Raw genomic sequence first — 46,713 nt, 5'->3', positions numbered from 1 at the left:
TAGCTTGCCAGGCAAGCGTCGACTAAGCCATGCAGCGTGCGCGGGCCCTCCCGACGGGAAACGAAAAAGCCCGGTTTCAAACCGGGCTCGAACGAACATGCCTATTGACAATGGCTTTCTCATATTAGGAAAGGCCACCGTCGCTGGGAGCCTTTTCAATCAAGTGGTGGGCGATGAGGGATTCGAACCCCCAGCCTTGTGCGTGTAAAGCACCTGCGCTAACCGTTGCGCCAATCGCCCGCAGGGATTGAGTATAGCGGAAACCCCGTGCTGTTCACCGCTAATTCATAACGAAACTTACGCGGCGACTTCGGCGCCCTTGTCCTCGTCGATAAAGAAGCGCTTGTACCAGATGAGGAACGTCAACGTGGTATAGATCTTGCGCTGGTTGAGCGCGCGACCCTCAAAGTGATCGTCAAGCAGTTTCATGAGCGCATCGGTGTCAAAGAAATCGGCAGCCCACGGTGCGGTGAAGTATTCCTTTACGTAGTCGTAGTACTTTTGCTCGCGCAGCCAGAACTTGACCGGTACGGGGAAGCCCACCTTCTTGCGCGTTGCCCACTCGTCGGGCAGCGTGCGGTTGGCAGCGTGACGCAGAACGAGCTTGCAGCCTTCTTCGTTAACACGGTAGTTGGCGGGAATGTGCTCGGCAAACTCCATGACCTTCTTGTCCAGGAACGGGACGCGAAGCTCCAGAGAATGCGCCATGCACATCTTGTCTGCCTTGAGCAGGATATCGCCCGGTAGCCACATGTTCATATCCAGATACTGTTTCTTGGAAAGCTCGCAGCAGTTGGGAACCTGCTTGTAGTACTCGGCGCACATTTCGGCGGCGTTCTTGCCGGTGTCATAAGCGGGCTTGAGCACCTCGTCGACCTCGGAGGGATCGAACACCTTTGCCTGACCCACATACCAGCGCTCGGGAACCTCGGCGCATTTCGTCAGGAAGTTGTGGCCCTTAAAGTAGGGGAGATGCTGAACGAGCGAGCCCAGGGCGCGACGTACGCCGAGCGGCACGCGCTTCTTAAAGGAGCGCATCTCGGGGGTGTCCTCGTACCACTCGTAGCCGGCAAACAGCTCGTCGGCACCCTCGCCCGAAAGGACGACGGTGACCTCCTCGGAAGCCATCTGCGCCAGATAGTACAGCGGCACGCTGGACAGGTTCGATTGCGGCTCGTCCATGTGATACTGGATATCGGGCAGTGCATCGAAGAACTCGTCGGCGGTAATCATCTTGCGCACGTTCTTGATGCCCAGCTTGTCGGAAAGCTCGGCAGCGTAGTTGGTCTCGTTGAAGTTCTTGTAATCGAAGCCGACAGAATACGTGGTGTCGGGCATGAGACAGGCGGCAATGTAGCTGGAGTCCACGCCGCCAGAAAGAAACGAGCCCACCTTAACATCGGCGATTCGGTGTGCAGCGACGCTTTCGTGCACGACCTTGTCGCACTCGTCCACGTACTCCTCGAAGGTCTTGGAGTTGTCGTCGGTGAAGTCACAGCTCCAGTAACGCTTGATGTCCATGGTGTTGGTCGTCAGGTCATACGTAAAGCAATGCGCCGGGGCAAGCTTGAACACGCCCTTAAAGAAGGTCTCCTCCGTGGCGGGGAATTGCAGCGTCAGGTAGGGGCGCAGCGCGTCGTGGTTGACGGCCTTCTCAAACTTGGGATGGTCCAGGAAGCTCTTGATCTCGGAGCCAAACAGCAGCGAGCCATCGGATGCCTGGTAGTAATAGAACGGCTTGATACCAAAGATGTCACGAGCGCCAAAGAGTTTGTTCTTGTTCTGGTCGTGAATCACGAACGCGTACATGCCGCGCAGGCGGTTGACCAGGTCCTCGCCCCACTCCTCGTAACCGTGTACCAGGACCTCGGTATCGGCGTTGCAGTGGAAGGCGTAGCCGGCTGCCTCCAGCTCGGCGCGAAGCTCCTGGAAGTTGTAGATCTCTCCGTTGAAGACAATCGTGACCTTGCCGTCGTCGCTCGACATGGGCTGAGCTCCAGCTTCGGAAAGATCGAGAATCGAAAGACGACGGAAGCCAAGGGCAACGTTGTCAACGATATGCTGGCCGCCCATATCGGGACCACGGTGGATGATGCGATTCATCATGGCCGTGAGAACCAGCTCACTCTGTTCATCTGTACCGGTAAAACCGACAAAACCGCACATGCAAGATCCTTTCTGCTGACGGCTCAGGTGTACTGCCGCAAGGATTGCGGCAGCTGATGTCAAATAATCTTTACTATCATGCCAATCTTTTGTTTCGTGATAGGGCATAAGCGCCGAGCGAACCGAAAAAACCACGCCTGATCTTCAGACGAAGCGTCGGGCCGTGGTTGCGAATGCTATGTATGAGCGGTTAACGCTTGCTGCGCTCGGCGAGACGGTGCTCCACCTTGGTGACGATGTGGATGAGCGGAATCGTCACGACCAGATAGTAAAGTGCGGCGCAAATGTAGGGCGTAATGTTGCCCGTGGTGGCCGTGAGGTTTTTGGAGAACAGCATGAGCTCCATGACGCCAACGCTCGAAAGCAGCGACGTGTCCTTGTACAGCATAACGAACTCGCTGGTCATAGTCGGTATAACGTAACGTACAGCCTGCGGGACCACGATGCGCGACATAACTTGGGACCAAGTCATGCCAAGCGAGTAGGCAGCTTCCGCTTGACCATGCGGTACGCTCTCGATGCCGGCACGGAAAATCTCGGCAAGATAGGCCGAACAGTTGATGGCGAGCACGCCAACGCCGAGCGGCAGATTGGGCACGTTGAGACCGATCATAGGGAACCCAAAGAACGCAATGTAGATCTGCAGGAAGAGCGGGGTCCCGCGCAGGACGTTGATGTATGTCACGGCGATGCCGCGCAGCATACGACTATGACTGATTTTCATAAAGGCAAACAGCAAGCCGATGGGGATGGCGAGCGGAAAACCGATGGCGGTCACGGCAAGTGCTATGCCCCAGCCCTTAAAGAGCGAGGCGATTGAGGTGACGATAATCTGCGGCTTGCAGAACATGCCCAAAAACGGGTTGGAGTTCCACGTGGCAACCCAAGGCTGGGCATCGAGCCAGGCGACGATTTCTTGCACCATGGTGCTCTCCGAGACGCTGATGGTGGGGCTCTCGGGAAGATCTCGCTTGTCGCCGTCGGCGACATAGCTGCCGGTGACGGCATAGGCACCCGCGTTGCTCGGGAATACGACGTCGGGGACGACAGCGCGAATCTGCGAGCCGGCAGCGACGGGATCGGCGAACTTGATGACGAGCTTTGAGCCGTCCAGCGAGCACGATGCCTTGACACCCGTCTGGTTCAGTCCGTCGAGCAGCGTGACCTTAGCATCGGTGCTCTCAAACGATCCGCCCTCGGGCAGCTCAAGCTCAATTTGCGAAACGTCGCCCTCGTCGCTACCCGTTGTCGCTTCCCAGGTCAGGCGGGTTGCGATGCCGCCGAGCACGCCGTTGCCGCCGTCTTCGTTTGACTTGGCGGTCGCCGAGGTGACGGCGAGTGAAGCGCCCGTCGCGTCCTCTGAGCTCGAGGCATCCTCGTTATCGGACCCGCTCGTGGGTGCCATGCCAAACCACTTCTCGTACAGTTTGTCATAGGCGCCGGAGCTCTTGATCTTGGCAAGGGCATCGTTGATGGCCTGTGTCAGCTCGGGGTTGTCTTTAGAGACGGCAATGCCAAACTGCTCGCCCGTCGGAACCTCTTTGATGATCTCCATACCGGTAAAGGAGTTCGAAACCATCCACTGCTCAACGGGCAGGTCGCATACGACCGCCTGGCACTGACCACTCATGACGGCGGTGAAGGCTGCCGTCCAGTCGTCAAAGTTGACGGTGGTTGCCTGCGGCAGGTTCTCGATTGCCCACTCCTCGGACGTGGTGCCCGACTGCACGGCAATTTTGACGCCCGGTGCGTTGAGGCTATCGACCGTGTCGTATCCAGTGTTCTTTGCAACTGCGACGCCCTGATTGGAGTCGATATAGGGGTCGGTGAAGTCGACCTCTTCCTTGCGCTCGTCGGTAATCGTGATGTTACATGCGCCGACATCGGTCTTTACACCCTGTTTGACCATGGGGATAATGCCGTCGAACTTTTGCGCCGGCAAGTAGTTGAGCTCCAGACCGAGCTCGTCTGCGATCATGCCCATGAGTTCATAGGTAAAGCCCTGGTCTTCGCCGGAATCGTTGACGTATTCAAACGGGGGTGTGGCCAAGTCACTTGCGACGGTGAGCTTGCCATGCTCGACGAGTGTGTAGGTGCTCGAGGCGTTCTGGGAGGACGAACAGCCGCTCGCACCGATGATGGTGGCAAGGGCCACAACGACCGTCGCGAAGGCGCAGACGATGCGCCGGGTCAACTGGACGCGTGACGAGCGGTGGCGACGTTCGAAGTGTCGTTTCATCTGGAATCCTTTGCTTGGGCATGATGGGTCGGCATTGTGAGTCAATGAGGCACATCAAGACATTTGGATAAAGAATAGCACCCAGATTTCCTTGTTTTTACGCGGGGTGAACACTGTTGTCATTTATTAACTCACGACGCAGTCCATGCAATTTTTTAGAAGGCTGCAGTGCGCGCAAGGCCAGGTGGCATATTAGGATGGTTGATAATACAGAATGTTTCATCGTTTCTGCCGCGGGACGTCTTTTGCCCTTTAAGGCTGAATTTAGCGAGAGAGGTCTTTGTATGTCGAGTCCGACACAAGAGAAGCTAACTCTGATGCGCTATATAGAGTTGCTCGAGGAAGATGACCTTGTTCTTTCCAAACCGAGCGCTTCGTGCGACCAGCGCATTGAGTTTGCGACTGACGACTCGCGCCAGGTGCGTCCGGGCACGTTGTTTGTCTGCAAGGGCCGCGCGTTTAAACGAGAGTACCTGCTTTCGGCAATCTCCGATGGCGCCGTGGCCTACGTTTCCGAGGTCGATTACGATGTTGATCTTCCCGCGGTGATTGTGAGCGATATTCGTCGCACGCTCGCCGTGGTGGCAGATGCCTTTTATGGGCACCCGTCGGGTAAGGTGAAGGTCTGCGCCTTTACAGGCACCAAGGGCAAGTCGACCTGCAGCTTTTATCTGCGCGGCATTCTCGCCAACGAGGCCAAGCTTACGGGCTGTCATCGACCCGCTCTTAATACGGGCATTGAGTTCGACGACGGCATCGAGGCGGGTCCTTCCAAGCTGACGACCCCCGAATCCTTTCTGCTGCAGTCTCGCATCGCACATGCTGCGGAGGCGGGTGCCCCGTGGCTGGTTATGGAGGCATCGAGCCAGGGCCTCAAATACGAGCGCACAGGCAAGATCGCCTTTGAAGTCGGCGCCTTTACCAATATCGGCGAGGATCACATTTCGCCGATTGAGCATCCGACGCTCGAGGATTACTTTGCCAGCAAGCTCAAAATCTTCTCGCAGAGCCGTTTTGCCGTGGTCAATCTCGATATGGATAAGGTCGATCGTGTGCTCGAGGCGGCATCTCGTTGCGAACGTACGGTGACGTTCTCCCTGACCGACGAGCGTGCCGACGTGCTTGCGCTGGCGATTCGCAATGGTGACTGCGGCGTGGTGGCAACGGTGCGCACGCCCCGCTTTACGCGCGACATTGTGATTCCCACGCCGGTTAAGTTCAATGTGTCCAACGCGCTTGCCGCTATTGCCTGCGCCGAGGCCCTGGGCATTTCCGAAGAGGGTATCGTCCACGGCTTTGAGGGCGTCTTCGTTCCCGGCCGTATGGAGCTCTATCCGTCCGTATCGGGCAAAATCTTGGGTATCGTCGATTTTGCACATAACGGCATGAGCCTCGAGACACTCCTGCGTGACCTGCGCGAGAACTATCCCGAGCGCGAGCTGGCGGTTGTATTTGGCGCCACGGGCGGTAAGGGTGTCGATCGACGCACCACGATGGGCATCGCCGCTGGCAAGTATGCCGACCGAATCGTGATTACCGAGGATGACCCCGGCCCCGAGGATGTCGAGGATATTTGCGCCGAGATCGCGCGCAACGTTCAAGCGCAGGGAAATGATAACTGGCAAATCGTGACTGATCGCGTTGCCGCTATCGAGACTGCCGTGCGCGAAACTGTCCGTCCTGCCGTGGTCATCGTGACCGGTAAGGGCGAGGAAGAGCGTATGCTGCGCAAGAACGGACCCGAGCCTTGTGAGCGCGACGGTTCGATTCTCAAGCGCACCCTTGCGGCGTACGACGCCTAAGACCAGAAGCCCCTTCTACGTAATGGAGTGACCATGTCCCACAATACCCTGCCGACCGTCGCTGAGCTTTCGGGCGAGATGCGCGAGCGTCTTGCCAAGGTTAAGTACGTCTTTACCGATCTGGACGCCACCATGCTCGCGCCCGGCTCGTGCGTGCTGCGCGACAACGACGGCAACCCCTCGACCAAGCTCGTCGAGGCCGTCGTGGCACTTGCCCGCGCCGGCATCCAGGTGGTCCCCACCTCGGGCCGCAACCGCACCATGATCCACGAGGATGCGCGCGTGCTCGGCCTCAACTCCTACATCGGCGAGATGGGCGGCCTGGTCATGTATGATCTCAAGGCCAACGATTGGGAGTATCTGACCGGCGATATGCCCTACGACCCCGCCTGCGGCCTCACGCCGCATCAGGTGATCGAGCAGACCGGCGTGTGCGAGAAGATTCTCGCCCGCTGGCCGCATAAGATCGAGTACCACAACGACATGTCGACTGGCTACAAGTACCGCGAGGTCACCGTCGGCATGCGCGGTGATGTGCCCGACGACGAGGTCCAGGCCATTCTTGACGAGGCCGGCTGCGGCCTGGTCTGGGCCTGCAACGGTCACCTGACGCATCTGTCCAAGCCGACGACGCTCGAGCTCGAACGCGTCGAGGATGGCCGCGCGTTTAACATCAATCCCGCCGGCCTCAACAAGGGCGTTGCCATCGCACGTTTCTGCGAGCACCTGGGTATCGAGCGCGAGGAGACGCTGGCGCTCGGCGATTCTGAGTCCGACTTCTACATGGCTGACCACGTGGGCACGTTCTGCCTGGTCGAGAACGGTTTGACCAGCGCCGGCGCGCCCGAGTTCCTGGATGCTTGCGATAACGCCTACGTCACGCGTGGCAAGATTGTCGACGGCTGGGCGGCAACGGCAGAGCTGCTCGTCGCGGCTCGTTCGTAGCGCGGCCCTATCGTTCTGAGCCATATCTTTTCGAGAGAGAATCTGGTGAGGTCATGTCCGATATTGAGAATCTGGCTGGTGACACGCGCCCGATCGGTGTGTTCGACTCGGGCCTGGGCGGTCTGACGGTTGCGCGCGCGATTGCGACGGCGTTGCCGCATGAGTCCGTCTACTACTTTGGCGACACCAAGCGCTGCCCCTACGGCACCCGCACCGAGGACGAGGTGCGCTCGTTTGCACTGCAGGCGGGCCGTTGGCTGTCGAAGCACGACGTCAAGATCATGGTCATCGCCTGCAATACGGCGACCGCTGCGGCCTTGCGTTTGGCCCAGCAGGTGCTCGACGTCCCCGTCATCGGTGTGATCGCACCGGGCGCACGCGCGGCAATCAACAGCACCCGCACGCGCCGGGTGGGCGTGCTCGCCACCAACCTCACCATTCGCTCAGGCGCTTATACGCGTGCCATTCAGGACCTGGATGCCGGCGTCGACGTATACGGCTGCCCTGCCTCGAGCTTTGTCGAGGTCGTTGAGCACGAGCTCGCCTCGGGCGCACATCTGCAAGAGCAGTGGCTCGAGAACGAGGATATCTTCGATACGCCTGCCGTGCGTGCGCTGGTGGGCGCCACGGTTGAGCCGCTGCGCGATCGCGGTATCGATACCGTGGTGCTCGGCTGCACGCATTTTCCGCTGCTCGTGGGGCCTATTCGCCATGCGCTGGGTCCCGGAGTGCGCGTGGTGAGCTCCGCCGAGGAGACCACGCGCGAGCTGACCGATATTCTCACGCGCCGCGAGCAGCTGGCGGGCGACGCTGCCGAGCCGCAGCATCGTTTTGCAACGACGGCCGATAACATTGCCGAGTTTGCGGTGGCGGGCAGCTTTATCTTTGGCCAGCCGCTCAAGAGCATTGAGCATATCGATATCGACGAACTGAAATAGATATAAGGTCACCGACCAAAGGCTCACTTTCACCTTTTGCCGAAAGGATTTTTCTATGGAGTATATGCAGGTCAATCGCGCCAACGGCCGCGCCGCCGATGAGCTGCGTCCCATCAAGCTTACCCGCGGCGTCATGAAGCACGCCCACGGTTCGTGCCTGGCCGAGTTTGGCGATACGCGCGTGCTGTGCGCTGCCACCATCGAGGAGGGCGTGCCGGGCTGGCGCAAGGGCGCCAAGGCCGGTTGGGTAACGGCGGAGTACGCCATGCTGCCGGCATCGACCGGCAAGCGCTGCAAGCGCGAGCATGCCAACCGCAAGGGCCGCTCCATGGAGATCGAGCGCCTCATCGGTCGCAGCCTGCGTACCGTCGTCAACATGAAGGCACTCGGCGAGTACACCGTTACCGTCGACTGCGACGTGATTCAGGCAGACGGCGGCACGCGAACGGCGAGCATTACCGGCGCCTGGGTGGCGCTGCACGACGCCCTTGCCATGTGGGTCGAGGCGGGTAAGCTCGAGCGCATTCCGCTCACGGGTCAGGTCGCCGCGATTTCCATGGGCGTTGTCGACGGCAACACCCTGCTCGACCTGGATTATTCCGAGGACAGTCACGCCGAGGTCGACATGAACCTTGTCGCCACCGATACCAGTGAGATGATCGAGCTCCAGGGCACTGGCGAGCAGGCGCCCTTCGACCGCAAGCGCCTCAATGCCTTGCTCGATTTGGGCGACAAGGGCATCGCCGAGCTCATTGAACTCCAGCGCCAAGCCCTCGCCTAACCTGCCAAAAAGGGACAGGTTTATTTTGGCAGGTTTTATCTGCGGAAACGCCAAAGCATAAGGCTGCCGTTGATTGAGAGGGGAGAGAGGCCGAGGTCCTCGTCGTCCTCAACTCGGCATTGCTATAGAGACAAAGGAGGCCACTCATGGCACTTGAGAAGATCGACATCGACACCCTCGACCCGGCGGCGACCATCGTCGTGGCAACGGGCAACGCTCATAAGCTCACCGAGATCGAGGCCATTTTGGGCAAGGTTATGCCCGAGGTTCGCTTTGTGGCGCTCGGTCAGCTGGGCGATTTTGAGGACCCCGAGGAAAACGGTACGACGTTTTTGGAGAACGCCATCATCAAGGCGCAGGCTGCCGTCGAAGAGACGGGGCTCATGGCCATTGCCGACGATTCGGGCCTGGTCGTTGACGCGCTGGATGGTGAGCCCGGTGTGTATAGCGCGCGCTACGCGGGCGTTCACGGCGACGATGCCGCCAACAATGCCAAACTGCTCGTGAATCTGGAGGGCGTGGCCGACGAGGACCGCACTGCGCGCTTTATGAGCGTCGTCGCGCTCATCGACACGGACGGTTTGGTCACCTATGGTGAGGGCGCCTGCGAGGGCGTTATCGCACACGAGGGTCGCGGCGATCACGGCTTTGGCTACGACCCGCTGTTCCTGCCGGTCGACACGCCGGGCAAGACCATGGCCGAGTTGACGGCGGACGAGAAGAACGCCATCAGCCATCGATTCCATGCGCTCGAGCACCTATCCGCCAAACTGACGGGCGAGGAGTAGGCCGTGCGTGCGGTGGTGCAGCGCGTGCTCAACGCCGGCGTGACGGTCGACGGCGAGTGCGTGGGCAAAATTGGGCGCGGCTATCTGGTACTGCTGGGCGTGGGTCACGGCGACACGCGCGCTGAGGCCGATAAGCTGTGGGGCAAGCTCCGGGGCTTGCGCATTAACGAGGACGAGAACGGCAAGACCAACCTGGCACTTGCCGATGTCGACGGCGAGGTTCTCGTGGTGTCGCAGTTCACGCTGTTCGCCGATTGCCGTCACGGCCGCCGTCCATCGTTTACGGATGCCGGCGCCCCCGATGTCGCCAACGAGCTCTACGAGTACTTCCTGACGCTTGTGCGCGAGGACGTCGAGCACGTAGCACATGGCATCTTCGGCGCCGACATGAAGGTGGACCTCGTCAATGACGGTCCATTCACCATCGTCTTGGACACCGATAGCCTGTAAGTAGTCAATTTGGGACGGGGCTTTTTAGCCACTTGCGTATGGCCACAATAGGGTGCTATAGTATTAGAGTTTTGTCTATCTTAGGGGTATTATCCCCTTTTTGAATTGCACCTTCTGGAGGCCCTGTTCATGGAAGAGATGGAAGTCAATCACGTCGACGACATCCACGAGAAGCTGACCGATATGGTGGGCGATCGCGTTAAGGTGAAGGCCAACATGGGCCGCACCCGCGTCGTCGAGCGCATGGGCACCATCAAGAGCGTCCATCCGGCGGTCTTTATCGTCGAGGTCGACGAGCGCCGTGGCCGCAAGTCGCGTCAGTCCTACCAGTATATTGATGTTCTCACCGGCCAGGTCGAGCTGTTCGACCCCGAGAGCGGCGAGCACATTTTTACCCCGCTCGGCAATCAGCTCGAGGAGCACTAGCGGTGACCGATTGGTCCCTGACCCTTTCCGCGCCGGCAAAGATCAACCTCTATCTGGGGGTTCATACCGAGCGCGACGACCGCGGCTACCATAAGGTCGATTCCCTGATGGCAGCCGTCGGTCTTGTCGATACCGTTACGGTTACGCCGGCACAGGCACTGACCGTCCAGACGATTCCGGCATCCGATTTTCCCATGCAAAAGAATACGGCGTATCGTGCGGCCGCTGCTATGGCCAAGCATTATGGTCGCGAAGCCAATGTCTGCATCACGATCGAGAAGCGCATCCCGTTGTGTGCCGGCCTGGGCGGTCCTTCGACGGATGCCGCGGCGGTCATTGTCGCCTTGGCAGAGAGTTGGGGCATCGACCGTGCCGATTCTGCGTTGGACAACATCGCGCGCGGCATTGGCGCCGACGTTCCCTTCTTTTTGCATGCCAGCCCTGCATTTTACGTGGGTGGGGGAGACGTGCTGGCAACCGAGTACCCCGCACTACCCGCGACACCCGTCGTGCTGGTCAAGCCGCGCGAGGCAAGCGTTTCAACAATTGAAGCCTATCGACGTTTTGACGAGACCCCAGCGCCTGCGGACAAGCCCGGAGCGATTGCATCTGCCCTTCGCTCGGGAGACGCAGAGGCGGCCTACGCGCTCGTCCACAACAACCTGGGTGTCATTTCCGCGCAGATGGAGCCGCGGATTCAAACGGTGCTCGACTGGCTTCGTTCACAGGACGGTACCATTGCCGCAAACGTGTGCGGTTCGGGTGCCTGCTCGTTTGCCATTTGCGATACTGCCACCACGGCAGTCAATCTTGCGGCAGCCGCTCAACAAAACGGCTGGTGGGCTTATGCAACGGAGCTCGTTTCCGACACGGTTCGCATCGAAGCGCCAAAGAAGTAAAAATTTCTCTGGCACACGACGGAAATCTTTGTTACTATAATCGAGCTAACGGGTTGTGGCTCAGTTTGGTAGAGCACTGCGTTCGGGACGCAGGGGTCGCTGGTTCAAATCCAGTCAACCCGACCAGAGCATGAGGAGGGACCGCTTCTTGCGGTCCCTTTTTTTAGCTATTGTTGTGATACCGCGATACCCGCGGTATACTCATTCGAGCTTGTCTCGCTGTATTGTGGAGGTCTACATGTTTGGACTGAGGGCTCCTGAGCTCATCATTATTCTCGTCGTTGTCCTGATTATCTTTGGGCCCAAGAACCTGCCGAAGCTCGGTAAGTCCCTCGGCTCTACCGTCAAGAATATCCGCGAGGGTATGGAGGGCGACGATAAGGGCGAAACCAAGCAGGCCGAGGAGGTTGTGGTCGAGGAGTCCAAGGAGGACAAGGAGATCGCAGAGCTCGAGGCCAAGCTCGCTGCTGCCAAGCAAAAGAAGGCAGAGGACAGCGACGCGGACGCAGAGTAGTCCCATCCCTTTGGGGTGAGCACCTGACCGGCTTGCCCGCAGGCTAGCCGGTCTTTTTCGTTTTTGTTGACAGTTGATCGTTACATCATAGTTGGGGAGATATCCGTATGGACGCAAGCCAGATCGTACTGACCGCTGAGGGCCGCCAGAAGCTCGTCGAGGAGCTCGCTTGGCGTGAGGGCGATTACGCCAAGGAGATCGTCGAGGACATCAAGGAAGCCCGCGCGTTCGGCGACCTTTCGGAGAACTCCGAGTACGATGCCGCCAAGGACAAGCAGGCCCAGAACGCCGCTCGTATCGCCGAGATCCAGGCCATCCTCGCCAACGCTCAGATCGCTGCCAGCACGGGCGACCTGACCGTCTCCATTGGCTCGACTGTTACCCTGGTCGACCCCAACGGTGAGCTCATCGAGGTCACGCTTGTCGGTACCACCGAGACCAACTCGCTCGAGCACAAGATCTCCAACGAGTCTCCGGTCGGCCACGCCATCATCGGTCATGGCGAGGGCGATTCCGTCGAGGTCGTTACGCCTTCCGGCAAGACTCGCGTCTACACCATCGCCAAGATCGCACGCTAGACCACGGTCCCGCGTAAAGGTGTGTTTTCGCTCCCTGGGACCGAATCCTGGGGAGCGTTTTAGTTTGAGGAGCTAACTATGGCAGAGAACCAGAACGCCGCCGATCAGGCATCGACGCTCAACGACGAGCGCGCCACCCGCCTGGCCAAGCGCGCCGCCCTGTTCGAGGCGGGCCAGAACCCCTATCCCGAGCACTCTGAGCTTGAGGACTACGTCGCCGATATCGAGGCTAAGTACGCCGAGCTTGCCGATGGCGAGGACACCGAGGACGTCGTGAAGATCGCCGGCCGCGTGGTCGCCAAGCGCGGTCAGGGCAAGATCATGTTCATCGTCGTGCGCGATGCGACTGCCGAGATTCAGCTGTTCTGCCGCATCAACGATATGGACGAGGCCGCCTGGAATACGCTCAAGGCCCTCGACCTGGGCGATATCCTGGGCGTGACCGGCGTGGTCGTGCGCACCAAGCGCGGCCAGCTTTCCGTTGCCCCCAAGAGCGCGACGCTGCTGTCCAAGGCCGTTCGCCCGCTGCCCGAGAAGTTCCACGGCCTCTCCGACAAGGAGACCCGCTATCGTCAGCGCTATGTCGACCTCATCGCCAACGACGACGTTCGTGAGACCTTCCGCAAGCGCTCGCAGATCCTCTCCACGTTCCGCCGCTTTATGGAGTCCGATGGCTACATGGAGGTTGAGACCCCCATCCTGCAGACCATTCAGGGTGGCGCTACGGCTAAGCCGTTCATCACGCACTTCAATGCGCTCGATCAGGAGTGCTACCTGCGTATCGCCACCGAGCTGCACCTCAAGCGCTGCATCGTCGGCGGCTTTGAGCGCGTGTTCGAGATCGGCCGCATCTTCCGTAACGAGGGCATGGACCTTACCCACAACCCCGAGTTCACTACGATGGAGGCCTACCGTGCCTTCTCCGACCTCGAGGGCATGAAGGCACTCGCCCAGGGTGTCATTAAGGCCGCTAACAAGGCTATCGGCAACCCCGAGGTTATTGAGTACCAGGGTCAGACCATCGATCTGTCCGGTGAGTGGGCAAGCCGTCCCATGACCGACATTGTCTCCGACGTGCTCGGCAAGCAGGTCACCATCGACACGCCGGTCGAGGAGCTTGCTGCCGCCGCGCGCGAGAAGGGCCTGGAGATCAAGCCCGAGTGGACCGCCGGCAAGATCATCGCCGAGATCTATGACGAGCTGGGCGAGGACACCATCGTCAACCCCACCTTCGTGTGCGATTACCCCATCGAGGTTAGCCCGCTTGCCAAGCGCTTTGAGGATGACCCGCGCCTGACCCATCGCTTTGAGTTGGTCATCGCCGGCCACGAGTACGCCAACGCATTCTCCGAGCTCAACGACCCGGTCGACCAGGCTGAGCGCTTCGCTGCCCAGATGGCCGAGAAGGCCGGCGGCGACGATGAGGCCATGGAGTATGACGAGGACTACGTGCGCGCCCTCGAATACGGTATGCCTCCCGCGGGCGGCATTGGCATTGGTATCGACCGCGTGGTCATGCTGCTCACCAACCAGGCTTCTATCCGCGACGTCCTGCTGTTCCCGCACATGAAGCCCGAGAAGGGTTTCCAGTCCGGTGCCGCCGCTGCCAAGGCTGCCGAGGCCGGCAACACCGCGAGCCCCTTCGTCAAGCCGCTCAAGCCCACGCTCGACTACTCCAAGATTGCCGTCGAGCCGCTGTTTGAGGAGTTCGTCGACTTTGATACCTTCTCCAAGAGCGACTTCCGCGCCGTGAAGGTCAAGGCATGCGAGGCCGTCAAGAAGTCCAAGAAGCTGCTGAACTTTACGCTCGATGACGGCACCGGCACCGACCGCACCATCCTCTCCGGTATTCACGATTACTACGAGCCCGAGGACCTGGTCGGCAAGACCCTGCTCGCCATCACCAACCTGCCTCCGCGCAAGATGATGGGTATCCCCAGCTGCGGCATGCTCATCAGCGCCATCCACGAGGAAGAGGGCGAGGAGCGCCTCAACCTGATTCAGCTCGACGCTTCCATCCCTGCCGGCGCAAAGATGTACTAACTAGTTACGCGGTTCTACGAACCGCGTAACGGCTCGACGCTGCGCGGGCCGCATTTGGACAATCTGACGTTCAACTTCAAGGGCGCGACCAGAAGGTCAGCGCCCTTTCGTTTCACGTCACCTTGTCACAAATGCGACCCGCTCGCTGGCGTTGCCAATACATCGACGTTGTCGGAGTAGTCGTTGGGGACGTTCTTAAACGACTAGTCGTTGGGGACGTTCTTAAACGACTACCCAATGGCTATTGCGAACATGGCTCGCATGACAGCCGTCTCTTTTATGTTTCCTTTAGCCGTCGCTGTCTAGGATGGGGGTTAGTCGATAGGAAGGGAGCACCGGGATGGACGATGCGAGCGAGCGCGCAATCGAAGAGGACATGCTCGATCAGTTCAATTACTTTGATGATGAGGACGAGGAGCTGATCGACCGCCGCGAGCCAGCGCCGCTTGATTCCTTTGATCTGGTCGATGAAGAGACTGATGAGGTTGAGGACGAATCAACGGAGTCCCCACAGTCTTCGCGCCTTAACTCGCTGCTTTCGAGAGCCCCCATGCACCACGGCGTTCGTGCCGGCGCGCTCCATATGAAAACTGACTGGCACCAGATCGTGACGGCAGGCGATGAACTTGCCGTCGATGCGCCGCTCACCGATAAATCATCCATCATCTGCCGCACCGGTATGCTTATGCTCGCGAGCGGAACGGGTGCCTGGCGTGTACGCGATACCATGAATCGAGTCGCCGCCGTACTCGGTGTCACCATCCACGTCGACTTGAGTCTCCTATCGTTTGAGTGTACCTGCATCGAAGATGGCCACTGCTTTAACGAGGTTGTCAGCCTGCCCACAACGGGAGTCAATACCCATCGCATTTGGATGATGGAGAGTTTCCTCAAGGAAATCGAGACCTATGGTCGTCGCTTCACGGTACACGAGTATCACGAGATGCTCAGGACCGTTGAGAGCTCAAAGCCCGATTACTCTCCCTGGCAACAGGGCCTTGCGGCAGCCTGTGCTTGCGGCGCCTTCGTCTTTTTGCTCGGCGGCGGTCCTATTGAGATGGCATGCGCGTTCGTGGGCGCGGGTGTCGGCAACTTTGCCCGCTCCCATATTCTCAGGCAAGGCCTTGGTCAGTTCAGCGCGCTGACGACCGGCGTTGCGCTCGCTTGCGTTTCGTATCTGCTGGCATTGCTCGGCCTTGGCCAGGTCATACCGGGGGCAATGTCGCACCAAGAAGGCTATATCGGCGCCATGCTCTTTGTGATTCCCGGCTTTCCACTCATTACGGCAGGCCTCGACATCGCTAAGCTCGACATGCGAAGCGGTATCGAGCGCCTTTCATATGCCGTATCGATTATTGTGATGGCGACGCTCGTAGGTTGGATGGTTGCCGAGTGTGTTGGCCTGGCGCCGGACGACTTTGCGCCGCTCGGCCTTTCTCCGCTTGCTCTTACGCTCCTGCGCGTGGTGATGAGCTTCGTTGGCGTATTCGGCTTCTCGGTGATGTTCAACAGCCCGGTAAAGATGGCCGCGGCAGCTGGGTTGATCGGCGCCGTGTCCAATACCCTGCGTCTGACCCTTGTCGATGCGCCGACGATGATTCCCTTCCTGGGCCTCAGCGCGGGAATGCCTCCCGAGGCAGCAGCGTTTATCGGCGCGCTGGTATCGGGCCTGCTGGCAAGCTTGGCCGAAGTCAAGCTCACCTACCCGCGCATCGCTCTCACGGTGCCTTCGATTGTCATTATGGTGCCCGGTCTGTATCTCTATCGCTCTATGTATTACATGTGCACCTTCGACACAGTCAATATGCTCGGCTGGTTTGTGCGCGCAGTGCTCATCGTAGCGTTTCTGCCCGTTGGGCTGGGTGTGGCGCGTACGCTCACCGACCCTCGCTGGCGCCACACCAGCTAATTGGTACAAGGGGGACAGGTTGCTTTGCACCAAATGAGTTGCGGTGAAATAGGGACTGAATTGCTGCTTAAAGGGTCAAAACAGCCCGTATTCCACCGCAACTTATGGGGTCGGGGGATTATTGGTGCCCTGCATCTTCATAAACTCAACGCTTACGAAGCGCGCGCCGTTCGTGTTAGGGTAGTTCCACCACATAAGTAGTCGCAGACGCACGTATCGCGGGCGGGCGAGATGAAGTCCCAACAGCTCCATCTTGCCCGCCCGTTTTTGTTGCGTGGTGCCGCGGCGTAACACAGAAAGGATTTTGCCCTTTATGCCTATCAACAAACGAGAGAGCCTGCTGTTCACCTTTATCATGTGCTTTTGCATGGTGCTCTGGATGAGCATCTACAACGTTGCCCTGCAGCATGGGGCCATCAACGGCGAGGTTGTTGCCGCCGCGTGGCTCGGCTTCCCCGTTGCCTACGTTTTTGCCATGTGCTGCGACTGGTTCGTCGCCAGCCCGCTCGCCAAGGGTTTCGCCTTTAAGTACTTGGTCACGCCGGGCAAGAGCTCGCCACTTGCCATGACGCTCGCCGTCAGCTCCTGCATGGTCGTTCCCATGGTCATCATCATGTCGCTGTACGGTGCCTGCGAGGGTCTGACGCACATGCCCGGCGGCATCCTTGCGAACCTGTATTCCGTGCCCGCGATCTGGATGATCAACATCCCGCATAATTTTGTGATGGCGCTGCCGTGGAACCTTTTGGTAGCCGGTCCGATTTCCCACTTCGTCTTCCGTCGCGCCTTCCCTGTGGGGACGGTTTTCGAGGAGGAGCATGCCGAGCTCTTGGAGCAGGCTATGGCTCCTGAGTGCGAGTAGCTCGCTTAGGGATCTGCTGAGCGCGGGCGACTTGCTTGGTTGGAGCCCTAAGCGTGGATAGCTCTCTCGGCGACATCGCGGGCGTGAGCGGTGCGCATGACCGGAGGGCCCGTGCTGCTCCGTTGCCCGACGTGCTAGCGCGCAGAACAATCTGTTGGTGCATTCGGCGGCTGCTGAAGCGTTTCGGCAGCCGCTTTTTATACGGAGTTTAAATACAACAGACTGTTGTATTACGTAGAGTGGTATATCTCTAGCAGGAAAAATGCGAGAGACGGAGCATTATGGCGTTGCTAGTAGGACTGGACGTAGGGTCGACGACGACCAAAGTTTACGCGATGCACGAGGATATGACCGAGGCGTGGTGGGGATATCGCCGCCACGGGGCGTGTCAGACAGCGAGCGTGCGCGCCATGCTCGGCGAGCTCGCCGAGCGCTTTCCCCATGAGTCGCTGCGCGTTGCGGTGACCGGCTCGGGTGCGCGCGATATCGCGACCGCGCTGGGCGCCTCGTACGTTCAGGAGGTGGTCGCCAACGCGCTCGCGATCAGCAGGTTCTATCCGCAGACGCGCTGCGCCATCGAGCTGGGCGGCCAAGACGCCAAGATGATCTTCTTCCGCACCAACGATAAGGGAGACATCGAGGTTGCCGACATGCGCATGAACGGCTCGTGCGCAGGCGGTACCGGTGCATTTATCGACGAGATGGCAAAGCTCATGGGGGTCGGCACCGAATCGGGCGAGTTCGAGCAGCTCGCAAGCCGGGGAACGACCGTCCACGAGGTCTCGGGCCGCTGCGGCGTGTACGCAAAGACCGATATCCAGCCGCTGCTCAACGAGGGCATTCCTACCACCGACCTGGCGCTTTCGGCGCTTCACGCGGTCGCCCGCCAAACGATCGGCGGTCTGGCCCAGGGTATCGACATCGAGCCGCCGGTAATCTTCGAGGGCGGTACGCTCGCCTACAACCCCACGCTGGTCCGCGTGTTCCGGGAGCAACTGAATCTATCGGACGATCAGGTTATCGTCCCGCGCGATCCGCAGATCATGGTCGCGCGCGGTGCCGCCCTGTCGCTGACCGACATGTTCGCATCGTCCCAACCGATCGACCTTCCCGACGCTTTTGTCCGGCTGGATAAGCTCGAGACGGTCGCGCCCGCAAGCGGGGAGGGACGTCTTGCCCAGCCCTTTTTTGCCACACCTGCCGAGCAGGCGGATTTTACGGCACGCCATGGCAAAGAGACGCCGGCAAAGGGTCCGGATGCGTATGCGCCCGGAGAGACGGTGCGTGTGGCGCTCGGTATCGATTCGGGGAGCACGACGACCAAGTTCGCCCTGGTCGATGAGGCGGGTGAGCTTGTCGATTCGTTCTACGCGTCTAATAACGGCAGACCGCTCGACGTCGCCCAACAGGGTCTTGTCAGCTTGAAGAACCGCTGGGAGACAGCGGGAGTCACGCTTGCGATCGATGCCGTGGGCACCACGGGATACGGCGAGGAGCTTTTCGCGCGCGCGTTCCACGCCGACTACCATACGGTCGAGACGGTCGCGCACGCCCGCGCCGCGTGCGCATGCGTTCCCGATGCGACCTTCGTGCTCGACATCGGCGGACAGGATATGAAGGCCATCTGGCTCAACCACGGCGTGCTGACCGATATCGTCGTCAACGAGGCGTGCTCTGCGGGCTGCGGCTCGTTCCTCGAGGGTTTTGCCAAAAACCTCGGAATAGCCGTTGAGGATATCGCGACCGAGGCATTTTCGTCCAAAGCCCCCGCCGTTCTCGGCAGCCGCTGCACGGTGTTCATGAACAGCAGCGTCGTTTCCGAGCAGCGGCGCGGTAAGGGTCCGGGCGACATCATGGCCGGTCTCTGCCGTTCGATTATCGAGAACGTGTTCACCAAGGTCATTCGCGTTTCAAATCTCAACCGTCTGGGCGACAAAGTCGTTGTCCAGGGCGGCACGTTCCGAAACGACGCGGTGCTGCGCGCATTCGAGCAGTATCTGGGCAAACCCGTCACGCGTGCGCCCCACCCGGGGCTGATGGGCGCTATCGGTATCGCCCTGCTCGCGCGCGAGGAATGCCGCAAGGGCGACGCCGGCACGTCGTTTATCGGGCTCGATGCCGTGGAGCGCTTCGAGCATCGCGAGTTCGGCGGCGTTACCTGCCGTCGGTGCAACAACCGCTGCCAGCGCGCGGTCGTGGCATTTGGCGACGGCTCGCTTTACGTCACGGGCAATCGCTGCCCGCGCGGCGGCGCCATCTCATGGGATGAGCTCGTGCGCGAGGTTCCCGCGGCGGAGGAGCTGCGTCCGCAGGGTGCTTGCGAGGCACAGGCACCCGGCACGGGGCGCGACCGGACCGCGGCTGCCCCCAATCTCTTTGTCGACCGCGAGAAGCTGCTGTTCGAGTCGTACCCCACGGTTCCCGTCAGCGGGGGGCGCGATGTCACGATCGGCATTCCCCGTGTGCTCGAGTTCTGGGACACCATGCCGTTCTGGTCGACGTTCTTCAGCACGCTCGGCTTTAAGGTGCGCGTCTCGGGACGCAGCACCAAGGCGATGTACGAGCGCGGTCTGGCGCACGTCACATCCGACACCGTGTGCTTCCCGGCCAAGCTCGTCCACGGGCACATCCGCAATCTCGTCGACGCCGGCGTCGACCGCATCTTCATGCCCATCATCACGACGGTGCCCACCGAAAACACCGCCTCTACCAGCGAGTGGATGTGCGCCGTCGTAAAGGGATACCCCTACGTGATGCGCAATTCCGATAACCCGGAGGAGCGTTTCGGCGTTCCGTTCGATACGCCGCTGTTCCACTGGTACGACGAGGGCGACCGAAACCGCCAGCTCAAGGCGTGGTGCAAGGAGACCTTCGATATCGATGCCGACCTGGTTGCCAAGGCGACCGAGCAGGCGGACCGCGCGCAGGAGACGTTTGAGAACCAGCTGCAGCTGCGCGGCAGGCAGGTGCTCGAGAACGTGCGCGAGGACGGCGGCTACGCGGTGGTGATCGCTTCGCGCCCGTACCACAACGACCCGCTGGTCAACCACGGGCTGCCCAAGCTCTTCTCTGAGCGCGGCATCCCCGTGCTGACGCCCGATGCGGTGCCGGGGGTCTGCAACGTCGATCTTTCCAACAGCCGCATCGACATCGTGAACAACTACCATGCGCGCATGCTGTCGTGCGCGGTCATCGTCGCATCGACGCCCGAGCTCGAGCTCGTGCAGATGGGCAGCTTCGGCTGCGGCCACGATGCGTATCTCACCGACGAGATCGCGCGCATGATGGGCGAGATGGGCTCCAAGGTTCCGATGATGATCAAGCTCGATGAGAGCGACGTCGCCGGTCCCATGGGCATTCGCGTGCGTTCGTTTATCGAGTCGGTCAACCGTCGTCGCGCGGAGGAGCGTGCCGAGGGCGCCCGGGTGCACGCGGTCCATCCGCTCGACGACCCGTATAAGGTCAAGTACACCAAGCGCGACCGGCACGACAAGATCGCGCTGGTCCCCAACACCTCCCATGCGTTCTGCAGGCTCATGACCGCGGCGATGCGCAATCAGGGCGTGCGCGCCGAGGCCCTTGATATCGGGCGCGAGGATGCCATCTGCCTGGGCAAACGCTATGTGCACAACGACATCTGCTTCCCCGCGCAAATCGTGATCGGCGAGGCGCTCGCGGCACTCGAGAGCGGTAAGTACGACCCGCACGACGTCGCCGTGGTGACTGGCAAGTATATCGGCGACTGCCGCCTGACGCACTACATGCCCCTGCTGCGCCGCGCGCTCGACGACGCGGGATACGACTATGTCCCGGTGCTCACCAACGACGACGTCGATGCCCACAATGCGCATCCGGGCTTCAAGCTCGGCCTTGGCCCGAGCATCCAGATCGCCTACGGTCTTCCCATGATCGATGCCCTCGAGGCCATGCTTAGGCGCATCCGTCCCTACGAGCTCGAGAAGGGCGCGGCGGACGCTGCGTTCGACCGCGCGCTCGATGAGGTTATCGAGGGCATGGAGCGCTCCGGGCTGAGAGGCCAGGCGACGGGCTTCAAACGCGCGCTTGCGATCATGGACGCCGTTCCGTACGACCGCTCGAACCCGCATCCGACCGTTCTCATCGTGGGCGAGTACCTGCTCAATTTCCATCTCGGCGCCAACCACGAGATCGAGCGCTACCTCGAGGACAACGGGCTCGAGGTCATCGAGGCGCGCATGACCGACGTGATCCGCAAGACCTATTTCTACAAGCATGCGCAGTCGCGCGAGTTCCACGTCGACCTGTCGCTGCCCGAAAAGGCCTGGTACGCCACGGCGGACAACCTGTTCGAGCTCGCGCACGACCGTTGCGACCGCCTGGGCGCGGCGAGCCCGCTCTACGAGCCGCCGACGCGCATGCCCGAGCTCGTGCGCGCGAGCGATAAGATCCTGCACCATACGTTCGATGCGGGCGAGGGCGTGCTGATTCCGGCGGAGATTCTCGAGCACGCCAAGCGCGGCTGCCGCAACTTCGTGATCCTGCAGCCGTTCGGGTGTCTGCCCAACCATGTCGTGGGGCGCGGGCTCATCCATGCGCTCAAGGAGCAGTATCCCACGGCGCAGTTCCTGCCGCTCGACTACGATCCCGACGTGAGCTTCGCCAACGTGGAGAACCGTCTTCAGATGCTCATCATGAACGCCAAGGCGCAGGGGTGCGGTGAGGCGCATGGCGAGACCGCGTAAGGACGCCGATGCGCCCGATGCACGCACCCGTATCATCGAGGCGTTTTGGGAGCTCATCGAGAATAACAGCATCTTCGAGCTGTCGGTTGGCGAGGTGACCCGCGCCGCCCAGTGCAATCGCGGAACGTTTTACTACTATTTTCACGATTTCGATGAACTCGTCGCCATCGCCATAGCCCAGCTGCTGCAGGATAACGAGCTCATTACCGATGCCCTCTGGCATTTTTCGAGCGAGGGCGACCTTTCGGCGTTCGACCGGCGCGACGTCCGCTGCCTGCTGCGGCGCATCGTCATCACCATGAGGGCGGGTGCCGCCGAGCAGGTCGTGCAGGGCATCCATACGATCATCATCGACCGCGTGAGAGAGATCGTCCACCCCGACGGAGAAGAGCTCAAGGCAGATTCGAGCTTTGCGGTGGGCTTTCTGGTCTCGGGCATCATGGGCTTTGTGATGGCGGTCGGCTTTGCCCGGGAGGGCGGCGAGGAGATAGACCTCGAGCAGCCGGGGGACAGCGCGTGCGCGTACCTGAGGGCGGTCGCCATGCAGACGGTGGAAACGGTCGCGCAAGTCGAGGGCGTCGATACATCCGAGCTGCTCGAACGCGTCTCCAAGGAGGCCGATGCCTATCGCGCATCGCGTGCGACGAGTCCCGACGTGGTGAAAGACGCCTAGGGTTTCTCTTGCGGGGCGCCTGTCGCGCATCGCGCGGTGAGTCCCGCGATGCGGTCATAACCTGCATTCATGTGAGCCGGGTTTATAGATATTCCTCCAGCTGTTAACATAGACAACCTGTGGGTAAAGAGACAAAAGCGCCGCCGACGGGCGGGCGTTTTGATTTCGATGAACTCATGTAAGGAAACGAGCATGTTAGATAGATTTACCGATCGAGCGCGCAAGGTCATGTCGATGGCCAAACAGGAGGCGCTCGATCTGCACTCAAATAAGGTGGGCACCGAGCACCTGCTGCTCGCACTCGCCAAGGAGGACGAGGGCATCGCTGCCGAGGCGCTGCGCTCGCTTGATATCTCCTACGACGACATCATGGACACCCTCAAGGAGGTCCAGACCACGGTTCCCGAGCCCAGCGAGGAGACCGAGGCTGCCAAGCTTGCCTTTACGCCGCTCGTCATTAGCGTGATGGAGCGCTCCTTCCGCGTGGCACGTGAGAACAACCAGACCTACGTGTCGACCGAGCACTTGCTGATTGGCATCGTCGAAGAGGGTAACGGCATGGCCATGGACATCCTCATGCGCCTGGGTGTGTCGTCCGCCTCCATCAAAAAGGCTATCGAGAAACTTACCGCCAAGGACCAGGACAAGAAGCGTCCGCTCGCCGGCGCCGGTGCCGGGCGTCCCGGTGCGGGCCTGCCGTTCTTTAGCGGCTCGGACGCGTCGCAGCAAAAGGGGAGCGGCACCGACACGCTCAAGCAGTTCGCCACCAACCTCACGCAAAAGGCGCGCGACGGCGAGCTCGATCCCGTGATTGGCCGCGAAAAGGAAGTCCAGCGCATGATGGAGATCCTTTCGCGCCGCACCAAGAACAACCCGCTTATCCTGGGCGATCCCGGCGTGGGCAAAACGGCCATCGTCGAGGGCCTGGCGCAGCAGATCGCTGCCGGCAACGTGCCCGAGAACCTCATGAACCAGAACATCTGGACGCTCGACCTGCCGGGCCTCGTTGCGGGCGCCAAGTATCGCGGTGAGTTTGAGGAGCGCCTCAAGAACGTGATCCAGGAGGCCACCGAGGCTGACGACGTCATCCTGTTTATTGACGAGATGCACACCATCATCGGTGCCGGTTCTGCCGAGGGCTCCATCGACGCGAGCTCCATGCTCAAGCCCGTGCTTGCACGCGGTGCCTTCCAGATTATTGGCGCCACCACGGCCGAGGAATTCCGCAAGTACCTCACCAAAGACCCAGCCTTCGAGCGTCGCTTCCAGACTATCGATGTCGAGGAGCCGAGCGTCGAGGACACCGTCAAGATCCTGACCGCGCTTAAGCCGCGCTACGAGGAGCACCACCATGTGCGCTACACGCAGGGCGCTATCGAGGCTGCCGCGAACCTTTCCAACCGCTACATCCAGGATCGCTTCCTGCCCGATAAGGCCATCGACCTCATCGACGAGGCCGGTGCCCGCGCTCGCATCGCCGCGAATCGTGCGCCCGAGCCGGTGCGCGAGGCCGAGCATCGCATAGAGGAGCTCAAGGCCGCCGCGCAGGAGGCCACCGAGAGCGACGACATGAACAAGGCCGCCGAGATCACCGAGCAGCAGAAGGCCGCCGAGATTGAGCTCGCCGAGGCCAAGGCCGCCTGGACCGCCGAGCTCGACGCCAGCCCGCTCACCATCGACGTGAGTCAGATTGCCGACATCGTGTCCGTGACCTCTGGCGTGCCGGTTTCCTCGCTCACCGAGAGCGAGAGCCGTCGCCTGCTGCAGACCGAAAGCGTGCTCAAGACCCGCATTATCGGCCAGGACGAGGCCGTCGAGGCCGTCGCCAAGGCCGTGCGCCGCAGCCGCTCGCCGCTCAAGGACCCGCGTCGTCCCGGTGGTAGCTTTATCTTCCTTGGTCCCACCGGCACAGGCAAGACCGAGCTCGCCAAGACGCTCGCCGAGTACCTCTTTGGCAGTAAGGACGCGCTCATCAGCTTCGATATGTCCGAGTTCGGCAGCGAGTTCGAGGTCTCCAAGCTTATCGGTAGCCCTCCGGGTTACGTGGGCCACGACGAGGGCGGTCAGCTTACCAAGGCCGTTCGTCGTCACCCGTACTCGGTCGTGCTGTTCGACGAGATCGAGAAGGCGCACCCCGACATCTTCAACATTTTGTTGCAGGTGCTGGAGGAGGGTCGCCTGACTGATAGCCAGGGCAAGACGGTCGACTTCCGCAATACCGTGATCATCATGACGTCCAACGTGGGCGCCCGCGAGATCGCGCAGGATGCGAGCGTTGGCTTTGGCACCACCGGCGAGCAGGGCCTCACCTCGAGTGAGATCAAGGGCCGTGCGATGGGCGAGCTCAAGCGCCTGTTCCGCCCCGAGCTGCTCAACCGTATCGACGATATTGTGGTGTTCCAGAAGCTCTCGGGCGAGAACCTGACCAAGATTGCTCACCTGCTGGTGGACGATCTGCGCCAGCGCCTGATCGCAAACGGCATGAACATCAAGCTTACCGATGCGGCCTACGACAAGATTGTGGCGGAGGGTACCGACCTCACCAACGGCGCGCGTCCGCTGCGTCGTGCCATCCAAAAGCTCATCGAGGATCCGCTGTCCGAGGAGCTTCTGGCCGGCGAGTGGGGCGAGGGCGATACCGTCCTGTGCGACGTGGCCGATGGCAAGTTTGTCTTTAGCCACGGCACGGGTGAGATCCCGGCGCCGCGTCCGGCGGGTGCGCTCGGGGGCGATACCGCTCCGGCGGCGCCGCACACCGGAAACGCCGCGCCTGTGAGCAGCGGCGTGAGCTCGGGCCCCGGTGGCATGATACAAGCCGGCTCCGGCGCGCTGTAGGGCGTGGCGACAATTTGATACGCGCAATCGAGGCGCTCCGGAAAGGGCGCCTCGATTTGTAGAGCTGCGGAAGTTGTGACCGTTGCGCTATACGGTCCACCGTTAGCCGATGATGCGAGGGCGCTCGGCGTTTTCGACTGGTTTATGCACGCAAAGTCTGGGAATATACAAGTCGCATGTCTTACTGTCTAACCAGTTGCGCCAAGGAGGCACCATGGACTACAAGATTACCGGCTACGAGCCCGCCCAGCTGTTCCATTTCTTTGAGGAGGTCAGCGCGATCCCCCGTGGGTCTGGCAACGAGAAGGGCATCAGCGATTTCCTGGTTGCGTTTGCCAAGGAGCGCGGCCTCGATGTGTACCAGGACGAGGTCTACAACGTCATCATTCGCAAGCCCGCATCTGCCGGCGCCGAGAATGCCCCGACCGTAATGCTGCAGGGCCACATCGATATGGTGTGCGACAAGTTGGGCTCCGTTGAGCACGACTTTACGACCGATGGTATCGACCTGGTCGTCAAGGACGGCGTCCTCACCGCTAACGGCACCACTCTGGGCGCCGACAATGGTATCGCCGTCGCGCTTATGCTTACCGTGCTCAACGACGATTCGATCGTTCACCCCGCTCTCGAGTGCGTATTCACCACCGACGAGGAGACTGGCCTGGTCGGCGCCGAGACGCTCGACAAGTCCCAGATTAGCGCCCGCACCATGATTAACCTTGACTCCGAGGAAGAGGGCGTTGCCACCGTCAGCTGCGCCGGCGGCGTCGTCGTTACCTACACCTGCCCGATCGTGCGCGAGCACAAGACCGGTAGCACCCTCACGCTCGACATCTCCGGCCTGCTGGGCGGTCACTCCGGCAGCGATATTCACCTGGAGCGCGGCAACGGCAACCTCATCATGGCCCGCATCATCGACCGCCTGATGGTTGCCGGCGAGCCCGCCATCGTTAGCTTTAACGGCGGCACCAAGGACAACGCCATCAACCGTGAGTGCAAGGCTGTTCTGGTCTACGCCGACCACGCCGCCGCCGAGGCCGCGGCCCAGATTGCAAAGGGCATCATCGCCGACGTCACTGCTGAGCTCGAGGTCTTCGACCCCGGCTTTACTTGCACCGTCGAGATTGCCGATGACGCCGAGGTCGAGGCCATGGACCAGAAGTCCGCGCTTGCCCTCATCCGCGCCCTGCGTCTTGCCCCTAACGGCGTGATTCGCCGCAACGTCGCCACCGACGGCTCCGTCGAGGTTTCCTCCAACATCGGTGTGGTTGCCACTTCTGACGACGAGGTCAAGATCATGCTGTCACCGCGCTCCTCGATCACCTCGCTGCAGAACGAGTTCAAGGACCGCCTGCAGACGCTGGCCGATGTCCTGGGCTTCGACGCCAAGTTTGAGTTCGAGTATCCCGGCTGGAGCTATGCCGAGCATTCGCCGGTCCGCGACGTCTTTGTCGAGAGCTATCGCGAGCTCTTTGGCTCCGAGCTGCGCATCGAGTCCATTCACGCCGGCCTTGAGTGCGGACTGTTTGTCGAGGCCCTGCACGGTCTGGACGCCATCGCCGTGGGCCCGACGCTCTCCGATGTCCACACCCCGGACGAGAGCATGGAGCTCGCTTCTGCCGAGCGCTTCTACGAGCTGCTCATCGACGTCCTCAAGCGCCTCGCTGCGTAAAGGTTGCGCTAGCAGCAGTCCGAGCCACGTGCTAGCGGATTGCAAATGACATTATGAGAGGGGGCACCCGAGCTTTTGCGATGGGTGCCCCCTCTCTTCTTTTGGGAAATGGGAAATTGCGGCCACCTAGCCCATATCCGCCTTGATGAGGTCGAGGGTGCGCTGGCAGTTTTCACGGACGGGGCCGAGCATATGCTCGCGCAGGTCCGCCATGCCGGGCAGGTCGGCGTATTCGTCCATGACCTCTTCCATGCAAACGGGTACCTCGTAGGCCAGGTCCATCATGGTCGCAAAGCAAAACTTCTCAGATAGTCCGGCATCGATGAGCGCCGCCTCCAGCGCGGGGTCGCCCATACCGTGGTATCGGCGGATAGCGCCTGGACCGATGCGTCCCACACGGTTTTCGCCGCCAACGCTCATGGCGAGGCGCGCTTTTCGCCGCATACGTTCGTATGCCAGCCCAGATGCAACGTCATACATACGGGCCATCATAGCTGTGCCGCCGTTTCCAAGAAGCAGGGAATAGTTCTTCGCATGCGCGTCCGGTGCGCCGATGATGGCGTTAAAGAAAAGTATCTGCGTAAACAGATACAGGTTAAGTTGATGATGGCTCGTATTGACGAGGAGTTCCTGAATATCGCGTGCGGTCGGGCCGCCGTCTGCCGTGTACTTTTGGGCGGGCATCACCCCAAGTGCCTGACAGAGGTCTTCTTGATGTAGGCGCCTGATCGTTCCGTCTTTGACTTTCACGCGGTCATAGCGCTCAACAATGAGGGCAGGTTCGTCCTCAAACATACGATATTCGACGTTTGCCGTTGCGATGCCGACGCGCTGGGCGCTTTTCATGCAGACAAACTCATTGAGAGCCTCGAGCTTAAATCCGATAACGCCATTTTTGAAAATATGCGTCGTGGGCGAGGAGCCCATGCATTCGCACCAGCGGCCGTTTATGAACGCGAGCGCGAACTTGCCCTGGTTGCCTCCAAGTGACCAACTTTCATCTAGACCCATCCACGATGCATCGCGGTCATCTCTGATCGACTTGAGACGAAGAGCAATTTCGTGGTTGTCTATAGGGCGGTATTCGCCAGCGCGATGCAGGACGGCGTCGGTATCTTCTTCGGCACAAAACTGCACGCCGCCCGGACAGTCGAGTCCGATATGGCTGAGCAACGCAACGGGATTGTTGGGCCTAACGTCGAATTCGGCGGCAATCGCTTTTCGTTGGTTCTCGCTGTCGGGTAGAAGGCCAAACAGGTACGGATTCATGACCTGTTGTCCGTATGTGCGATTCGATACGGGTATGTTGGTCGATAGGGCTGGCCCGTCATAGTCATGATCGTAGGTAAAGCTGATAAGACCGTTCTCATCTTGCGTGAGCGTTCCAGCAGGCACGCCGCAAATAATGGTCCGAAGTGATGTTCTGGCCATTGGCTATTTCCCTTCGGGCATGGTTTGGCTAGATGCGTTTGTGGCAATCGAGACTCCGAGATTGGACATGGCGAAATCGGCGAAGACCTCGTCGTAGAGTGCGGATGTAAAGGGGGCATCTGCAAGAGCCGGAATGGTTGTGCTGCGGCGGTTGCGATGATGAAGACGTTGGGCGTGATGGCGTCTGGAGGTGCTGCAAGGTTGATCAGCATGCGGGGCGTCGACTGGTTGCTCATTTTTCGTTTCGCCTATATCCCCTTGAGCGGCGAGCGCCAGTCCAAGAGCACCGAAAACTGCCAGCAGCTTGTCGAGCCGAATGCCCGTGGCATCTCCCAGCTCGAGCGATGCGAGCAGGCGTTCCGAAACACCGGCTTTTTTAGCGAGGGCAGCACGGGTGATCCCCTGCGCCTCGCGCGCCTGACGCACGTAGATGCCGGCTTGGCGCGGCGTGGTGATGGGAAGGGTATCCATGGCAATCTCCTAACGTGCAGACTTTTGCATCCTAGTATGACATGCAAAAGTCTGCATGAAAAGGCTCATGCAAAACTCTGCATGAGGCCTCATACGGACGTTTAGTTTTGAAGGGTGTTTTACAGCACCAAAAAACCCAAGTGTTCCAGCAGGATCTTGAGGCCGATAAGGATGAGCACGACGCCACCCACGATGGTGGCGGGTTTTTCGTAGCGCGCGCCAAAGGTGTGGCCGATCGCTACGCCGGCGACGGAGAAGATAAACGTTGTGACGCCGATAAGCGATACAGCGGGCACGATGTCAACCGAGAGCGCGGCGAACGAGATGCCCACGGCCAGGGCGTCGATTGAGGTGGCGATGGCGAGGATCAGGTACTCGCCCAGTTCAATCTTCTCGGCATCCTTGCCGTCGCCTTCATCCTCGTCCTCGGTAAAGGCCTCCCACAGCATTTTGCCGCCGATGAAGGCGAGCAGGATAAAGGCGATCCAGTGGTCGATGGGGCCGATGATGCTCATGAATTGACTGCCAAGCGCCCATCCGATCACGGGCATGCCTGCCTGGAAGCCGCCAAAGAACAGGCCGAGCACTACGGCGACCTTAAGGTTGATCTTCTTCATGCCAAGGCCCTTGCAGATGGATACGGCAAAGGCGTCCATCGAAAGGTCAACGGCGAGCAACACGAGCTCTGCGAGTCCCATAGTCTGGCTCCCGCTCTGCGGGCGGGCCCGCGTGTACCTCTTGGGGGAGTAACAAAAAAGACTCGTGGCGTACGCGTTGCGCGCACAGCCACGAGTCTCGTTCATTAAGGCAAGCCAGGCCGCATCGGCCAGTGTGTTGACTTGCCGCGCCACCGGAGGCGAACCCGATCACGCGACTACTCCCTCATTTATGCGAATCCCGATGCTACCACATAAGCAGCTCATTTGGATTGGGGCTCTCAGCTGTGTTCGCTCATTCTGTAAGCATCGGATTTTGCGGGCGTCACAGGGGCAAACCGTGAGAAACTTATTGACGTTTATGGAGCGTATACGATGGGAGCGATGCCTTGGATAAGAACGAGCTGCAAAAGCGTATGGAACAGGCCATCCGCCTGACTGCCCCCGGTCAGCCGATCCGCACCGCCCTCGACATGATCATTGCCGGTCACCTGGGCGCCCTTATCTGCGTCGGCGACACCGAAAACGTGCTCGCCGCCGGTAACGACGGCTTCCCGCTCAACATTTCGTTTACCTCGAACCGCCTGTTCGAGCTCTCCAAGATGGACGGTGCCATCGTTATCGATGGCGACCTCACCCAGATCCTGCGTGCCAACTTCCACCTCAATCCCGATCCCTCGCTCGCCACGAGTGAGACGGGCATGCGTCACCGTACTGCCGCTCGCATGTCGGTGCTCACCGACGCCATCGTGATCTCGGTTTCGGCTCGTCGTGCCGTCGTCAACGTGTACGTCCACGGCAAGAGCTACGAGATCCAGCCCGTCGCCACCATCATGAGCTCGGTCAACCAGCTCGTCGCCACGCTCCAGACTACCCGTCAGTCGCTCGATCGCTCCCTGCTGCGCCTGACGGCCCTTGAGCTCGACGACTACGTCACGCTCGCCGACATCACCGGCATCTTCTCGAGTTTCGAGATCATGCAACAGGCAAAGACCGAGCTTAAGGATTGCATCGTCAAGCTGGGTAACCAGGGCAAGCTCGTGCAGATGCAGCTCGAGCAGCTCGCGGGCTCCAGCATGGATACCGAATACGACTTGATGATCCGCGACTACGCAAGCGATTCCTCTGAGGCCAACGCCGAGAAGATTCGCGCTGAGCTTGCCCGTATGACGCCTAAGGACCTGTCCGACCCGCAGCACGTGGCGGCAGTTCTGGGCTATGACGACTTGGACGAGGACTCCGTCATGACGCCGCTGGGCCTGCGCACGCTTTCGCGCGTGTCCGTCGTGCGCGACGGCGTGGCCGAGAAGATCGTCGACGAGTATGGCTCGCTGCAGGAGCTCATGGACGACATCAGCGAGGATCCGGAGCGCTTGGGCGACTTTGGCGTCAACAACCCTGCCATTCTTGCGGACTCGCTGTACCGCATGAAGGGCACCAAACAGGGGAACGCATAATGGCGCCCGTATGCGCCGTGGTCGTTGCCGGTGGCAGCGGCCAGCGCTTTGGTAACCCCGGTGGCAAGCAACTCGTCAATGTAGCGGGCCGTCCGCTCATGAGCTGGTCCATCCGCGCATTTGACCGTAGCGATAAGGTCGGCCACATCGTCGTGGTTTGCCCTGCCGAGCGCCGTGCCGAGATGCGCCGCCTGGCCATCGGCCCGTTTGACTATGACACGCCCATCAGCTTTGCCGATGCCGGCGATACTCGTCAGGATTCCACCCGCGCCGGCGTGCACGCGGTGCCGGCGGGTTTCGAATATGTCGCTATCCACGACGGCGCCCGTCCGCTCATTACCACCGAGGCTATCGACCACGCTATCGACGTGCTCGTGAACGACCGTGCTCTCGACGGTGTCGTGTGCGGTCAGCCCGCGATCGACACGCTCAAGATCGTCGACGGCGATAATATCGTCGAGACGCCGCCACGTGAGCTCTACTGGGCAGCGCAGACGCCGCAGATCTTTAGCGTCGATGCTATGAAGCGCGCTCACGCCGCTGCTATCGCCGAGGGCTTTATCGGTACCGACGATTCATCGCTGGTCGAGCGCATGGGCGGACGCGTCCGCTGTGTCCAGAGCCCGCGCGACAACCTTAAGGTTACGGTGCCCGAGGACCTGCGTCCCGTAACCGCGATTCTGCTTGGCCGTATGGCCGAGGGAGAGGATCTTCCCCATGTTCAGTAACCTGCGCATTGGCCACGGCTACGACGTCCACCGTTTGGTGGAGGGGCGTCGATGTATCATCGGCGGGGTCGACATTCCCTACGAGCGCGGCCTGCTGGGCCACTCGGATGCCGATGTGCTCGCGCACGCCTTGGCCGACGCCATTCTGGGTGCCTGCCGCGGGGGAGACATCGGCAAGCTATTCCCCGACACCGATCCCGCCTACGAGGGTGCCGATTCGATGGTGCTGCTCGCTCGCGTGATGGACTATGCGCGTGAGCTGGGCTTTGAGTTTGTCGATGCCGACTGCACCATTGCCTGCCAGCAACCCAAGATCACCCCTCACCGCGATGCCATGCGCGCCAACCTTGCCCATGCCCTGGGCGTTGACGTCGAAAACGTGGGCGTCGCCGCCACCACGACCGAAAAGCTCGGTTGGGAAGGCCAGGGCGAGGGAATCGGCGCCTGGGCCGTCTGCCTGCTACAGAAAACCGTTAAGGAGTAACGAATGCGTATCTACAACAGCGCTACCCATAAAAAGGAAGAGTTCCAGCCCATCGAGTCCGGCAAGGTCCGCATGTATGTGTGCGGCCCCACGGTCTACGACAACATCCACATCGGCAATGCCCGCACGTTCATTAGCTTTGACGTGATTCGTCGCTGGCTCATCGCGAGCGGCTACGAGGTCACGTTCGCCCAGAACCTCACCGATGTCGATGACAAGATCATCAAGCGCGCCAACGAGCAGGGCCGCACTGCCGCCGAGGTCGCGACGGAGTTCTCCGACAAGTTCATCGGCGTCATGCGCGCCGCCAACGTGCTCGATCCCGATGTGCGCCCCCGCGCCACCAAGGAGATCGGTCCCATGATCGCCATGATCAAGACGCTTATCGAGCAGGGCCACGCTTACGCCGCCGATAACGGCGACGTGTACTTTGCCGTGCGCAGCGATCCCAACTATGGTCAGGTCTCGGGCCGCAACATCGATGACCTTATGGTGGGTGCGCGCATCGAGGAGAACGAGGACAAGAACGACCCGCTCGACTTTGCCCTGTGGAAGGCCGCCAAGCCCGGCGAGCCCAGCTGGCCGAGCCCCTGGGGCGAGGGCCGTCCCGGTTGGCACACCGAGTGCGCCGCCATGGTACACCGCTACCTGGGCACCCCGATTGACATCCACGGCGGCGGCTCCGACCTTGCCTTCCCGCATCACGAGAACGAGTGCGCCCAGGCCACCTGCGCCTGGCACCAGGGCTTCTCCAACACCTGGATGCACACGGGCATGCTGCTGGTTGACGGCGAGAAGATGTCCAAGTCGCTCGGAAACTTCTTTACGCTGGCCGAGGTGCTCGAGCAGCACTCTGCCGCGGCCCTGCGCCTGTTGATGCTGCAGACGAGCTATCGCTCGCCGCTCGACTTCTCCTGGGAGCGCCTGGAGGGTGCCGAGAACTCACTCACGCGTATTGCCGGTACGGTCGAGAACCTTCGTTGGGCTGCGAACCATGCGACGGCCGATGCCGATGCGGCTGCCGCCGAGGCGTTTTCCGCCAAGGCCGCCGAGACCCGCGCCGCCTTTAAGGAGTGCATGGACGACGACTTTAACACCGCCGGTGCCATGGGTGCTGTCTTTGGCTTTGTCACCGAGTGCAATCAGTATCTGGAGCAGGCGGGCGATGCTGCCGACAAGGCCGCAGCCCTGGCTGCCGCCGATACGCTGGCCGAGCTGCTCGATACGTTTGGCGTTGAGCTTCCCGAGCCCAAGGTCGAGTTGCCGCTGGGCCTGCTGGGCGTTGCCGCCGGTTTGGTTGCCTACACGGGCGACGACGTGGACGAGGCCGCTGCCAAGATTCTCGAGGCCCGCGCCGAGGCTCGTGCCGCCAAGAACTGGGATCTGGCAGATGCCATCCGTGATCAGCTCAAGGACCTGGGCCTGACGATTGAAGATACCGCCGCCGGCACTCGTATTAAGAGTCTCTAGTATTTGTCGACCGTTCGAGGTGCGGCAGATTGCCTTGAAAGAGAAGGGCATAGACCTGGTGGTCATGCCCGACGATTGAAAGGCAAGGTGCCGTGGCTCGGACGGTCGATTCTTGTTCGTTATCTATTTAAGGAGGTCGTCCTATGGCCGACAATCGCAAGCGTGCGCCTCGTGGTGGCAAGCAGGCCGCTTCTGGCTCGCGTCCGATTCGCCGCAATGACCGCGCTGTCGCTCCCAAGGGCCAGCACGATCGCACCCAGGCCGCACGTCCGCAGCGCGATCGCAACCGCGATGCTGTCCAGGTTCCCAAGGGCGAGTTTATCGAAGGCCGCCGTGCCGCCGCCGAGGCGCTGCGTACCGGCTTTCCCGTCAAGTGCGCGCTCATTGCCGAGGGCGGGGAGCGCGATGCCGCCCTGTCTCGTCTGGTCGATGACCTCAACGCCGCGGGCGTTCGCATTAAGTATGTGCCGCGCGCGCAGCTCGATGCGCTGTCGAGCCATGGCGCTCACCAGGGCATTGCGCTCGAGGTTGGCAACTTCCCCTATGCCGATGTTGCCGATATCCTCGACCGTGCGGGCGACGGTCCGGCGCTCGTCGTCGTGCTCGACCATGTGACCGACGACGGCAACTTTGGCGCCATCGTGCGCTCCGCCGAGGTTGTGGGCGCGGCGGGCGTCGTCATTGCCAATAAGCGTGCCGCCGGCGTGACCGTGGGCAGCTACAAGACCTCAGCCGGTGCCGTCATGCATCTGCCTATCGCGCAGGTTCCCAATATCGCCCGTGCGCTCGACGATTTTAAGGCCGCTGGTTTTTGGGTGGGCGGTGCTTCCGAGCACGCCGAAGGCAGTTGCTGGGATGCTCCTTTCGAGGGCCGCGTGGCGCTCGTCATGGGCTCCGAGGGCGACGGCATCTCGCGTCTGGTGCTCGAGAAATGCGACTTTTTGACCAAGCTTCCCCAGCGCGGTATGACCGAGAGCCTCAATGTTGCCCAGGCGACCACGGCGCTGTGCTTTGAGTGGCTGCGCCGCAACGCCGGCGAGCTGATGGGGGAGGAGTAGCGCATGTCCAAAAAGAACCGTGCCAAGTCCAAGGCCAAGCGCTTTGGCGAGGGCTCGGCCAAGCCGATTGTTTCGGCCGCGACCTATGGCGTGGGCGGCAATGCGTTTGCGCAGGCTATCGCCGACCCAGTCTCGACGGTGCACTCCAACAAGCCCGAGCTGCTGGTGGTCGACGGTTACAACGTGATCCACTGCACGCCGCGCTACGAAAAGCTCGTGTACGACCATTCCGACGATCCGTATTCCAGCGACGTTCACGATATGGCGCGCACGGCGCTCATTAATGACGTAGCTGCGTTTGCCCAGGGCCGCTACGAGGCCGTGATCGTATTTGACGGCGCGGGCAATATCTCCAGCGAGCGCCCCAACCTACCGGCCCGCGGTGTGCGCATTGAGTTTTCGCCGACGGGTGTTTCGGCCGATACCGTGGTGCAGAAGCTCTGCATCGAGGCGCGCGAGGAAGGCCGCGCGTGTTCTGTAGTGTCGAGCGACGGCACGATCCAGGCCGTCGTCATGGGCAAGGGCGTTACGCGCATCTCGAGCCGTATGCTGGTGGACGAGATCAAACAGATCGACAACGACGTGCACGAGGCCGAGGAGGCTCCACAAATCAAGATGACTCTGGGCAGTCGCCTGAGCCCCGATGCCCTGGCCAAGCTCAAGGCCCTGCGCGGGAGGTAGGGAAGTTGACGGGGCAATGCTGCCTCGCTAACTCCATTCAGCGATGTCGATCATTCTTTCGAGGCGCCACGTTAGCGCCTCTTTTAGATATGGCAGCCTTGCCGTGAGCGCGTCGTTTCTGGAAAGAATCTCGATTGCCTCGTCAACGAAGCCCTCGAGTTTGTCGCCGTCAAACCAGCCCATGTCCTCGACGAGCAACATTTGTTTGGCGGGACTTGAATGAAATTGTGCGCTGGTAAAACTGTGCTCTCCCGCCCTAAGCTCCTCTAGTGATATGTTGCACCAGAGTGATGAGCCCGAATCGAAGATGGGGGCTGGTCTGCAGGCCAGTGAGTTGACGTTTCGCACGAGGCCGAAGTTGCGCCAATGACGGTCGTAGTTGGCAATGATGTCATCGCATACGATCATGCGGTCAAGGGCGTCTTTTATATCTGTCGCTCCAAGCTCCTCGCTGTTTGCTACATACCGTTCGTAATCGGTTAGTCGCTCGTCTGCATTTGCATGCTGGTTTACATAGAACGCAGGGACATATTCTTCTTCGTCAGTTAAGAAGACATTGCATGTGCTCAAGGCGGAAGTACCCGCGCCTTCGAGCGAATAGGGTACATAATCGCAACCGTTTAGGATGCGACGGTGAAGTGCAGTCGCCACCAGCTCGTTATAAGGTTCCTGGTTTAGATGTGCACCTGCCTTGTGGAGGATTCGACGGTCACCCTCGCATGTCCAGCACTTTTGAAGATTGCCGTCCGAGGTGTTGTCAGGCTTTGCGGCAGCTGCCTTACCCTCCGGGGCGAAGGGTGCAATGGTTAGCGAGACGTCGTCAAAAGCATTATTGAAGAAATTGATATCTTCCCACGCGAGACCGGAGTCTTGGGGCCTAATCCAATACTGGTCGGATAAGGAGAGGCCAAGATTTCGCTGTACGAGTTCATCGGGAACATCGACTGCGGCTTCTGCAAGCAGGGAGGCTAGCCCAATGCGTGCGAGCGGGATACCGCGGCCGCGCCACCAGATGCGGAAGGAGTCGAGCGATACAGGTTTGCTGGGAGCAAAAACTCCAATAGGGGCGTGGGCACGATCGACGTCGGCGCCGATGTGGGTGAAGTCTTTCCGTGATCTGCTGTAGACCAGCTGGGCCACTTCGTGCGTGCGGTTCATGAGGGTGAATGCGATCTCGCTCTTACCGTGGCCGCGGCGGGGACGTCCCCCCGTTTTGGTCGCGGAACGGAGTCGCGTGTCGACGCTGCCTTTGTCGATGAGCCATACACCAGAAGCCTTGCGGGCCTCAAGTGCTCCGTTTTTTATGAGCTCCTGCACCCTGCGCGGAGTGATGCCGAGCAGCTCGGCTGCTTCTTTTGTAGTCAACATCGCGAAACCCTTCGCCAAAACGAATAGTTTTATATAGTCAATTGTAATTAAAACTATTCGTTCTGGCGAATGGTTTTAAGATTGAGAGCGCACTGACAGAAATGAACGGGCCTGGTACGCGCTGTTGCTGGATTTTGCATATTTGTATAACGCCGTGCGGCCTGTTGCGCCCCGTCCGTAATTCCTTTATTCTTAACAGGCTTCGCGCGAAAGCGCCAAGTGTGCCAGTGTGGCGCAACGGTAGCGCAACTGATTTGTAATCAGTGGGTTGCAGGTTCGATTCCTGTCACTGGCTCCATGAGAGTTTCGGGCTTTGTTCCTTGTGGGACAGGGCCCGTTTCTATTTAGGTGGTGCGCCATCGGGTTAGCGCCCATCCCGTTTTTGGTTTGTCTCGTCCTCCAGTTTGTCTAAATCTGTAACACCAAGACCGATATTTGGCATCTAACTGTTACAGATTGAGATGAAACTTAGGGTGTTTTAGGAATATCTTGATCTGTAACATGTAGAAGCGGAATAGGCCTCTTGCCGTTACAGATCGAGACAAGGGCGGGTACGGACCTGGATGTCCTGCTCGAGCGTGGATTTCTGGACGCGCGAGAGAAAAAATCTCCCGACCGGAGAACGAGCGTGGATAATTAACTTGGATAGGGAGCTAAGGTAAACACCGATTGTCTATCGACGGCTTTAGAAACGACGACCCCGATTCCATTGTGGAATCGGGGTCGTTTGTGCCTCAGGAATCCGAATGGATTAATCGAGCTCCTAAGGACCTTCTTGGGTTCTTGCTAATGGTCTGCCGAGGATGTCTCCAATGCAAACAGCGGGCATCTACTCAATATAGCTGGGGTTCTTCTTGATGATCACGCGTGCAGCGATGAAGGAGACGACGATGGCGATGATGGCGACAACGCATGCCAGCACGAAGTTGCCCATGGACCCATCGGGAGCGATAAAGATGAGTGCCGAAAGAAGGCCGGGGCATGCTCCCGCAACGTACTCTTTCAGAACAAAGATGCCTGCAGGGAGTCCAGCGCAGAGCGCGCCGATTGCCGTGCCGACAAGCAGGCGGGGACGCTCGATGAAGCAACCGTAGAACGCGGGCTCGGTTACGCCACAGAGTGCGGTGACGGCAACCGTGGTGACCATACCCCTCTTCTCTTTGTTTCCCTTCATGGCAGTTGCCAGGGCGAGGCTCGTGCCACCAATGCAGAGGTTCGAGATGAATCCAAAGATAATGGGTGCCCAACCGAGCTGCGCCAAGCTCGTAACTTCGATTGCGATGTAGGCCTTATCAAGACCGAGCATGACAAAATAGGGGTTAAGGGCTGCAAGGATTGGAGTAGCGATAAATGCCACGTTATCCATGAGCCACGTGACGGCATCACTCAGCGCGTAGCCCATCATGCTGCCGGCGGGGCCGAGGATAATCAGCTCAACAGGCACGACGATGAACATGGTGAGTAGCGGCTTCAAGAACAGTTTGGTAACGTCCGGGATGATTTTCTGAAGACCGCGATCAACAAAGTACATGAACACAACGCCCAGTATGATTGGCACCACCGTGCTCGAGTAGTCATTCGTCGGGATGGGGATGCCAAGAAAGTCGAGACCCTCAGCACCGCTAATAGACGAACTAATCATGATTGCGCCCAGCAGCGCGCCCATGAAAGGCTTCATCTTCATGACGGCGGCGAGCTGGTAGCCTAGGTAAACGGGCAGGAAGCTAAATGAGGCACTGAAGATCGCCAGCAGAACCTGGGCAGTTCCGCTATCGGTGCTCAATCCACAATAATTGACCAGGAGATTCTTAATCGAAAGAATGAGTCCGCCTACGATGAGCGCCGGGACGATGGGCATGAATACCTGTGCGGAGACATTTCCGAATTTCTCAACCAGGCTCATGGCAGTGTTGCCGCTTTTGATACCCTCTGCAAGATCCTTGGCGGTTTGGGCATCGTCGGCAACCGCGCCGCCGCCGACTTCGATTCCCGCGAAGTCGAGGAAGTCGTTGTAAGCCTCGGTGACGTTGGGGCCGATGATCACCTGAAGCTGGCCACCGCTGACTACTGCCCCGAGTGCCTGATCGGCCGATTTGGCGAGCTGGAGATCGATGATCGAGGTGTCTCGTGCGTCGATGCGAAGGCGCGTCGCACAATGAGTTACCGATGTAATGTTCTCTTTGCCGCCAACAGCCTTTAGGACTGTTTCGGACATTGCCTGATATTTCATCTCTTTCTCCTAACCTTCCTGCTCCTGATACTTCGAGATAAGGTCTCGGTACCAATACCAGCTCTTTTTGGGGGTGCGCTCCAGATTGTTCTCGAAGTCGATATGGACAAGTCCGTATCGTTTTTCGTAGCCGTTGATCCAGCTATACAGATCCATCGTCGACCAGAGGTAGTAGCCCTCAACGCGCGCGCCGTCGCGCTTAGCCCTCATCATGTGCTCGATGAACTGGCCCAGAAGCTCGATGCGGTCATCATCGTGGATCATTCCGTCTGCGTCTGGTTGCTCATAGGCGCCATGTCCGTTTTCCGTAATAAAGATGCGGGGCGCGTCATAGCGCTCGTGGACATCCATGATGGTTGAATACATGCAACTTGGGAGTATTTCGCGGCCCCATTTATTGCGGGGAACATTGCTGTCGCGGGCGCTTTCAAACAAGGGCGCAATGCATTTTCCTTCGACTTTTTTGCTCGAACCGCCCTTATTGTTCGCCGAAACGGCAAGCTCTCCACCGTGCCAGTCGGTTACATACTCTCGGCAATACACGTTGAGTCCAATAAAATCGACTTTACCGTCTCTGAATTCTTCTACGTCATTTGGGGATCGATAGAGCGAGACGCCAAGTTTTTCAAGGATTTCGTCCATTTCTGGCGGCAGTTGACCCTGAAGCGCTGGTGCCAGAATCATGCGATTGGCGAAAAAGTCTGCGTATCGAAATACGTCATCAGGGTGCTCGGTTGCCGGGTCGAGTTCGACAACGCCGCCATCGTGGACGGCGCCGATGATGCCGTCGTAGCCCATTTGACGATATGCTCGGACTGCGAGTGCGCTTGCGCGCATCAGGTTGTATTGAAACTGCATGTACGACTGAACGTCGAGCGATCGATTGGGGGGATAGTTGCCCAACATGTTTACGCAGTAGCTGTAGAAATGCGGCTCGTTAACGGTAGCCCAGATTTTGACGCGGTCTCCAAAGCGCTCAAAGCAAATCTTGGCGTATTTGCAGAACCACTCTGCCATGTCGTTGTTCAGCCATCCGCCTTTGCAAGCAAGCGTGAATGGCAGATCGTAATGGAACAGCGTAGCGTTGGGCTCTATGCCATTTTCGAGGCAGCAATCAATGACTCGATTATAAAAATCGATACCCTCTTCATTCACTTCGCCGATACCCGTGGGGATGATTCGACTCCATGAAAGAGAGAAGCGATAGGTGTTTTGTCCGCCTTCTTTCATCATGCGGATATCTTCTTCATAGCGATGGTAGAAGTCGCAAGATACATCACCGTCAACATGGTTGATGTTCTTATTGCTTGTGTGGTTAAAGAAATCCCACTCGCCGAGGCCTTTGCCGTCTTCGTTCCAGGCACCCTCGCACTGATAAGACGCCGTGGCGGAACCCCAGAGAAACGGCATGTTGTTCACGTTGCCCATGAATCCCCTTTCCATCATTCAACACGGTGGATACGTGTGACGGAATTACGATTAAGATGACGTCAACTGATTTGAATCATAGGAGAACGACCAAAGCTGTTTGATTCAATAAATGAACCATAATATCGAGGAGAGCGGAAAGAGGGATCACGTGAATATCAATGACTTCGATGTGCTCAATCGCATTAGCTCCATCATCAACAGCGAGTTTGGGTCAAACGATGCCGCCATCGCTCGATATCTCATCGCTCACATTAGGCGTTCGAGCGAAATCAATGTTGCCGCAATAACCCGCGATGCATTCGTGACCCGTTCCGCTGTTCGTCGTTTCTGCAATCGATTGGGCTACCAGTCTCTTAGCGATTTGAAAGAATCATTTACTCAATCAGTCTTTCCAAGCGACTTAAGCCATCGAGAGGAGGAATATGGCTACGAGGAGTACAGGGCAGAGCTCGACGTTCGCATGATCGAGATGTTCGCTGAGGTTGAAAGCGGCGTGTCCGATATCGCTATTAAGCACCTTGCCGACGAAATTGATGGCCATAAAAACGTTGAAATCTGGTGCACCAATAATGTGAGCGCCAATCTCGTACGATTTCAGCAGGAAATGTTTTATGCGGGCAAGATAGTTCGCATAGTTGCTGGGGCTAACGTCGCGGAATTGAAAAACATGGGAGACGCTTCGCAGTCATTGATAATTCTCGTATCGGTCTCCGGGCTATTTGCGTCAAAGGCGCGAGAGTATCTTGATTGCCGTTCGGGCAGGAAGATTCTAATTACTGCGTTTAGCAACGATGACAAATCGAGGTCTTTTGACCGTGTATATCGTCTTGGCAATGCGGGAAACGGAATTGACCGACTCGGCGTTTATTCGAAATACGCCATGACCTATTTCTTCGACTTGCTATCGTCGTGTTACTTGAGCCGCTACCCCTGCACCAAGGGGGAGCCGCTCTATGGGTCTACTTTGGTCTGGCCCGAGTAGTAGCGGCTCTATAGTTCTCCCGTCTGGAGAATGAGAGTGGATAATCTGCCGCTTTGGCCTTAGGGCCGCGCTAAAAGTGGGAGATTATCCACGCTCGATCGAGCCAGGGAAGCCCGATCGCGACCTATGTAATAGTGCAAGAGGGTCGTTATCGAAGGTCGATGCTGTAGGCGTACTCCACCGTGCCAAAGTGTTCCCTCGGGAAATGTCACCAGCGTAGCGAAATCCACCGTCCTTCATATCTAAACTCAACAAAACCGCAGGTCAAAGGCATGTAGATACGCCCGGCACCGTGTATCTAGAGGTTTTCGTTGACAGCCCCCAAGGTTGCATCGTATTATCTTTTTCGTTCGCGGGGGCGGCGGTCCAAAAGACCAAAGAACCTGCGGATACTTGAACGATTGGGAGTTTGCCCGAGTGGTTAATGGGGACGGGCTGTAAACCCGTTGGCTCTGCCTACATAGGTTCGAATCCTATAGCTCCCACCCGTCAAGTGCCTGTATAGCTCAGTCGGTAGAGCACTTCGTTGGTAACGAAGAGGTCACCAGTTCAAGTCTGGTTGCAGGCTCCATCCGGCGGTGTAGCTCAGTTGGTTAGAGCACACGGTTCATACCCGTGGCGTCACTGGTTCGAATCCAGTCACCGCTACCATAGGTAACACGGTGGCTTCTCAATAGTATGTTGAGAGGCCACTATGGTATAAAGGCAAAGTCCCGTCCGGGGACGACCTGTTAAGAGGAGGGCTTTATGGCCAAAGAGAAGTTTGAGCGCACTAAGCCGCATGTTAACATCGGCACCATTGGTCACGTCGACCACGGCAAGACCACGCTGACCGCCGCCATCACCAAGGTTCTCTCTGAGACCGAGGGCTGCAAGGCTGACTTCACTGCGTTCGAGAACATCGACAAGGCTCCCGAGGAGCGCGAGCGCGGCATTACGATCTCCGTCTCCCACGTCGAGTACGAGACCGCTGCCCGTCACTACGCTCACGTTGACTGCCCGGGCCACGCTGACTACGTCAAGAACATGATCTCCGGTGCTGCTCAGATGGACGGCGCTATCCTGGTCATCGCCGCTACCGACGGCCCCATGGCTCAGACCCGCGAGCACATCCTGCTCGCCCGTCAGGTCGGCGTTCCCTACATCGTCGTCTTCCTGAACAAGTGCGACATGGTCGACGATGACGAGCTCATCGACCTCGTCGAGATGGAGACCCGTGAGCTCCTCTCCGAGTACGATTTCCCCGGCGACGACATCCCCGTCATCCGTGGTTCCGCTCTGGGCGCTCTCGAGGGCGACGCCAAGTGGATGGACGCCATTCGCGAGCTCATGAAGGCCGTCGACGAGTACATCCCGACGCCTGCTCGTAACAACGACCTCCCCTTCCTGATGGCCGTTGAGGACGTTATGACCATCTCCGGCCGTGGTACCGTTGCTACCGGCCGTGTCGAGCGCGGTGAGCTCAAGCTCAACGAGCCCGTCGAGATCGTCGGCATCAAGGATACCCAGAACACCGTCGTTACCGGTATCGAGATGTTCCGTAAGTCCATGGACTTCTGCGAGGCTGGCGACAACGTCGGTCTGCTGCTCCGCGGCATCAAGCGCGAGGACATCGAGCGCGGCCAGGTTCTCTGCAAGCCCGGTTCGGTTACCCCGCACACCAAGTTCACCGGTGAGATCTACGTTCTGACCAAGGAGGAGGGCGGCCGTCACACCCCGTTCTTCGATGGTTATCGTCCTCAGTTCTACTTCCGTACCACCGACGTTACCGGTACGGTCAAGCTCCCCGAGGGCACCGAGATGGCTATGCCCGGTGACCACATCACCATCGAGGGCGACCTCATTCACCCGATCGCCATGGAGGAGGGCCTGCGCTTCGCTATCCGCGAGGGTGGCCACACCGTCGGTTCGGGCATCGTCTCCACGATCATTGAGTAAATTAGCTCTTTGATATAGCTGACTTAGAGAACCCGGCACTTTTAGGGTGCCGGGTTCTTTTCTACGCGGGGTTTATTCCCTGCCGATTGCGCTTCGCTCACCCTTAAGCTGAGCGTGAGGGATCGATTAGATCTCGATGGCTTCATTGATGTGTTCCAAATATGAATGGATCCACCGAGAACCAATTGACTCGAGGTTTTCATTGACAGCACTTACGTGGAGCTGATAAAGTAACAACTCGTGCCCGTACGGGGCGGAAATGAAAGGTTCAGGATACATGCGTACTCTAGTTACTCTTGCGTGCACTGAGTGCAAGCGCCGCAACTATACGACCACCAAGAACAAGTCGACCATGCCTGATCGTATGGAGATCAAGAAGTATTGCCCCTGGTGCCGTCACCACACGCTGCACAAAGAGACTCGCTAGTCTCTAGTCACATACGCCAGTAGTTCAATTGGTAGAGCATCGGTCTCCAAAACCGAGTGTTGAGGGTTCGAGTCCTTCCTGGCGTGCCAGTCATTATTCCGTAAGCTCCCAATTGGGGGCTTACGGTTTACTCATGTATAAGCGCATTGCGCGGAGGTAACCCAAATGGCCAACAAGAAGAACAAGAAGAAGGCTCAGCAGCAGGCGCCTGCCAACAACGCTGCCGCCAACTCCAAGGTTGAGGCCAAGAAGGCCGTTGCCAAGAAGAACGAGAAGGCTGCGAAGTCCAAGAAGAACGAGAAGCCTGGTTTCTTCGCCCGCACCAAGAAGTATTTCGCTTCGGTCAAGTCCGAGATGAAGCGTGTCACGTGGCCCGATAAGAAGGAGCTCGTGAACTACTCGGTCGTCGTTTGCGCTTCTCTGATCGTCGTCGGCGTCGTCATCGCTCTGCTCGATGCTGGCTTTGGCGAGGCTCTTGCTCTGTTCTCTGGATTGAGGGGCTAAACCATGTCTAAGCGTTGGTACGTCGTTCACACTTACTCTGGATACGAGAACCGCGTTAAGTCCGATCTCGAGCATCGCATCGAGACCATGGGCATGCAGGACCGTATCTTTGATATCGAGATTCCTATGGAGCGCGTCACCGAGATCAAAGAGGGTGGCAAGCGCGAGACCAAGGATTCCAAGATCTTCCCGGGTTATGTCCTGGTCCGCATGGAGATGGATGACGATGCTTGGACGTGTGTTCGCAACACGCCCGGCGTCACCGGTTTCCTAGGCGGCAACGGCAAGCCCGCTCCGCTTTCCCGTGACGAGTACAACAAGATGACTCGTCGTCCCGGTAAGGGCGATTCGCCCAAGCGCACCTCGGTTGATATTCAGGTCGGCACGTCCGTCCGCGTCACCGATGGCCCGCTTACCGACTTTGATGGCAAGGTCTCCGAGGTTAACATCGAGGCTGGCAAGCTCAAGGTCACGCTGATGATCTTTGGCCGCGAGACGCCGGTCGAGCTCGACTTTAACCAGGTCGCTGTCATCGCTTAAGTTTTCGTCCGTTCGCGCGAGCGTGCTTCTTCTGTGACTGCTCATCTCAGGAGTGCTTCTAACACGTGCGTGCTTACGATATAGCAAGTACTTCACACTCGTGATTCGAAAGGAATGACCATGGCTGAGAAGAAGGTTGCCAACGTCATTAAGCTCCAGATTCCTGCTGGTGCCGCTAACCCCGCTCCTCCCGTCGGCCCCGCCCTGGGCGCTGCTGGCGTGAACATCATGCAGTTCTGCCAGGCCTTTAACGCCGAGACGCAGGACAAGAAGGGCGACATCATCCCCGTTGAGATTTCTGTCTACGAGGATAAGTCCTTCTCCTTCATCACCAAGACCCCGCCGGCAGCTCATCTCATCAAGAAGGAGCTGAACCTCAAGTCTGGTTCCGCTAAGCCCCAGGCCGACAAGGTTGGTCAGCTCTCTCAGGAGCAGCTCACCAAGATCGCCGAGATCAAGATGCCGGACCTCAATGCCAACGACATTGATGCCGCCAAGAAGATCATCGCCGGAACCGCCCGTTCCATGGGCGTCACCATCGCTGAGTAGCGATTTCTTTAGGTAATGACGGGTGCTCCGACTGGGGCGCCCGTTAAATGTGTGCAATAGGGCACACGATACGATGTGGGAGGGCTCACGCCCGTTTAACCACAGGAGGTAATGCACATGGCTAAGCATGGTAAGAGCTATAACGCCGCTGCCGAGAAGATCGACCGCGCCACGCTCTACACCCCCCTTCAGGCTGCCAAGCTCATCAAGGAGCTCGACACCGCCAAGTTCGACGAGACCGTCGAGGCCCACTTCCGTTTGGGCATCGATACTCGTAAGGCTGACCAGAACATCCGTGGTTCCATCTCCCTGCCCCACGGCACCGGCAAGACCGTTCGTGTTGCCGTCTTCGCCGAGGGCGAGAAGGCCCGCGAGGCCGAGGCTGCCGGCGCCGACATCATCGGTTCCGACGAGCTCGTCGCCCAGATTCAGAAGGGCGAGATCAACTTCGACGCCGCTATCGCTACGCCGAACATGATGGCCAAGGTTGGCCGCATCGGTAAGATCCTTGGTCCCCGTGGCCTCATGCCGAACCCCAAGCTCGGCACCGTGACCATGGACGTCGCCAAGATGGTCTCCGAGCTCAAGGCTGGCCGCGTTGAGTACCGCGCCGACCGCTACGGCATCTGCCACGTGCCCCTGGGCAAGAAGTCCTTCTCTGAGCAGCAGCTCGTCGAGAACTACGCTGCCCTGTACACCGAGATCCTGCGCGTCAAGCCCTCTTCTGCTAAGGGCAAGTACGTCAAGTCCATCTCCGTGTCTTCCACCATGGGCCCTGGCGTCAAGGTCGATCCCGCTATCCAGCGCGACTTCCTGGCTGAGTAACTAACAGTTACTGCCTGAGCAAAGCAAGCATTGCTAAAGAGACCCGGTTCTGCCTCGTGCAGGACCGGGTTTCTTGCTTTTGAGTCAACGAAACCACCACGAAGGGGACAGTGAGCTGCGCCCCGAAACTTGGACTGAATAAATAGCGACTACGCCGCAAGGGCCCGGTTCCGGAACTCCTCCGGCGTCAGGCCCTTCAATCTTACCTGCCTGCGCCGCGTGTTCCAATGGGCTATGTACCC

At 59.3% G+C, this 46,713-nt stretch carries 38 protein-coding genes and 7 tRNA genes; 36 read left to right on the top strand and 9 right to left on the bottom strand.

The genetic code is table 11. The annotated features are described in order from the left end of the window. Positions 1-164 precede the first annotated feature (164 nt). The 3 genes from AAAX59_RS07185 to AAAX59_RS07175 form a co-directional block, all read right to left on the bottom strand. Positions 165-240, bottom strand: a tRNA-Val gene (locus tag AAAX59_RS07185). 57 nt (positions 241-297) lie between these two features. Beyond that, entirely contained in the window at positions 298-2,166 is a 1,869-nt protein-coding gene (asnB, locus tag AAAX59_RS07180) for an asparagine synthase (glutamine-hydrolyzing) (RefSeq protein WP_035137562.1), read from the bottom strand. 190 nt (positions 2,167-2,356) lie between these two features. Next, positions 2,357-4,405 (bottom strand): ABC transporter permease subunit, encoded by a 2,049-nt coding sequence (locus AAAX59_RS07175; protein WP_349071277.1) that lies wholly within the window; start codon positions 4,403-4,405, stop codon positions 2,357-2,359. Positions 4,406-4,722: 317 nt separating this feature from the next. Here AAAX59_RS07175 and AAAX59_RS07170 point away from each other — a divergent pair, with 317 nt between their 5' ends. The 18 genes from AAAX59_RS07170 to AAAX59_RS07085 all read left to right on the top strand — a co-directional run bounded on the left by AAAX59_RS07170 (position 4,723) and on the right by AAAX59_RS07085 (position 27,241). Then, entirely contained in the window at positions 4,723-6,207 is a 1,485-nt protein-coding gene (locus AAAX59_RS07170) for a UDP-N-acetylmuramoyl-L-alanyl-D-glutamate--2,6-diaminopimelate ligase (protein ID WP_349071276.1), read from the top strand. Between the two features lie 33 nt (positions 6,208-6,240). After that, positions 6,241-7,152, top strand: coding sequence for an HAD family hydrolase (locus AAAX59_RS07165; protein ID WP_138374737.1), 912 nt, complete (start codon positions 6,241-6,243; stop codon positions 7,150-7,152). A 53-nt stretch (positions 7,153-7,205) separates the two neighbouring features. Further along, entirely contained in the window at positions 7,206-8,090 is an 885-nt protein-coding gene (murI, locus tag AAAX59_RS07160) for a glutamate racemase (protein ID WP_349071275.1), read from the top strand. 55 nt (positions 8,091-8,145) lie between these two features. Next, on the top strand, positions 8,146-8,871 hold the full coding sequence (gene rph / locus AAAX59_RS07155; protein WP_349071274.1) for a ribonuclease PH: 726 nt from the start codon (positions 8,146-8,148) through the stop codon (positions 8,869-8,871). Positions 8,872-9,017: 146 nt separating this feature from the next. Further along, positions 9,018-9,659: an RdgB/HAM1 family non-canonical purine NTP pyrophosphatase gene (gene rdgB, locus AAAX59_RS07150; protein WP_022094898.1), complete on the top strand. Its 642-nt coding sequence runs from the start codon at positions 9,018-9,020 to the stop codon at positions 9,657-9,659. A 3-nt stretch (positions 9,660-9,662) separates the two neighbouring features. Continuing rightward, positions 9,663-10,109: a D-aminoacyl-tRNA deacylase gene (gene dtd, locus AAAX59_RS07145; RefSeq protein ID WP_138374740.1), complete on the top strand. Its 447-nt coding sequence runs from the start codon at positions 9,663-9,665 to the stop codon at positions 10,107-10,109. 129 nt (positions 10,110-10,238) lie between these two features. Further along, the gene (locus AAAX59_RS07140) at positions 10,239-10,535 is read left to right on the top strand and encodes a Veg family protein (protein WP_006234957.1); all 297 of its coding nucleotides are present in this window, start codon (positions 10,239-10,241) and stop codon (positions 10,533-10,535) included. A 2-nt stretch (positions 10,536-10,537) separates the two neighbouring features. Then, positions 10,538-11,434: a 4-(cytidine 5'-diphospho)-2-C-methyl-D-erythritol kinase gene (ispE, locus tag AAAX59_RS07135; protein WP_349071273.1), complete on the top strand. Its 897-nt coding sequence runs from the start codon at positions 10,538-10,540 to the stop codon at positions 11,432-11,434. Between the two features lie 49 nt (positions 11,435-11,483). After that, positions 11,484-11,560, top strand: a tRNA-Pro gene (locus tag AAAX59_RS07130). Between the two features lie 112 nt (positions 11,561-11,672). Next, positions 11,673-11,948: a twin-arginine translocase TatA/TatE family subunit gene (gene tatA, locus AAAX59_RS07125; protein WP_195444097.1), complete on the top strand. Its 276-nt coding sequence runs from the start codon at positions 11,673-11,675 to the stop codon at positions 11,946-11,948. Between the two features lie 107 nt (positions 11,949-12,055). After that, a complete protein-coding gene (gene greA, locus AAAX59_RS07120) occupies positions 12,056-12,526 on the top strand; it encodes a transcription elongation factor GreA (RefSeq protein ID WP_117820769.1) in 471 nt (156 codons plus the stop codon). Between the two features lie 78 nt (positions 12,527-12,604). Next, a complete protein-coding gene (gene lysS / locus AAAX59_RS07115) occupies positions 12,605-14,569 on the top strand; it encodes a lysine--tRNA ligase (protein WP_349071272.1) in 1,965 nt (654 codons plus the stop codon). Positions 14,570-14,909: 340 nt separating this feature from the next. After that, positions 14,910-16,478 carry a threonine/serine exporter family protein gene (locus tag AAAX59_RS07110; RefSeq protein ID WP_349071271.1) on the top strand — a complete coding sequence of 523 codons (1,569 nt, stop codon included), beginning with the start codon at positions 14,910-14,912 and terminating at the stop codon, positions 16,476-16,478. 313 nt (positions 16,479-16,791) lie between these two features. Then, positions 16,792-17,340: a hypothetical protein gene (locus AAAX59_RS07105; protein WP_055250338.1), complete on the top strand. Its 549-nt coding sequence runs from the start codon at positions 16,792-16,794 to the stop codon at positions 17,338-17,340. 281 nt (positions 17,341-17,621) lie between these two features. Next, positions 17,622-22,061, top strand: coding sequence for an acyl-CoA dehydratase activase (locus AAAX59_RS07100; RefSeq protein ID WP_349071270.1), 4,440 nt, complete (start codon positions 17,622-17,624; stop codon positions 22,059-22,061). Beyond that, entirely contained in the window at positions 22,045-22,734 is a 690-nt protein-coding gene (locus tag AAAX59_RS07095; RefSeq protein WP_055309426.1) for a TetR/AcrR family transcriptional regulator, read from the top strand. The genes AAAX59_RS07100 and AAAX59_RS07095 overlap by 17 nt, the downstream gene beginning before the upstream one ends. A gap of 192 nt (positions 22,735-22,926) precedes the next feature. After that, the gene (locus AAAX59_RS07090; protein ID WP_349071269.1) at positions 22,927-25,569 is read left to right on the top strand and encodes an ATP-dependent Clp protease ATP-binding subunit; all 2,643 of its coding nucleotides are present in this window, start codon (positions 22,927-22,929) and stop codon (positions 25,567-25,569) included. A gap of 214 nt (positions 25,570-25,783) precedes the next feature. Further along, complete coding sequence (locus AAAX59_RS07085) at positions 25,784-27,241, top strand: aminoacyl-histidine dipeptidase (RefSeq protein WP_349071268.1); 1,458 nt, start codon at positions 25,784-25,786, stop codon at positions 27,239-27,241. 126 nt (positions 27,242-27,367) lie between these two features. On the opposite strand, the gene AAAX59_RS07080 is transcribed toward AAAX59_RS07085, so the two are convergent. The 3 genes from AAAX59_RS07080 to AAAX59_RS07070 form a co-directional block, all read right to left on the bottom strand. Then, positions 27,368-28,672, bottom strand: coding sequence for a type II toxin-antitoxin system HipA family toxin (locus AAAX59_RS07080; RefSeq protein WP_349071267.1), 1,305 nt, complete (start codon positions 28,670-28,672; stop codon positions 27,368-27,370). A gap of 3 nt (positions 28,673-28,675) precedes the next feature. After that, a complete protein-coding gene (locus AAAX59_RS07075) occupies positions 28,676-29,143 on the bottom strand; it encodes a helix-turn-helix transcriptional regulator (RefSeq protein ID WP_349071266.1) in 468 nt (155 codons plus the stop codon). Positions 29,144-29,262: 119 nt separating this feature from the next. After that, a complete protein-coding gene (locus tag AAAX59_RS07070) occupies positions 29,263-29,841 on the bottom strand; it encodes a manganese efflux pump MntP family protein (protein ID WP_349071265.1) in 579 nt (192 codons plus the stop codon). A 347-nt stretch (positions 29,842-30,188) separates the two neighbouring features. Between AAAX59_RS07070 and disA the strand changes: the two genes are divergently transcribed. From disA to AAAX59_RS07040, 6 genes are all read left to right on the top strand, one after another. After that, positions 30,189-31,256: a DNA integrity scanning diadenylate cyclase DisA gene (gene disA / locus AAAX59_RS07065; RefSeq protein WP_349071264.1), complete on the top strand. Its 1,068-nt coding sequence runs from the start codon at positions 30,189-30,191 to the stop codon at positions 31,254-31,256. Beyond that, entirely contained in the window at positions 31,256-31,984 is a 729-nt protein-coding gene (gene ispD, locus AAAX59_RS07060; RefSeq protein WP_349071263.1) for a 2-C-methyl-D-erythritol 4-phosphate cytidylyltransferase, read from the top strand. The genes disA and ispD overlap by 1 nt, the downstream gene beginning before the upstream one ends. Then, positions 31,974-32,468, top strand: a complete 495-nt coding sequence (gene ispF, locus AAAX59_RS07055) for a 2-C-methyl-D-erythritol 2,4-cyclodiphosphate synthase (protein ID WP_006234975.1) — start codon at positions 31,974-31,976, stop codon at positions 32,466-32,468. Before ispD ends, ispF begins: the two co-directional genes overlap by 11 nt. A gap of 3 nt (positions 32,469-32,471) precedes the next feature. Further along, positions 32,472-33,938: a cysteine--tRNA ligase gene (cysS, locus tag AAAX59_RS07050; RefSeq protein WP_349071262.1), complete on the top strand. Its 1,467-nt coding sequence runs from the start codon at positions 32,472-32,474 to the stop codon at positions 33,936-33,938. Between the two features lie 143 nt (positions 33,939-34,081). After that, positions 34,082-34,996 (top strand): 23S rRNA (guanosine(2251)-2'-O)-methyltransferase RlmB, encoded by a 915-nt coding sequence (rlmB, locus tag AAAX59_RS07045; protein ID WP_349071261.1) that lies wholly within the window; start codon positions 34,082-34,084, stop codon positions 34,994-34,996. A gap of 3 nt (positions 34,997-34,999) precedes the next feature. Beyond that, positions 35,000-35,677 (top strand): NYN domain-containing protein, encoded by a 678-nt coding sequence (locus AAAX59_RS07040; RefSeq protein ID WP_006234978.1) that lies wholly within the window; start codon positions 35,000-35,002, stop codon positions 35,675-35,677. A gap of 27 nt (positions 35,678-35,704) precedes the next feature. On the opposite strand, the gene AAAX59_RS07035 is transcribed toward AAAX59_RS07040, so the two are convergent. Then, entirely contained in the window at positions 35,705-37,045 is a 1,341-nt protein-coding gene (locus tag AAAX59_RS07035) for a DNA-binding protein (protein WP_349071260.1), read from the bottom strand. A gap of 223 nt (positions 37,046-37,268) precedes the next feature. Here AAAX59_RS07035 and AAAX59_RS07030 point away from each other — a divergent pair. Continuing rightward, a tRNA-Thr gene (locus AAAX59_RS07030) sits at positions 37,269-37,343 on the top strand. A 531-nt stretch (positions 37,344-37,874) separates the two neighbouring features. On the opposite strand, the gene AAAX59_RS07025 is transcribed toward AAAX59_RS07030, so the two are convergent. Both AAAX59_RS07025 and AAAX59_RS07020 read right to left on the bottom strand, forming a co-directional pair. Then, the gene (locus tag AAAX59_RS07025) at positions 37,875-39,275 is read right to left on the bottom strand and encodes a PTS transporter subunit EIIC (protein WP_349071259.1); all 1,401 of its coding nucleotides are present in this window, start codon (positions 39,273-39,275) and stop codon (positions 37,875-37,877) included. A 9-nt stretch (positions 39,276-39,284) separates the two neighbouring features. Then, positions 39,285-40,703, bottom strand: coding sequence for a glycoside hydrolase family 1 protein (locus AAAX59_RS07020; protein ID WP_349071258.1), 1,419 nt, complete (start codon positions 40,701-40,703; stop codon positions 39,285-39,287). A 151-nt stretch (positions 40,704-40,854) separates the two neighbouring features. On the opposite strand from AAAX59_RS07020, the gene AAAX59_RS07015 reads away from it, so the two are divergent. From AAAX59_RS07015 to rplA, 11 genes are all read left to right on the top strand, one after another. After that, the gene (locus tag AAAX59_RS07015) at positions 40,855-41,688 is read left to right on the top strand and encodes a hypothetical protein (RefSeq protein WP_349071257.1); all 834 of its coding nucleotides are present in this window, start codon (positions 40,855-40,857) and stop codon (positions 41,686-41,688) included. A 403-nt stretch (positions 41,689-42,091) separates the two neighbouring features. Then, positions 42,092-42,173, top strand: a tRNA-Tyr gene (locus AAAX59_RS07010). Between the two features lie 10 nt (positions 42,174-42,183). Continuing rightward, positions 42,184-42,259: transfer RNA gene (locus AAAX59_RS07005), tRNA-Thr, on the top strand. A gap of 3 nt (positions 42,260-42,262) precedes the next feature. Then, positions 42,263-42,339: transfer RNA gene (locus tag AAAX59_RS07000), tRNA-Met, on the top strand. Between the two features lie 96 nt (positions 42,340-42,435). Beyond that, entirely contained in the window at positions 42,436-43,626 is a 1,191-nt protein-coding gene (gene tuf, locus AAAX59_RS06995; protein WP_035137538.1) for an elongation factor Tu, read from the top strand. 277 nt (positions 43,627-43,903) lie between these two features. Continuing rightward, positions 43,904-44,053: a 50S ribosomal protein L33 gene (gene rpmG / locus AAAX59_RS06990; RefSeq protein WP_022093895.1), complete on the top strand. Its 150-nt coding sequence runs from the start codon at positions 43,904-43,906 to the stop codon at positions 44,051-44,053. A gap of 13 nt (positions 44,054-44,066) precedes the next feature. Continuing rightward, a tRNA-Trp gene (locus AAAX59_RS06985) sits at positions 44,067-44,142 on the top strand. A gap of 76 nt (positions 44,143-44,218) precedes the next feature. Next, a complete protein-coding gene (gene secE / locus AAAX59_RS06980) occupies positions 44,219-44,557 on the top strand; it encodes a preprotein translocase subunit SecE (protein ID WP_006234983.1) in 339 nt (112 codons plus the stop codon). Positions 44,558-44,560: 3 nt separating this feature from the next. Further along, a complete protein-coding gene (gene nusG / locus AAAX59_RS06975) occupies positions 44,561-45,097 on the top strand; it encodes a transcription termination/antitermination protein NusG (RefSeq protein ID WP_349071256.1) in 537 nt (178 codons plus the stop codon). Positions 45,098-45,217: 120 nt separating this feature from the next. Continuing rightward, complete coding sequence (gene rplK, locus AAAX59_RS06970) at positions 45,218-45,646, top strand: 50S ribosomal protein L11 (RefSeq protein ID WP_022093893.1); 429 nt, start codon at positions 45,218-45,220, stop codon at positions 45,644-45,646. 117 nt (positions 45,647-45,763) lie between these two features. Then, complete coding sequence (gene rplA / locus AAAX59_RS06965; RefSeq protein WP_089572518.1) at positions 45,764-46,471, top strand: 50S ribosomal protein L1; 708 nt, start codon at positions 45,764-45,766, stop codon at positions 46,469-46,471. Positions 46,472-46,713 lie beyond the last annotated feature (242 nt).

The sequence above is a fragment of the Collinsella sp. CLA-ER-H2 genome, from assembly GCF_040092405.1.
GTDB lineage: Bacteria > Actinomycetota > Coriobacteriia > Coriobacteriales > Coriobacteriaceae > Collinsella.
The sequence above is the reverse complement of the archived record's forward strand: the minus strand, read 5'-3'. Positions and strand labels throughout refer to the sequence as shown.

Excerpts from the sequence above, each read along its gene's own strand:
- asnB (WP_035137562.1), bottom strand. The coding sequence starts at position 2,166 with ATGTGCGGTTTTGTCGGTTTTACCGGTACAGATGAACAGAGTGAGCTG.
- AAAX59_RS07175 (WP_349071277.1), bottom strand. The coding sequence starts at position 4,405 with ATGAAACGACACTTCGAACGTCGCCACCGCTCGTCACGCGTCCAGTTG.
- AAAX59_RS07170 (WP_349071276.1), top strand. The coding sequence starts at position 4,723 with ATGCGCTATATAGAGTTGCTCGAGGAAGATGACCTTGTTCTTTCCAAA.
- AAAX59_RS07165 (WP_138374737.1), top strand. The coding sequence starts at position 6,241 with ATGTCCCACAATACCCTGCCGACCGTCGCTGAGCTTTCGGGCGAGATG.
- murI (WP_349071275.1), top strand. The coding sequence starts at position 7,206 with ATGTCCGATATTGAGAATCTGGCTGGTGACACGCGCCCGATCGGTGTG.
- rph (WP_349071274.1), top strand. The coding sequence starts at position 8,146 with ATGGAGTATATGCAGGTCAATCGCGCCAACGGCCGCGCCGCCGATGAG.
- rdgB (WP_022094898.1), top strand. The coding sequence starts at position 9,018 with ATGGCACTTGAGAAGATCGACATCGACACCCTCGACCCGGCGGCGACC.
- AAAX59_RS07140 (WP_006234957.1), top strand. The coding sequence starts at position 10,239 with ATGGAAGAGATGGAAGTCAATCACGTCGACGACATCCACGAGAAGCTG.
- tatA (WP_195444097.1), top strand. The coding sequence starts at position 11,673 with ATGTTTGGACTGAGGGCTCCTGAGCTCATCATTATTCTCGTCGTTGTC.
- greA (WP_117820769.1), top strand. The coding sequence starts at position 12,056 with ATGGACGCAAGCCAGATCGTACTGACCGCTGAGGGCCGCCAGAAGCTC.
- lysS (WP_349071272.1), top strand. The coding sequence starts at position 12,605 with ATGGCAGAGAACCAGAACGCCGCCGATCAGGCATCGACGCTCAACGAC.
- AAAX59_RS07110 (WP_349071271.1), top strand. The coding sequence starts at position 14,910 with ATGGACGATGCGAGCGAGCGCGCAATCGAAGAGGACATGCTCGATCAG.
- AAAX59_RS07105 (WP_055250338.1), top strand. The coding sequence starts at position 16,792 with ATGCCTATCAACAAACGAGAGAGCCTGCTGTTCACCTTTATCATGTGC.
- AAAX59_RS07100 (WP_349071270.1), top strand. The coding sequence starts at position 17,622 with ATGGCGTTGCTAGTAGGACTGGACGTAGGGTCGACGACGACCAAAGTT.
- AAAX59_RS07095 (WP_055309426.1), top strand. The coding sequence starts at position 22,045 with ATGGCGAGACCGCGTAAGGACGCCGATGCGCCCGATGCACGCACCCGT.
- AAAX59_RS07090 (WP_349071269.1), top strand. The coding sequence starts at position 22,927 with ATGTTAGATAGATTTACCGATCGAGCGCGCAAGGTCATGTCGATGGCC.
- AAAX59_RS07085 (WP_349071268.1), top strand. The coding sequence starts at position 25,784 with ATGGACTACAAGATTACCGGCTACGAGCCCGCCCAGCTGTTCCATTTC.
- AAAX59_RS07080 (WP_349071267.1), bottom strand. The coding sequence starts at position 28,672 with ATGGCCAGAACATCACTTCGGACCATTATTTGCGGCGTGCCTGCTGGA.
- AAAX59_RS07075 (WP_349071266.1), bottom strand. The coding sequence starts at position 29,143 with ATGGATACCCTTCCCATCACCACGCCGCGCCAAGCCGGCATCTACGTG.
- AAAX59_RS07070 (WP_349071265.1), bottom strand. The coding sequence starts at position 29,841 with ATGGGACTCGCAGAGCTCGTGTTGCTCGCCGTTGACCTTTCGATGGAC.
- ispD (WP_349071263.1), top strand. The coding sequence starts at position 31,256 with ATGGCGCCCGTATGCGCCGTGGTCGTTGCCGGTGGCAGCGGCCAGCGC.
- ispF (WP_006234975.1), top strand. The coding sequence starts at position 31,974 with ATGTTCAGTAACCTGCGCATTGGCCACGGCTACGACGTCCACCGTTTG.
- cysS (WP_349071262.1), top strand. The coding sequence starts at position 32,472 with ATGCGTATCTACAACAGCGCTACCCATAAAAAGGAAGAGTTCCAGCCC.
- rlmB (WP_349071261.1), top strand. The coding sequence starts at position 34,082 with ATGGCCGACAATCGCAAGCGTGCGCCTCGTGGTGGCAAGCAGGCCGCT.
- AAAX59_RS07040 (WP_006234978.1), top strand. The coding sequence starts at position 35,000 with ATGTCCAAAAAGAACCGTGCCAAGTCCAAGGCCAAGCGCTTTGGCGAG.
- AAAX59_RS07035 (WP_349071260.1), bottom strand. The coding sequence starts at position 37,045 with ATGTTGACTACAAAAGAAGCAGCCGAGCTGCTCGGCATCACTCCGCGC.
- AAAX59_RS07025 (WP_349071259.1), bottom strand. The coding sequence starts at position 39,275 with ATGAAATATCAGGCAATGTCCGAAACAGTCCTAAAGGCTGTTGGCGGC.
- AAAX59_RS07020 (WP_349071258.1), bottom strand. The coding sequence starts at position 40,703 with ATGGGCAACGTGAACAACATGCCGTTTCTCTGGGGTTCCGCCACGGCG.
- tuf (WP_035137538.1), top strand. The coding sequence starts at position 42,436 with ATGGCCAAAGAGAAGTTTGAGCGCACTAAGCCGCATGTTAACATCGGC.
- rpmG (WP_022093895.1), top strand. The coding sequence starts at position 43,904 with ATGCGTACTCTAGTTACTCTTGCGTGCACTGAGTGCAAGCGCCGCAAC.
- secE (WP_006234983.1), top strand. The coding sequence starts at position 44,219 with ATGGCCAACAAGAAGAACAAGAAGAAGGCTCAGCAGCAGGCGCCTGCC.
- nusG (WP_349071256.1), top strand. The coding sequence starts at position 44,561 with ATGTCTAAGCGTTGGTACGTCGTTCACACTTACTCTGGATACGAGAAC.
- rplK (WP_022093893.1), top strand. The coding sequence starts at position 45,218 with ATGGCTGAGAAGAAGGTTGCCAACGTCATTAAGCTCCAGATTCCTGCT.
- rplA (WP_089572518.1), top strand. The coding sequence starts at position 45,764 with ATGGCTAAGCATGGTAAGAGCTATAACGCCGCTGCCGAGAAGATCGAC.